General features: G+C 60.7%; 57 protein-coding genes (2 of these 57 only partly in view). 27 read left to right on the top strand and 30 right to left on the bottom strand.

Translation table 11 applies throughout. The features are described from left to right. Window positions 1-256: the 3' portion of a GNAT family N-acetyltransferase gene (locus tag CYD26_RS10700; protein ID WP_065762041.1), read on the top strand. Its footprint begins 26 nt before the window's first position; 256 of the gene's 282 nt are visible here — the last part of the coding sequence; its start codon lies beyond the left edge, outside the window; the stop codon is at window positions 254-256. Between the two features lie 69 nt (window positions 257-325). Here CYD26_RS10700 and CYD26_RS10695 read toward each other — a convergent pair whose 3' ends face one another. Beyond that, window positions 326-1,402 (bottom strand): 3-deoxy-7-phosphoheptulonate synthase, encoded by a 1,077-nt coding sequence (locus CYD26_RS10695; protein ID WP_099774042.1) that lies wholly within the window; start codon window positions 1,400-1,402, stop codon window positions 326-328. Window positions 1,403-1,572: 170 nt separating this feature from the next. Then, a complete protein-coding gene (locus tag CYD26_RS10690) occupies window positions 1,573-2,028 on the bottom strand; it encodes a PilZ domain-containing protein (RefSeq protein ID WP_099774043.1) in 456 nt (151 codons plus the stop codon). 112 nt (window positions 2,029-2,140) lie between these two features. Here CYD26_RS10690 and CYD26_RS10685 point away from each other — a divergent pair, with 112 nt between their 5' ends. The 4 genes from CYD26_RS10685 (at window position 2,141) to cysB (ending at window position 5,707) form a co-directional block, all read left to right on the top strand. Continuing rightward, window positions 2,141-3,091, top strand: a complete 951-nt coding sequence (locus CYD26_RS10685) for a putative 2-dehydropantoate 2-reductase (RefSeq protein WP_102052606.1) — start codon at window positions 2,141-2,143, stop codon at window positions 3,089-3,091. A gap of 19 nt (window positions 3,092-3,110) precedes the next feature. Continuing rightward, window positions 3,111-4,019: a 5'-nucleotidase gene (locus CYD26_RS10680; protein ID WP_065759498.1), complete on the top strand. Its 909-nt coding sequence runs from the start codon at window positions 3,111-3,113 to the stop codon at window positions 4,017-4,019. Between the two features lie 92 nt (window positions 4,020-4,111). Further along, window positions 4,112-4,609, top strand: a complete 498-nt coding sequence (locus CYD26_RS10675; protein ID WP_065759497.1) for a universal stress protein — start codon at window positions 4,112-4,114, stop codon at window positions 4,607-4,609. Window positions 4,610-4,732: 123 nt separating this feature from the next. Continuing rightward, entirely contained in the window at window positions 4,733-5,707 is a 975-nt protein-coding gene (gene cysB, locus CYD26_RS10670; RefSeq protein ID WP_065759496.1) for an HTH-type transcriptional regulator CysB, read from the top strand. A gap of 448 nt (window positions 5,708-6,155) precedes the next feature. On the opposite strand, the gene CYD26_RS10665 is transcribed toward cysB, so the two are convergent. From CYD26_RS10665 to CYD26_RS10645, 5 genes are all read right to left on the bottom strand, one after another. Further along, complete coding sequence (locus tag CYD26_RS10665) at window positions 6,156-6,890, bottom strand: phosphoadenylyl-sulfate reductase (RefSeq protein WP_065759495.1); 735 nt, start codon at window positions 6,888-6,890, stop codon at window positions 6,156-6,158. A 126-nt stretch (window positions 6,891-7,016) separates the two neighbouring features. Next, complete coding sequence (gene pabB / locus CYD26_RS10660; RefSeq protein WP_102052582.1) at window positions 7,017-8,363, bottom strand: aminodeoxychorismate synthase component I; 1,347 nt, start codon at window positions 8,361-8,363, stop codon at window positions 7,017-7,019. 130 nt (window positions 8,364-8,493) lie between these two features. Continuing rightward, on the bottom strand, window positions 8,494-9,474 hold the full coding sequence (locus CYD26_RS10655; protein ID WP_065759493.1) for an alpha-L-glutamate ligase-like protein: 981 nt from the start codon (window positions 9,472-9,474) through the stop codon (window positions 8,494-8,496). After that, window positions 9,474-11,003, bottom strand: coding sequence for an inactive transglutaminase family protein (locus CYD26_RS10650; RefSeq protein ID WP_099774047.1), 1,530 nt, complete (start codon window positions 11,001-11,003; stop codon window positions 9,474-9,476). The genes CYD26_RS10655 and CYD26_RS10650 overlap by 1 nt, the downstream gene beginning before the upstream one ends. A 5-nt stretch (window positions 11,004-11,008) precedes the next feature. Next, entirely contained in the window at window positions 11,009-11,545 is a 537-nt protein-coding gene (locus CYD26_RS10645) for an ATP-dependent zinc protease (RefSeq protein ID WP_099776593.1), read from the bottom strand. Between the two features lie 287 nt (window positions 11,546-11,832). Here CYD26_RS10645 and CYD26_RS10640 point away from each other — a divergent pair, with 287 nt between their 5' ends. The 5 genes from CYD26_RS10640 to prpF all read left to right on the top strand — a co-directional run bounded on the left by CYD26_RS10640 (window position 11,833) and on the right by prpF (window position 18,631). After that, a complete protein-coding gene (locus tag CYD26_RS10640) occupies window positions 11,833-12,543 on the top strand; it encodes a GntR family transcriptional regulator (protein ID WP_065759490.1) in 711 nt (236 codons plus the stop codon). Then, complete coding sequence (prpB, locus tag CYD26_RS10635) at window positions 12,540-13,430, top strand: methylisocitrate lyase (protein WP_065759489.1); 891 nt, start codon at window positions 12,540-12,542, stop codon at window positions 13,428-13,430. Before CYD26_RS10640 ends, prpB begins: the two co-directional genes overlap by 4 nt. Window positions 13,431-13,494: 64 nt before the next feature. Continuing rightward, window positions 13,495-14,622, top strand: coding sequence for a 2-methylcitrate synthase (gene prpC, locus CYD26_RS10630; protein ID WP_065759488.1), 1,128 nt, complete (start codon window positions 13,495-13,497; stop codon window positions 14,620-14,622). Between the two features lie 109 nt (window positions 14,623-14,731). Beyond that, window positions 14,732-17,323, top strand: a complete 2,592-nt coding sequence (acnD, locus tag CYD26_RS10625; RefSeq protein WP_102052581.1) for a Fe/S-dependent 2-methylisocitrate dehydratase AcnD — start codon at window positions 14,732-14,734, stop codon at window positions 17,321-17,323. Window positions 17,324-17,440: 117 nt separating this feature from the next. After that, a complete protein-coding gene (gene prpF, locus CYD26_RS10620) occupies window positions 17,441-18,631 on the top strand; it encodes a 2-methylaconitate cis-trans isomerase PrpF (RefSeq protein WP_102052580.1) in 1,191 nt (396 codons plus the stop codon). 122 nt (window positions 18,632-18,753) lie between these two features. Here the strand turns inward: prpF and CYD26_RS10615 are convergent, their stop codons facing one another. Next, window positions 18,754-19,263: a hypothetical protein gene (locus CYD26_RS10615; RefSeq protein ID WP_099774049.1), complete on the bottom strand. Its 510-nt coding sequence runs from the start codon at window positions 19,261-19,263 to the stop codon at window positions 18,754-18,756. Window positions 19,264-19,554: 291 nt separating this feature from the next. After that, window positions 19,555-22,155, bottom strand: coding sequence for a bifunctional aconitate hydratase 2/2-methylisocitrate dehydratase (acnB, locus tag CYD26_RS10610; RefSeq protein WP_065759484.1), 2,601 nt, complete (start codon window positions 22,153-22,155; stop codon window positions 19,555-19,557). Between the two features lie 404 nt (window positions 22,156-22,559). On the opposite strand from acnB, the gene CYD26_RS10605 reads away from it, so the two are divergent. Further along, window positions 22,560-23,027, top strand: a complete 468-nt coding sequence (locus tag CYD26_RS10605) for a DUF1289 domain-containing protein (RefSeq protein WP_065759483.1) — start codon at window positions 22,560-22,562, stop codon at window positions 23,025-23,027. A 40-nt stretch (window positions 23,028-23,067) separates the two neighbouring features. On the opposite strand, the gene CYD26_RS10600 is transcribed toward CYD26_RS10605, so the two are convergent. After that, window positions 23,068-23,931, bottom strand: a complete 864-nt coding sequence (locus CYD26_RS10600; RefSeq protein WP_065759482.1) for a universal stress protein — start codon at window positions 23,929-23,931, stop codon at window positions 23,068-23,070. A 153-nt stretch (window positions 23,932-24,084) separates the two neighbouring features. Here CYD26_RS10600 and CYD26_RS10595 point away from each other — a divergent pair, with 153 nt between their 5' ends. After that, window positions 24,085-24,696 carry a tRNA-(ms[2]io[6]A)-hydroxylase gene (locus CYD26_RS10595; protein ID WP_065759504.1) on the top strand — a complete coding sequence of 204 codons (612 nt, stop codon included), beginning with the start codon at window positions 24,085-24,087 and terminating at the stop codon, window positions 24,694-24,696. Window positions 24,697-24,791: 95 nt separating this feature from the next. Here the strand turns inward: CYD26_RS10595 and CYD26_RS10590 are convergent, their stop codons facing one another. Both CYD26_RS10590 and CYD26_RS10585 read right to left on the bottom strand, forming a co-directional pair. Then, window positions 24,792-25,514, bottom strand: coding sequence for a UDP-2,3-diacylglucosamine diphosphatase (locus CYD26_RS10590; protein ID WP_099774050.1), 723 nt, complete (start codon window positions 25,512-25,514; stop codon window positions 24,792-24,794). Then, window positions 25,511-26,014 carry a peptidylprolyl isomerase gene (locus tag CYD26_RS10585; protein WP_065759480.1) on the bottom strand — a complete coding sequence of 168 codons (504 nt, stop codon included), beginning with the start codon at window positions 26,012-26,014 and terminating at the stop codon, window positions 25,511-25,513. The genes CYD26_RS10590 and CYD26_RS10585 overlap by 4 nt, the downstream gene beginning before the upstream one ends. Before the next feature lie 235 nt (window positions 26,015-26,249). Between CYD26_RS10585 and CYD26_RS10580 the strand changes: the two genes are divergently transcribed. Both CYD26_RS10580 and cysS read left to right on the top strand, forming a co-directional pair. Continuing rightward, window positions 26,250-27,953: a glutamine--tRNA ligase/YqeY domain fusion protein gene (locus tag CYD26_RS10580; RefSeq protein WP_065759479.1), complete on the top strand. Its 1,704-nt coding sequence runs from the start codon at window positions 26,250-26,252 to the stop codon at window positions 27,951-27,953. A gap of 9 nt (window positions 27,954-27,962) precedes the next feature. Continuing rightward, window positions 27,963-29,345 carry a cysteine--tRNA ligase gene (gene cysS, locus CYD26_RS10575; RefSeq protein ID WP_065759478.1) on the top strand — a complete coding sequence of 461 codons (1,383 nt, stop codon included), beginning with the start codon at window positions 27,963-27,965 and terminating at the stop codon, window positions 29,343-29,345. A gap of 72 nt (window positions 29,346-29,417) precedes the next feature. On the opposite strand, the gene CYD26_RS10570 is transcribed toward cysS, so the two are convergent. The 4 genes from CYD26_RS10570 to arsA all read right to left on the bottom strand — a co-directional run bounded on the left by CYD26_RS10570 (window position 29,418) and on the right by arsA (window position 34,615). Further along, on the bottom strand, window positions 29,418-30,794 hold the full coding sequence (locus tag CYD26_RS10570; protein ID WP_102052579.1) for a HAMP domain-containing sensor histidine kinase: 1,377 nt from the start codon (window positions 30,792-30,794) through the stop codon (window positions 29,418-29,420). Beyond that, window positions 30,772-31,452 carry a response regulator transcription factor gene (locus CYD26_RS10565; RefSeq protein ID WP_065759476.1) on the bottom strand — a complete coding sequence of 227 codons (681 nt, stop codon included), beginning with the start codon at window positions 31,450-31,452 and terminating at the stop codon, window positions 30,772-30,774. Before CYD26_RS10565 ends, CYD26_RS10570 begins: the two co-directional genes overlap by 23 nt. Window positions 31,453-31,599: 147 nt before the next feature. Further along, window positions 31,600-32,619, bottom strand: a complete 1,020-nt coding sequence (locus CYD26_RS10560) for a branched-chain amino acid aminotransferase (protein ID WP_065759475.1) — start codon at window positions 32,617-32,619, stop codon at window positions 31,600-31,602. A gap of 229 nt (window positions 32,620-32,848) precedes the next feature. Further along, window positions 32,849-34,615 (bottom strand): arsenical pump-driving ATPase, encoded by a 1,767-nt coding sequence (arsA, locus tag CYD26_RS10555; protein ID WP_102052578.1) that lies wholly within the window; start codon window positions 34,613-34,615, stop codon window positions 32,849-32,851. Window positions 34,616-34,922: 307 nt separating this feature from the next. On the opposite strand from arsA, the gene CYD26_RS10550 reads away from it, so the two are divergent. The 4 genes from CYD26_RS10550 to CYD26_RS10535 are packed head-to-tail and all read left to right on the top strand — an operon-like array spanning window position 34,923 to window position 37,081. Continuing rightward, on the top strand, window positions 34,923-35,492 hold the full coding sequence (locus CYD26_RS10550; RefSeq protein ID WP_102052577.1) for a chalcone isomerase family protein: 570 nt from the start codon (window positions 34,923-34,925) through the stop codon (window positions 35,490-35,492). A 17-nt stretch (window positions 35,493-35,509) separates the two neighbouring features. Next, window positions 35,510-36,043 carry a DUF3833 domain-containing protein gene (locus CYD26_RS10545; protein WP_102052605.1) on the top strand — a complete coding sequence of 178 codons (534 nt, stop codon included), beginning with the start codon at window positions 35,510-35,512 and terminating at the stop codon, window positions 36,041-36,043. Next, window positions 36,040-36,726 carry an SDR family NAD(P)-dependent oxidoreductase gene (locus tag CYD26_RS10540; protein ID WP_065759473.1) on the top strand — a complete coding sequence of 229 codons (687 nt, stop codon included), beginning with the start codon at window positions 36,040-36,042 and terminating at the stop codon, window positions 36,724-36,726. The genes CYD26_RS10545 and CYD26_RS10540 overlap by 4 nt, the downstream gene beginning before the upstream one ends. A 49-nt stretch (window positions 36,727-36,775) precedes the next feature. Continuing rightward, entirely contained in the window at window positions 36,776-37,081 is a 306-nt protein-coding gene (locus tag CYD26_RS10535) for a DUF6482 family protein (RefSeq protein ID WP_065759472.1), read from the top strand. 46 nt (window positions 37,082-37,127) lie between these two features. On the opposite strand, the gene CYD26_RS10530 is transcribed toward CYD26_RS10535, so the two are convergent. From CYD26_RS10530 to CYD26_RS10475, 12 genes are all read right to left on the bottom strand, one after another. Continuing rightward, entirely contained in the window at window positions 37,128-37,622 is a 495-nt protein-coding gene (locus CYD26_RS10530; protein WP_102052576.1) for a DUF2878 domain-containing protein, read from the bottom strand. A gap of 2 nt (window positions 37,623-37,624) precedes the next feature. Further along, complete coding sequence (locus CYD26_RS10525) at window positions 37,625-38,893, bottom strand: cyclopropane-fatty-acyl-phospholipid synthase family protein (RefSeq protein WP_102052575.1); 1,269 nt, start codon at window positions 38,891-38,893, stop codon at window positions 37,625-37,627. Then, window positions 38,880-39,680, bottom strand: a complete 801-nt coding sequence (locus CYD26_RS10520; protein WP_102052574.1) for a DUF1365 domain-containing protein — start codon at window positions 39,678-39,680, stop codon at window positions 38,880-38,882. Before CYD26_RS10520 ends, CYD26_RS10525 begins: the two co-directional genes overlap by 14 nt. Next, window positions 39,677-40,924: an NAD(P)/FAD-dependent oxidoreductase gene (locus tag CYD26_RS10515; protein ID WP_102052573.1), complete on the bottom strand. Its 1,248-nt coding sequence runs from the start codon at window positions 40,922-40,924 to the stop codon at window positions 39,677-39,679. The genes CYD26_RS10520 and CYD26_RS10515 overlap by 4 nt, the downstream gene beginning before the upstream one ends. Window positions 40,925-40,928: 4 nt before the next feature. Further along, a complete protein-coding gene (locus tag CYD26_RS10510; RefSeq protein ID WP_102052572.1) occupies window positions 40,929-41,684 on the bottom strand; it encodes an SDR family oxidoreductase in 756 nt (251 codons plus the stop codon). Beyond that, window positions 41,681-42,103, bottom strand: coding sequence for a nuclear transport factor 2 family protein (locus CYD26_RS10505; protein WP_102052571.1), 423 nt, complete (start codon window positions 42,101-42,103; stop codon window positions 41,681-41,683). The genes CYD26_RS10510 and CYD26_RS10505 overlap by 4 nt, the downstream gene beginning before the upstream one ends. 109 nt (window positions 42,104-42,212) lie before the next feature. Beyond that, window positions 42,213-42,428 carry a TIGR02450 family Trp-rich protein gene (locus CYD26_RS10500; RefSeq protein ID WP_065759465.1) on the bottom strand — a complete coding sequence of 72 codons (216 nt, stop codon included), beginning with the start codon at window positions 42,426-42,428 and terminating at the stop codon, window positions 42,213-42,215. A 94-nt stretch (window positions 42,429-42,522) separates the two neighbouring features. Next, window positions 42,523-43,920, bottom strand: a complete 1,398-nt coding sequence (locus CYD26_RS10495) for an MBL fold metallo-hydrolase RNA specificity domain-containing protein (RefSeq protein WP_178081707.1) — start codon at window positions 43,918-43,920, stop codon at window positions 42,523-42,525. 114 nt (window positions 43,921-44,034) lie between these two features. Then, the gene (locus tag CYD26_RS10490) at window positions 44,035-44,820 is read right to left on the bottom strand and encodes a helix-turn-helix domain-containing protein (protein WP_102052570.1); all 786 of its coding nucleotides are present in this window, start codon (window positions 44,818-44,820) and stop codon (window positions 44,035-44,037) included. Between the two features lie 73 nt (window positions 44,821-44,893). Beyond that, window positions 44,894-45,136, bottom strand: coding sequence for a hypothetical protein (locus CYD26_RS10485; protein WP_102052569.1), 243 nt, complete (start codon window positions 45,134-45,136; stop codon window positions 44,894-44,896). 30 nt (window positions 45,137-45,166) lie between these two features. Beyond that, window positions 45,167-45,529 carry an Hsp20/alpha crystallin family protein gene (locus CYD26_RS10480; protein ID WP_102052568.1) on the bottom strand — a complete coding sequence of 121 codons (363 nt, stop codon included), beginning with the start codon at window positions 45,527-45,529 and terminating at the stop codon, window positions 45,167-45,169. 84 nt (window positions 45,530-45,613) lie between these two features. After that, complete coding sequence (locus tag CYD26_RS10475; RefSeq protein ID WP_102052567.1) at window positions 45,614-46,687, bottom strand: NAD(P)-dependent alcohol dehydrogenase; 1,074 nt, start codon at window positions 46,685-46,687, stop codon at window positions 45,614-45,616. A gap of 275 nt (window positions 46,688-46,962) precedes the next feature. On the opposite strand from CYD26_RS10475, the gene CYD26_RS10470 reads away from it, so the two are divergent. Then, window positions 46,963-47,889 carry a universal stress protein gene (locus CYD26_RS10470; RefSeq protein ID WP_102052566.1) on the top strand — a complete coding sequence of 309 codons (927 nt, stop codon included), beginning with the start codon at window positions 46,963-46,965 and terminating at the stop codon, window positions 47,887-47,889. Between the two features lie 50 nt (window positions 47,890-47,939). Here CYD26_RS10470 and CYD26_RS10465 read toward each other — a convergent pair whose 3' ends face one another. Further along, window positions 47,940-48,512 carry a GNAT family N-acetyltransferase gene (locus tag CYD26_RS10465; protein WP_102052565.1) on the bottom strand — a complete coding sequence of 191 codons (573 nt, stop codon included), beginning with the start codon at window positions 48,510-48,512 and terminating at the stop codon, window positions 47,940-47,942. A gap of 88 nt (window positions 48,513-48,600) precedes the next feature. Next, window positions 48,601-49,239 carry a hypothetical protein gene (locus CYD26_RS10460; protein WP_102052564.1) on the bottom strand — a complete coding sequence of 213 codons (639 nt, stop codon included), beginning with the start codon at window positions 49,237-49,239 and terminating at the stop codon, window positions 48,601-48,603. A 257-nt stretch (window positions 49,240-49,496) separates the two neighbouring features. On the opposite strand from CYD26_RS10460, the gene CYD26_RS10455 reads away from it, so the two are divergent. The 8 genes in view from CYD26_RS10455 to ureG are tightly spaced (at most 21 nt apart) and all read left to right on the top strand, a layout consistent with a single transcriptional unit that may run on beyond the window. Next, on the top strand, window positions 49,497-50,330 hold the full coding sequence (locus CYD26_RS10455; RefSeq protein WP_102052563.1) for an urease accessory protein UreD: 834 nt from the start codon (window positions 49,497-49,499) through the stop codon (window positions 50,328-50,330). Between the two features lie 11 nt (window positions 50,331-50,341). After that, on the top strand, window positions 50,342-50,644 hold the full coding sequence (locus tag CYD26_RS10450) for an urease subunit gamma (protein WP_102052562.1): 303 nt from the start codon (window positions 50,342-50,344) through the stop codon (window positions 50,642-50,644). Between the two features lie 21 nt (window positions 50,645-50,665). Then, window positions 50,666-50,983: an urease subunit beta gene (locus CYD26_RS10445; protein ID WP_102052561.1), complete on the top strand. Its 318-nt coding sequence runs from the start codon at window positions 50,666-50,668 to the stop codon at window positions 50,981-50,983. Then, a complete protein-coding gene (gene ureC / locus CYD26_RS10440; RefSeq protein WP_102052560.1) occupies window positions 50,980-52,683 on the top strand; it encodes an urease subunit alpha in 1,704 nt (567 codons plus the stop codon). Before CYD26_RS10445 ends, ureC begins: the two co-directional genes overlap by 4 nt. A gap of 10 nt (window positions 52,684-52,693) precedes the next feature. Continuing rightward, complete coding sequence (gene ureE, locus CYD26_RS10435) at window positions 52,694-53,191, top strand: urease accessory protein UreE (RefSeq protein ID WP_102052559.1); 498 nt, start codon at window positions 52,694-52,696, stop codon at window positions 53,189-53,191. A gap of 21 nt (window positions 53,192-53,212) precedes the next feature. Beyond that, the gene (locus CYD26_RS10430) at window positions 53,213-53,758 is read left to right on the top strand and encodes a HupE/UreJ family protein (protein WP_102052558.1); all 546 of its coding nucleotides are present in this window, start codon (window positions 53,213-53,215) and stop codon (window positions 53,756-53,758) included. Continuing rightward, on the top strand, window positions 53,758-54,432 hold the full coding sequence (locus CYD26_RS10425) for an urease accessory protein UreF (protein ID WP_102052557.1): 675 nt from the start codon (window positions 53,758-53,760) through the stop codon (window positions 54,430-54,432). Before CYD26_RS10430 ends, CYD26_RS10425 begins: the two co-directional genes overlap by 1 nt. Before the next feature lie 10 nt (window positions 54,433-54,442). After that, window positions 54,443-55,034: the 5' portion of an urease accessory protein UreG gene (gene ureG / locus CYD26_RS10420; RefSeq protein ID WP_065761775.1), read on the top strand. 35 nt of this gene lie beyond the right edge of the window; the window shows 592 of its 627 coding nt (coding positions 1-592); the start codon lies at window positions 54,443-54,445; its stop codon lies beyond the right edge, outside the window.

The following is a 55,034-nucleotide window of genomic DNA, read 5'->3' as shown; positions in this document are numbered from 1 at the left end:
TGACCAGGCTGGTCATCAGTTCGAGACCAATGTGGACGGTCATCGTGCGTACCTGACCTACATGGATCTGGGGAAGCAGACCCTGGATATCTACCGTACATTCGTGCCCAATGCGTTGCGCGGTCGCGGCATTGCGGCTGCACTTACCGAGAAGGCGCTTGAGTACGCCGATACCATGGGCTACACGGTCATTCCATCCTGTTCCTATGTCGAACGCTATATGGAACGGCATCAACGGCAGTCGTCGAAAGCCTGAATACCTGCCAGCAACCGCGGCAAACACAAAAACGCCGGGCATTTGCCCGGCGTTTTTGTGTGCGTGCTACTAGCCCCGTTGACGCTTTGGCAGTACATCCTTGAGCTTGGCGTGCATGCTGCGCAGCGTGTTCGCCGTGGTGTCCCAGTCGATGCAGGCATCGGTGATCGAGACGCCGTACTGCAGTTCGGAAAGGTTTTTCGGAATCGCCTGGCAACCCCAGTTCAGGTGGCTCTCGACCATCAAGCCAATGATCGACTGATTGCCTTCGAGGATCTGGTTGGCCACGTTCTCCATGACCAGTGGCTGCAGTGCCGGGTCCTTGTTGGAGTTGGCATGGCTGCAGTCGACCATGATGTTCGGCTTGATCTTGGCCTTGGTCAGTGCCTGTTCGCAGAGTGCCACGCTGACTGAATCGTAGTTTGGCTTGCCGTTACCGCCGCGCAGTACCACGTGGCCGTAGGCGTTGCCTTTGGTGGTGACGATGGAGACGCCACCTTCCTGGTTGATACCCAGGAAGCGGTGAGGGCTGGAGACCGATTGCAGGGCGTTGATCGCTACGGTCAGGCCACCGTCGGTACCGTTCTTGAAGCCGACGGCCGAGGACAGGCCCGAAGCCATTTCACGGTGGGTTTGCGATTCAGTGGTGCGCGCACCAATGGCCGACCAGCTGATCAGGTCCTGCAGGTATTGTGGCGAAATCGGGTCGAGTGCTTCAGTTGCGGTTGGCAGGCCCATTTCCGCCAGGTCCAGCAGCAGTTGGCGGCCGATGTGCAGGCCGTCCTGGATTTTGAACGAGTCATCCAGGTACGGGTCGTTGATCAGACCTTTCCAGCCCACGGTGGTACGCGGCTTTTCAAAATACACGCGCATGACCAGGTACAGGGTGTCGGACACCTCTGCGGCCAGTACTTTCAAGCGTTCGGCGTACTCGTGGGCGGCCTTGATGTCGTGAATCGAGCAAGGGCCGACGACCACGAACAGGCGGTGGTCCTTGCCGTCGAGGATATTGCGCACCACTTCGCGGCCCGCAGTCACGGTTTTCAGCGCGGTGGCACTGAGAGGTATTTCCTTCTTGAGCTGATCGGGGGTGATCAAGGTCTCGTTGGAGGCAACGTTAAGGTCATCGATCGGTAAATCAGCCATCGTGTTACTCGTCAGGTCACGGATGCCGGCCGCCAGCGATCCCCGTGCGGCGGAGCAGCATGATTTAACGCAGCGGGGGAGCCGAACCTTAGCGCGTTACACCGTGGCTCGACAATGGGCAAGGCCCGCTTTCCTGTGTGGGAACGCGCATAAAGACCGGTCGAGTGCGACTAAAGTGGCAGCGGGCGTGGTTGCAGCACCCGGTTCGCCTCCAGGCTGGCTTCCGAGAACTCGGTGGCGTGCCGGGCTATCCACTCCTGAGCCAGGACTTGCAGGTCGATGTCTTGAGCTTCATCGCCGGCGTGTTGTTGGCAATAGTGCTGGATCTGGCAGACCTGTTCGCTCATTCGTGCACCGAACAGCGCTTGCTCATCAACAAAGGCAATGCCGACCCGGTAGCCTTGTGCCTGCTTCTGGCACCAGGCGACGTAACCCGGGTAGCGGGCATCTTCGCCGAGGGAAGGGATGATCATTTCAACCGCCATGCCGCGGCGGTAGGCCCGTGGATGGTTGCAGGCTACGCCGCCCAGGCTGATAGTGTGGAGTCGCTGGCGGAACAGGCTGGGTGACGAGCGCAAGGTCAATTCGACCGGAACGTCATCGGGGTGAGGCAGGAATCCACGCATATCGACTCCGTGTCGATTATTTGACCTTGTTTGGCTGAGTATAGTGAAGGAAAGTGAAGCGGTTGATTTACGTATGAAAGCTGATCAAAAAACAATCAGTCCAGGGGTGGTGATGGAAAGGGCGCAACAACGCATCGGTATTATTGGTACCGGCGCCATCGGTGGTTTTTATGGTGTGATGCTGGCTCGTGCCGGGTTCGACGTGCATTTTCTGTTGCGCAGTGAGTTTGCGGCGGTCAGTGAACAGGGGCTGCAAATCGACAGTGATGTTCACGGGGTGTTACGCCTGCCGTCGGTGCAGGCCTATAGCGATGCTGCTGAAATGCCACCCTGCGACTGGCTGCTGGTCGGTGCCAAGACCACCAGCAACCCGGCCCTGGCACCCTTGATCGCTCGAGCGTGCAAAGCGGGTGGCAGCGTCGTGCTGCTGCAGAACGGGTTGGGTGTCGAAGAGGCGTTGCGGCCTCTGTTGCCCGCTAACCTGCACCTGCTCGGAGGCTTGTGTTTTGTCTGCCTCAATCGCACGGCGCCGGGGGTGGTTCGGCATCAGGCGTTGGGTGCGGTGAACCTTGGCTATCACAGTGGCCCGGCGCAGGATGTATTGGCACGTCAGGCGCGAGTGGAGTCAGCTGTGGCGCTGTTTCATGCGGCGGGTATCGAGTCCCGGGGCATGCTCAACCTGGCTCAGGCGCGTTGGCAGAAGCTGGTGTGGAACGTGCCGTACAACGGCCTTTCGGTGTTGCTCAAGGCCAGCACCAGCGTGCTGATGGCGGATGCGTCCAGCCGAGCACTGATTCAGGCGTTGATGTGCGAGGTGGTGGACGGGGCGCGTGCCTGTGGCCATGTCCTGCCAGAGGGGTACGCTGAGGATCTGTTTGCCATCACTGAGAACATGCCGGATTACTGGCCGAGCATGTACCACGACTACGCTCAGGGGCGGCCGCTGGAGTTGGATGCCATCTATGCTGAACCACTGGCGCAGGCGCGTCAGGCCGGTTGCCAGCTGCCGCGAATCGAAGCGCTGTATCAGACGCTGGCATTTATTGATCGGCATAACCATTGATACCCCCCAGGAGTGCAGCATGAGTAAAGGTCTGGTCGACAAGCTGGTGGTGGCCATTTCCTCGCGGGCGTTGTTCGACCTGAGTGAAAGCCATCAGGTGTTTCTGGCGCAGGGTGTGGAAGCCTACCGGCAGTACCAGATCGACCATGAGGATGAGCTGCTGGAGCCGGGCGATGCGTTCCCGCTGGTGCAGAAACTGCTGGGTTTGAATGACAGTCTCGGTCAGCAGCGGGTGGAGGTGGTGCTGGTGTCGCGTAACAGTGCCGACACCGGCTTGCGTGTGTTCAGTGCCATCGAACATCACGGTCTGGGCATTTCACGCGCCGCCTTTGTCGGCGGCCGCAGCCCTTATCCGTATCTGGCGGCATTTGGTTGCCACCTGTTCCTGTCGACTGATGCCGAGGACGTGCGCCGTGCGCTGGAGGCCGGTTTTGCCGCCGCGACCATTCTGTCTGGCGGTGCCCGGCGAGCGGCCAGCGATGAACTGCGTATCGCGTTTGATGGCGACGCGGTGTTGTTTTCCGATGAGTCGGAGCGCGTCTACCAGCAAGGAGGGCTAGAAGCCTTCCAGGCCAACGAACGCCAGGCGGCTCGCCAGCCGTTGGGTGGCGGCCCGTTCAAGCCGTTCCTGGCCGCGTTGCATGTGCTGCAGAAAGAGTTTCCGCAAGGCGCCTGCCCGATTCGTACGGCACTGGTTACCGCGCGTTCTGCACCCGCCCATGAGCGGGTGATCCGTACCTTGCGCGATTGGGACATCCGTCTGGACGAGTCGCTGTTTCTCGGCGGCCTCGACAAGTCGGCGTTTCTTGAAGCGTTCGCCGCCGACGTGTTCTTCGATGATCAGGCCGGGCATTGCGAGCGCGCCCGAGGTGTGGTCGCGACGGGGCATGTGCCTCATGGTGTCAGCAACGAGCACGCGCCCGGTTGAGCCCGGCGGTGCTCGCCGGACGGGGGCTGCGCATCACCTTGACGCTGCTAAGCTGAAGCGTGCGCTGCCGATTCGGCAGTCGAGGAGGGCAAATGATCCATTCGATGCTGTATGCCACAGACCTCGGTGTGTACGCGCCTTATGTCTTGCAGCATGCGCTGGCGTTGGCGCGAACCTTCAACGCGGAATTGTATGTGATTCATGCGGTTGAGCCGATGGGGCAGTTCGCTGAATCACTGCTGCAGAGCTACCTGGACGAACAGACCCTGGATGAACTGCATAGCCAGGGTGTGAACACGGTGATGGCCAATATCGAACAGCGGGTGCTGGATACGTTTCGTGATGAATTGGGTGGGCATGAGGACCTGGCCCTGATCCGTGCCGTGCGGGTGCGTCAGGGGGATCCTGCTCAGGTCATTCTGGAGCAGGCTCAGCGGCTGAGTGTCGATTTGCTGATTGTTGGCAGCCATTCCCGTGGCGCAGGGGTGTCGATTCCGCTGGGTCGGACCGCGGCGCGTGTGTTGCAGCTTTCGCCAGTGCCGGTGTACATGGTCCCCTTGGCCCAGCATCTGGGCCGGCGCAAGGGGTGAGCGGTACGTGAGCGAGGCTGTAGGAAAACCGGTGAAATAGTTCTAGATTTATTCTTCAAACCACTAATATAGTTATAACCCGTCGCTGCTGCCGGTGACGCCCAGCTGATTTGAGGGATACCTATGAAGCTTCAACAATTGCGCTACATCTGGGAAGTGGCGCACCACGACCTCAACGTCTCCGCGACAGCACAGAGCCTGTATACCTCCCAACCTGGTATCAGCAAGCAGATCCGTCTGTTGGAAGATGAGCTGGGTGTTGAGGTTTTCGCTCGTAGCGGCAAGCACTTGACGCGCGTCACGCCGGCGGGTGAGCGGATTATTACCACGGCTGGGGAAATTCTGCGCAAGGTCGAGAGCATCAAGCAAATCGCCCAGGAATTCTCCAATGAGAAAAAGGGCACCCTTTCGATCGCAACGACGCACACCCAGGCGCGTTACGCGTTGCCGCCGGTGATCAGTAACTTCATCAAGCAATACCCGGAAGTAGCGCTGCACATGCACCAGGGTTCGCCGATGCAGATTGCCGAGATGGCGGCTGATGGTACCGTCGATTTCGCCATTGCCACCGAGGCCCTGGAGCTGTTCGGCGACCTGGTGATGATGCCGTGCTATCGCTGGAACCGTTGTGTGGTCGTGCCGCAGGGGCATCCGTTGACCAAGCTGCCTAAGCTGACGCTGGAAGTGCTGGCGGAATATCCGATCGTGACCTACGTCTTTGGCTTTACCGGTCGCTCAAAGCTCGACGAAGCGTTCAGTCACCGTGGCCTGACCCCGAAAGTGGTCTTTACCGCCGCTGATGCTGACGTGATCAAGACCTATGTTCGCCTTGGCCTGGGTGTTGGTATTGTCGCCAAGATGGCTGTTGATCCCAAGCTCGACAGCGATCTGGTGGTGCTCGATGCCAGCGAGTTGTTCGAGTCCAGTGTGACCAAGATCGGTTTCCGCCGCGGCACGTTCCTGCGTGGGTTCATGTGCGACTTCATCGAGAAGTTCGCCCCGCACCTGACGCGTGAAGTAATGGCCAAGGCTATTCAGTGCCACAACAAGCAGGAACTGGAAGAGCTCTTTGAAGGTGTTGAGCTGCCGGTCCACTGACCACAACGTGGTGCCACAAAAAAACCGGCCATGGGTGCCGGTTTCAGTGCTGAGAAAGCCAGCCGCGCAGAGCATGTGATTTTTGTGTCAGGCTCGCCTGCGGTGGTATCGGCGGGGTGTCAGTAAGCGCGCGGCGCCTGCATCGCGGGCAAGCCCGGCTCCTACAGCGGGCGCGGGCTCTGTTGGAGCTGGCTTGCCTGCGATGGCGTCGGTGAGGTGTCAGTACGTGCGCGGCGTTTGTATCGCGGGCAAGCCTGGCGCCTACAGCTTGCGCGGTCTTTGTTGGAGCTGGCTTGCCTGCGATGGCCTCGGTGCGGTGCCCGTGAGTTCGCGGCGTCTGCATCGCGGGCAAGCCCGGCTCCTACAGCTGGCGCGGGGCTCTGTTGGAGCTGGCTTGCCTGCGATGGTGTCGGCATCGCGGGCAAGTCCACAAGGGGTACCCTTCAGATCAGCCCTTGCTGATCAGGTTGCCTGCATGCAGGCCGCATTCTTTCTGGGTTGACTCTTCCCACCACCAGCGGCCTTCGCGCTCATGCTGGTTCGGCAGCACCGGGCGGGTGCAGGGCTCGCAGCCGATGCTGATAAAGCCGCGTTCATGCAGGCTGTTGTAGGGCAGCTCGAGCATGCGGATATAGCCCCAGACTTCTTCGCTGGTCATCTGTGCCAGTGGGTTGAACTTGTACAGCGTGTGCGCTGCTGTGGAGAAGGCACCGTCGATTTCCAGCGCGGCTACCTGGCTGCGGGTGCCCGGGCTTTGATCGCGACGCTGGCCGGTGGCCCAGGCGCTTACCGTGGCCAGTTTGCGGCGCAGTGGTTCGATCTTGCGGATACCGCAGCATTCGCCGTGACCGTCTTTGTAGAAGCTGAACAGGCCCTTTTCCTTGACGAAGGGCTCGAGCTTGCTGTGGTCGGGAGAGAGGATTTCGATCGGCAGCGAGTAGTGCTCGCGCACCTGATCAATGAAACGGTAGGTTTCCGGGTGCAGGCGACCGGTGTCGAGGCTGAATACCTTGACCTGCTTGTTCAGTTTCCAGGCCATGTCCACCAGCACCACGTCTTCGGCGCCGCTGAAGGAGATCCACAGGTCGTCACCGAAGTGCTCGAAGGCAAGTTTGAGGATGTCTTGCGGTGACTTGCTGGCGTAGGTCGCGGCCAGGGCGGCGACGTCGAAGGGTTGGCTCATCAGGCGGCTTCCGGTCTGTGAATGGCGCTTTGCGCTCGTTTAGGCTGATCTTAACAAAAAATGTCTGGCTAGACGGTTTGCATTGAATGACTGGCCGGGCTGTCGTCAGAAGAAGGCAGATGTGCTTCAGAGTTGCCCCAAGGTATCGAGCAGTACCTTTACCTTGGTAATCGACTCTTGGTACTCGGCTTGCCAATCCGAATCGGCGACCACTGCGCCGCCGCCCCAGCAGCAGGCCTGGCCGTCCTTGATCAGCAGGCTGCGGATCGCAATGGAACTGTCCATTTCGCCGCGCACGTCGATGTAAATCAATGAGCCGCAGTACAGTGCTCGTCGGCTGGGTTCCAGTTCGTCGATGATCTGCATGGCGCGGATTTTCGGCGCGCCGGTGATCGAGCCGCCGGGGAAGCTGCCGGCGATCAGGTCCAGCGCGTCCTTGTCGGCTGCGAGTTGCCCGGTGACGACGCTGACCATGTGGTGGACGTTGGGATAGCTTTCCAGGCTGAACAGTTCCGGGACTTTAACCGTACCGATTTCACAGCTGCGGCCCAGGTCGTTGCGCAGCAGGTCGACGATCATCAGGTTTTCTGCACGGTCTTTGCTGCTGGCCAGCAATTGGGCGGCATTCTCGGCGTCTTCGACAGTGTCCTGGCTGCGCGGTCGGGTGCCCTTGATCGGGCGTGTTTCTACCTGGCCGGCGTGTACCTGGATGAACCGCTCGGGCGAGAAGCTCAGCAGGGCGCTGCCGTCTGCCAGTGCCTGGAACCCGGAGAACGGCGTAGGGCAGGCGCTGCGCAGGGCGCGATAGGCGTGCCAGGGATCGCCCTGGCACGGTGCTCGGAAGCGCTGGGTGAGGTTGATCTGGTAGCAGTCGCCCGCATGGATGTAGTGCTGCACGCGCTCGAACGCCTGGCGGTACTGCTCGGGGGAAAGATCGCCGCGCATTGGCGCCTTCAGCGTGAAATCGGCCTTGTCGTCGGTGACAGCTGGTGCAAGGAACAGGCGCAGCAGGCGCTGTGCTTCGTCAGGTGCCAGGCTTGGGTGAAACACCAACTGGGTGGTGCCGCGCTGATGGTCGCTGATCAGTGCCCAGGCATACAGCCCCAGGCCGGCATCCGGCAGGCCCAGGTCATCCACGGCCAGTGCTGGCAGTGTTTCAAGGCGTCGCCCGAAGTCATAGCTGAGGTAGCCTATGAGGCCCCCGGCGAAGGGCAGTTGCAGCTCATCGGGCAGGTCTGCAGTACCGAGGCGCTTCAGGCTGTCGCGCAGGCGCTGGAGATAGTCAATGCCGGTTTCGCCATCATGGGGTGACAACTGCTCTACTGGCCAGGCGCTCAGCAGGTCATAACGCCCTCGGCTGGCGTTCGGGCGCGCGCTGTCGAGCAGGATGGCGCCAGGTGCCTGGCGGACACGGGCAAAGTAGTCGGCAGGGTCGGCCTGGTAGGGCAGGGGATGAACGGTGCAGGTGGGCATTCGCATCAAGAGCTGTCAGGGCGGGGAACGGATTGTAGTCCTCCGCAGGCGTTGCTCCTAGAGGTGCGCGCGCAATTGAGGCACCCGATGTCGCCCTGAGGGTAGGTTTGTATCCCCTCAGGGCGTTGCATCAGTTGTTCGGCACGTGGCCAAACAGCTCCTGGGTGAAGCGAACCCGCTCTTCCACGGTTTCCTTCACGCCGTTCTTCGCCAGGGCTTCCAGGTGGGCCTCGATGGCGTGGGTGCGCTGCGTCAGGCCGCAATCGTTGGCGATCTGGATGTTCAGGCCGGGGCGGGCGTTGAGCTCAAGGATCAGCGGGCCCTTGTCCTGGTCCAGCACCATGTCGACACCGATGTAACCCAGGCCGCACAGCTCATAACAACCGGCGGCCAGCTTCATGAAGCCGTCCCAGTTTGGCAGTTGCACGCCGTCTACCGCGTTGGTGGTGTCCGGGTGCTTGCTGATGATGTTGTTCAGCCAGGTGCCGCGCAGGGTGAGCCCGGTGGCGAGGTCGACCCCGACCCCGATGGCGCCCTGGTGCAGGTTGGCCTTGCCGCCAGACTGGCGCGTCGGCAAGCGCAGCATGGCCATGACCGGGTAGCCCATCAGGACAATGATGCGGATGTCCGGTACGCCTTCGTAGCTGATGCTCTTGAAGATCTGGTCGGGGGTGACCCGGTACTCGATCAGTGCCCGGTCGCGGTGCCCGCCCAGGGAGTAGAGGCCGGTCAGGATGCTGGAGATCTGGTGCTCGATTTCCTCGTGGCTGATGATCTTGCCCGAGACGGTCCGGTAGCGGTTCTCGAAACGGTCGGCGATGACCAGAATGCCGTCGCCACCAGCGCCTTGGGCCGGCTTGATCACGAAATCACTGCGCCCGCCGATGATCTCGTCGAGCTTTTCGATCTCTTTCTCGGTGGAGATGATCCCGTACATTTCCGGCACATGAATGCCGGCCTTGATCGCACGCTCCTTGGTGATGATCTTGTCATCGACGATCGGGTACAGGTGGCGCTTGTTGTACTTGAGGACATAGTCCGCATTGCGCCGGTTGATACCCATAATGCCCCGGGCCTCCAGGGCTTTCCAGGTTTTCCAGAGACCGAACATCAGGCGTCCTTCACAAAGGCTTTGAAACGGACCAGCTCTGTCAGGCGGTAGCCGCGATAACGGCCCATTGCCAGCATGAAGCCCACCAGAATCAGCAGTACCGCCGGGAAGGTGAAGACGAAGTACACCAGTTCCGGCACGCTCATCAGCAAGTGCGCTAGCGAGGCTGCGAACAGGGTGCCGACGGCCACTTTCATCGCATGGCCACCACCACGCTCTTCCCAGGTAATCGACAGGCGTTCGATGGTCATGGTCAGGATCACCATCGGGAACAATGCGACCGACAGGCCACGCTCCAGGCCGAGCTTGTGGCTGAACAGGCTGATGGCGGCAATCAGTACCACGACGAAGGTCAGTACCACCGACAGGCGTGGCAGCATCTGCAGCTTCAGGTGCTCAAGGTAGGAGCGTAGCGACAGGCCCAGCGCGGTAATGATGGTAAACAGGACGATGCCGAAGCCCAGTTGGGTTTCGCGGAAGGCCAGGGCGATCAGTACCGGGGTAAAGGTGCCGAGGGTCTGCAGGCCGATCAGGTTGCGCAGGACCAGGATCACCAGTACGCCAATCGGGATCATGACCATGATCATGAACGTCTGCTGGGTCTGCAGGGGCAGGCCGTACAGTGAGTACTCCAGAAAGTCGGCGTCGGTATTCTCGTCGGTCAGCTTGGCCAGGCGGATGGCGTTCATCTCGCTGTTGTTCAGGCTGAAGCTGACGTTGGCTTTCTTGCCGCCATCGACGGTGATCAGGTTGTCATCGCCCGTCCACCACAGCAGGCGGTCGCTCGGCAGGCCCTGTTCGCCGGTGTCCGGGTTGAAGTACAGCCAGTCGGTGCCGTTGAAGCTGCGCAGCCACAGTTCAGGGGTTTGTGGTTGGTCGGCCAGCAGGCGGATGGTATGGACTTTTTCAATCGGTACGTGGGCAATCGACAGCAGCAGGTCGATGATCTTGGCCTTGTGCAGGCTTGAGGTATCGCCGGCCAGCAGCAGCTTGACGTTGTCATCGTTGACGTTGTTGACGCGCTTGATGGTCTCGCTGACAAAGGTCTCGACGTCTGCCGAATGCTGGCGGATAGGAGCCATCAGCGCTTCGGCGGCGATCTTCTCCGGGCCTTCGACGGGCAGGCTGTCACGGAAGGTGGGACCTTTGGCCTTGGGTTTTTCGGCGCTGTAGCGCTTTGTCAGTACCAGGCGGTAGTAGAGGGTCTGGTTGCCGCTGGCGCGGCGTGCCGACCAGGTCACCTTGCGGTTGCCATCGACGCGGTTGACGCTGACGCCGTAGTTGTTGGAAATGAAGCTCTCGTTGAGGCTGACGTAGTCACTGCTCAGCGGTGGCACGAACATCTGGACCTTGACCGGGTCTTTGGCGCTGGCGACGAACTCGACCTTGGCGTCGATGTTCCACAGGTCGTCCGTCTCGTCTTCGGTGACCGGGATGCCGAGGAAGAAGATCTGGTAGGCCGTGACCAATACGCCCAGCAACACCAGAACGGTGATCAGGACTTTGAGGTGGAGGGTAAGAGAGCGCATCGGTTTTACTCTGCGGTGTGAGCGGCGGTGGCGCAGGCGGGTTTGCCGGCAGCGTATTTAAGGCTTGGGTCGACCAGGGCATCGAAGTGTTTCAGGGCTTCGGAACCGATCAGCAGCGGGTATTGGAACGCGCTGCGGTCAGTGAGGTTCACTTCAATGGTGCGCAAGGCGTTCCCCATGCAGATATTCAGGGCAATGACAGGGCGAGCGGTGTACGCCTTGCCTTCATCCGGGTTGTAGTCGCCAGCCCGGCGCTTGATTTTGCTGACGCGGGCCAGTGGGCGTTCTATCGGGTGCGAATGCGCCGCATCGATGGCCAGGTAGAAGCGCACCCAGGATTCGCCATTGCGCTTGAAGCGCTTGATGTCGCGGGCGCTGAGCGAGGCGGTCTTGGCGCCGGTGTCGAGCTTGGCGGCAACCTCAAGGTCGATGTCGGCAAGGCGGGCGTATTCGTTAAGGCCGTAGACCGTCTTGTCATTGGCTTGGCTCAGCGCCGGCAATAAAGAAAGGCTGAGCAACAGTAGAAGGGGCGTGAGTCTCATAAATCCTGGCGCGGTGCTGTGCGATGTTCGGGTCAAGGCGACTGGCAGTACTGCGCAACCTTCCTCGTTCATCTGCCATAAAAAGATGACAGACACACTATCCATGCCCCAAAGGAGGCGGCGGCATTCTATCACGCTGGTGTGCATGTGCCAGCGGCTGGCATAAGACAACATGGAAGACCTCCATGTTCGTTATTAGACGATTGTCGACAATGTTTATTTTGTCTTTGACTGGCGAGCGTTATTTGGCTAGTTTTGGCCCTATTGATTTTGAAGGTGTCGACAATATGCTGGACGCAAGCCAAGCACCCGGCGTTACGCAGGATGACTCGGAAACCCTTTCCGAAAACGTTTTCCGGCGCATTCAGGCGGCCATCGTCAAGGGCGAGATCGCCCCGGGCAGTAAAATTTCCGAGCCTGAGCTGGCGCGCACCTACGGTATCAGCCGTGGGCCATTGCGTGAGGCGATTCACCGCCTGGAGGGCCAGCGCCTGCTGGTGCGGGTTCCCCATGTCGGCGCACGGGTGGTTTCGCTCAGCCATGCCGAGTTGATCGAACTGTACGAAATTCGCGAATCCCTTGAAGGCATGGCCTGTCGCCTGGCTGCCGAGCGAATGAGCGTAGCGGATATCGACGAACTGCGCCGGGTGCTTGATACCCACGAGCGCGACGCTACCTTCCAGGCCGGGCTGGGTTACTACCAGCAAGAAGGCGATTTCGACTTCCATTACCGAATCATCCAGGGCAGTGGCAACCGCACCCTGGTGCAGATGCTCTGTGGCGAGCTGTATCAACTGGTGCGCATGTACCGCATCCAGTTCTCCGCAACGCCCAATCGGCCACGCCAGGCGTTCGCCGAGCACCACCGTATTCTCGATGCCATCGCCGACCGTGACGGTGAACTGGCCGAGCTCCTGATGCGCCGCCATATCGGCGCCTCCAAACGCAATATCGAGCGTCATTACCTGGACGCCAACAGCCCACGAGGTGAGTCATGAGTCAGAAAAGCAGTCCCGGCCAGCGCTTTCGCGACGCGGTCGCTACCGAGCACCCTCTGCAAGTGGTAGGGGCGATCAACGCCAACCATGCTCTCTTGGCCAAGCGTGCCGGTTTCAAGGCGATCTACCTGTCCGGTGGCGGTGTTGCGGCCGGCTCCCTCGGCCTGCCTGACCTGGGTATTACCGGCCTGGACGACGTGCTGACCGACGTGCGTCGCATTACCGATGTGTGCGACCTGCCGCTGTTGGTGGATGTCGATACCGGTTTTGGCTCTTCAGCGTTCAACGTGGCGCGTACCGTCAAGTCGATGATCAAGTTCGGCGCGGCCGCGATTCACATCGAGGACCAGGTGGGTGCCAAGCGCTGTGGTCACCGCCCTAACAAGGAGATCGTCTCTCAGCAGGAGATGGTTGACCGCATCAAGGCCGCTGTTGACGCTCGTACCGATGACAGCTTCGTGATCATGGCGCGTACCGACGCGCTGGCCGTAGAAGGCCTGGAGTCTGCCCTGGATCGCGCAGCGGCCTGCATCGAAGCGGGTGCTGACATGATCTTCCCAGAGGCGATCACTGAGCTTGAGATGTACCGTACCTTCGCTGCCCGGGTGAAAGCGCCGATTCTGGCCAACATCACCGAGTTCGGCGCGACCCCGCTGTACACCACCGAAGAGTTGGCCTCTGCCGATGTTTCGCTGGCGCTGTACCCGCTGTCGGCGTTCCGTGCCATGAACAAGGCCGCTGAAAACGTCTACAACGCACTGCGCCGTGACGGTACCCAGAAGAATGTTGTCGACACCATGCAAACCCGCATGGAGCTGTACGACGCCATCGATTACCACGTGTTCGAGCAGAAGCTCGATGCCCTGTTCGCTCAGAAAAAGAGCTGAATCAAGGCTTGAACCTGTAATCAGCTTACGTTTCCCATAACAAATTCAAGATTGGAGAAAAGCAATGGCCGAAGCAAAAGTACTCAGCGGTGCCGGCCTGCGCGGTCAAGTTGCCGGGCAAACCGCACTGTCTACCGTAGGCCAGGCCGGTGCCGGCCTGACCTACCGCGGCTATGATGTGCGCGAGCTTGCCGAGCACGCTTTGTTCGAAGAAGTTGCCTACCTGCTGCTCTACGGAGAGCTGCCGACCAAGGCGCAACTGGCTGCCTATCAGAGCAAGCTGAAGACCCTGCGTGACCTGCCGCAGGCGTTGAAGGAAGTGCTGGAGCGCATTCCTGCCGCCGCCCACCCCATGGATGTCATGCGTACCGGCTGCTCGGTACTGGGCACCCTGGAGCCTGAGCTGACGTTCGAGCAGCAACGTGAAAAGACCGATCGCCTGCTGGCGGTGTTCCCGGCCATCATGTGCTACTGGTACCGCTTCACCCACGACGGCGTGCGCATCAATTGCGTCAGTGACGAAGAAACCCTGGGTGGTCACTTCCTGCACCTGCTGCATGACAAGAAGCCGAGCGACCTGCACGTCAAGGTGATGAACGTTTCGCTGATCCTTTATGCAGAGCACGAGTTCAACGCCTCGACGTTCACCGCCCGTGTTTGTGCCTCGACGCTTTCGGACCTGTATTCCTGCATCACCGCAGCCATTGGTTCGCTGCGTGGCCCGCTGCATGGTGGTGCCAACGAAGCAGCCATGGAAATGATCGAGCGCTTCTCTACGCCTGAGGACGCCATCAGCGGCACCTTGGCCATGCTGGAGCGCAAAGACAAGATCATGGGCTTCGGTCATGCGATCTACAAAGAGTCCGATCCGCGTAACGAAGTGATCAAGGGCTGGGCAAAACAATTGGCCGATGAAATGGGCGATACCGTGCTGTACCCGGTATCCGAAGCCATCGACAAGACCATGTGGGAGCAGAAGCGCCTGTTCCCGAACGCCGACTTCTACCATGCCTCGGCTTACCACTTCATGGGTATTCCGACCAAGCTGTTCACGCCGATCTTCGTGTGTTCGCGCCTGACCGGCTGGGCTGCTCACGTCTTCGAGCAGCGCGGCAACAACCGCATCATTCGTCCAAGCGCCGAGTACACCGGCGTTGAACAGCGTAAGTTCGTGCCAATCGAGCAACGCTGAGAAGGGTGAAGCTGAACAGGATGTGCTTGCAGGTCCCGGCAAGGCCGGCTCCTGCAGGCGCTGTTCAGCGTTACCTACCGCTGACCTTTCCGTGATTGAGTCCCGCGCCATGAACACAGCATTTCGCAAGAACCTGCCCGGCACCCGCCTGGATTACTTTGACGCCCGTGCGGCTGTCGATGCAATTCAGCCCGGCGCCTACGACAAGCTGCCCTACACCTCCCGCGTGCTGGCAGAAAACCTGGTTCGCCGTTGCGCCCCGGCCACCCTGAACGCTTCGTTGAGCCAGTTGATCGAGCGCAAGCGCGACCTCGACTTCCCCTGGTTCCCGGCGCGGGTGGTGTGCCATGACATTCTCGGCCAGACCGCGCTGGTCGACCTGGCGGGTCTGCGTGACGCCATCGCCGATATGGGCGGTGACCCGGCCAAGGTCAACCCGGTAGTACCGGTACAACTGATCGTCGACCACTCGTTGGCCGTGGAGTGTGGTGGTTTCGATCCGGACGCCTTCGCCAAGAACCGCGCCATCGAAGACCGTCGCAACGAAGACCGTTTTCACTTCATCAACTGGACCAAGCAGGCGTTCAAGAACGTCGATGTGATCCCGCCAGGCAATGGCATCATGCACCAGATCAACCTGGAGCGGATGTCGCCGGTGATCCACAGCACAGACGGTGTGGCCTTCCCGGATACGCTGGTCGGTACTGACAGCCACACCCCGCATGTCGATGCACTGGGCGTAATCGCCATTGGTGTTGGCGGCCTTGAGGCCGAGAACGTGATGCTCGGTCGTGCGTCCTGGATGCGCCTGCCGGATATCATCGGCGTCGAGCTGTCGGGCAAGCCACAGCCAGGCATTACCGCCACCGACGTGGTGCTGGCGCTGACCGAATTCTTGCGTAAGGAAAAGGTCGTGGGTGCCTACCTTGAGTTCTATGGCGAGGGCGCGCGTGCACTGACCCTGGGTGACCGTGCAACCATTTCCAACATGGCCCCGGAGTATGGCGCCACGGCGGCGATGTTCTCCATTGACCAGCAAACCATCGACTACCTGAAACTCACCGGCCGTGAAGACGAACAAGTGAAGCTGGTCGAGACCTATGCGAAGGTCGCGGGCTTGTGGTCCGACAGCCTGGCGCATGCCGAGTACGAGCGTGTGCTGCGTTTTGACCTGTCCAGCGTCGTGCGCAACATGGCTGGCCCGTCCAACCCGCACGCTCGCGTGGCAACCAGCGACCTGGCCGCCAAAGGCATTGCCGGTCAGTGGGAAGAAGTCCCTGGACAGATGCCCGATGGCGCTGTGATTATCGCTGCCATCACCAGTTGCACCAACACCAGCAACCCGCGCAACGTTATTGCTGCCGGCCTGCTGGCGCGTAACGCGAACAAGCTGGGCCTGACCCGTAAGCCGTGGGTGAAGTCCTCGCTGGCGCCAGGCTCCAAAGCGGTAGCCCTGTACCTGGATGAAGCCGGCCTGACGTCCGAGCTGGAACAGATGGGCTTCGGCATCGTGGCGTTCGCCTGCACCACCTGCAACGGCATGTCCGGTGCGCTGGACCCTAAAATCCAGCAGGAAATCATTGACCGCGACCTGTACGCCACGGCAGTGCTTTCGGGCAACCGCAACTTCGATGGTCGTATTCACCCGTATGCCAAGCAGGCCTTCCTGGCATCGCCGCCGCTGGTGGTTGCTTACGCCATTGCTGGTACCATCCGTTTCGATATCGAGAAAGATGTGCTGGGCGTGGTCGATGGCAAGGAAATCCGCCTGAAAGACATCTGGCCGACTGACGAAGAAATCGATGCCGTGGTCAAGGCATCGGTGAAGCCAGAGCAGTTCCGCAAGGTCTACATTCCGATGTTCGCCATCCACGAAGACACTGGCCCGAAAGTCGAGCCACTGTATGACTGGCGCCCAATGAGCACCTACATTCGTCGTCCGCCATACTGGGAAGGCGCGTTGGCGGGCGAGCGCACCCTCAAGGGCATGCGCCCGCTGGCGGTGCTGCCGGACAACATCACCACGGATCACCTGTCGCCATCCAACGCCATCATGCTGGACAGCGCTGCGGGCGAATACCTGGCCAAGATGGGCTTGCCTGAAGAGGACTTCAACTCTTATGCGACCCACCGTGGCGACCACCTGACCGCCCAGCGTGCGACCTTCGCCAACCCGAAACTGTTCAACGAAATGGTTCAGGAAAACGGCAAGGTCAAGCAAGGTTCGTTGGCGCGGATCGAGCCGGAAGGCAAGGTCACTCGCATGTGGGAAGCCATCGAGACCTACATGGAGCGCAAGCAGCCGCTGATCATCGTCGCCGGTGCCGACTACGGTCAGGGTTCGTCCCGTGACTGGGCGGCCAAGGGCGTACGCCTGGCCGGTGTCGAAGCCATCGTTGCCGAAGGTTTCGAGCGTATTCACCGTACCAACCTGGTGGGCATGGGTGTCTTGCCGCTGGAGTTCAAGCCGGGCGTCAACCGCAAGACCCTGGGCATCGACGGCACTGAGACCTTTGATGTGGTGGGTTCGCGCACCCCGCGTGCCACGCTGACGCTGGTGATCAACCGCAAGAACGGCGAGCGGGTCGAAGTGCCGGTCACTTGCCGTCTCGATACCGGTGAAGAAGTGTCGATCTACGAAGCGGGCGGTGTATTGCAGCGCTTTGCCCAGGACTTCCTCGAGTCGGCTGGCGCCAAGTGATGTAGGCGCCTGCAGGGGCGGCAGTGTTTGCCCCTGCAGGTACACCGCTGATTCTGTGGGGGGCGGCGATGCCGTCCCCTGCGACGGGCGAGCAGTATCCAACAGGACAAGATTCCCATGGCTCACGTACCGCAGATCAAGATTCCCGCTACCTACATCCGTGGCGGCACCAGCAAAGGCGTGTTCTTCCGCCTTCAGGATTTACCCGAGAGCGCCCAGATCCCGGGCGCAGAGCGTGACGCGCTGTTGCTTCGCGTGATTGGCAGCCCGGACCCGTATGGCAAGCAGATCGATGGCATGGGTGGAGCAACCTCCAGCACCAGCAAGACGGTCATCCTTTCGCGCAGTATCAAGCCGGACCATGATGTCGATTACCTGTTCGGTCAGGTCTCCATCGACAAGCCATTTGTCGACTGGAGCGGCAACTGTGGCAACCTGTCGGCAGCGGTCGGCTCCTTTGCCATCAGCAGTGGTCTGGTCGATGCCAGCCGCGTGCCGCAGAACGGCATCGCGACCGTGCGCATCTGGCAGGTCAATATCGGCAAGACCATCATCGCCCATGTACCGATCACCGAGGGTGAGGTTCAGGAGACCGGTGACTTTGAGCTCGACGGTGTGACCTTCCCGGCTGCCGAAGTACAGCTTGAGTTCCTCGACCCGGCCGCCGAGGAAGAGGGCGCTGGTGGTTCGATGTTCCCAACCGGCAATCTGGTTGACGACCTCGAGGTGCCGGGTGTCGGCGTGCTCAAGGCGACCCTGATCAACGCCGGTATCCCGACCATTTTCGTTCAGGCCGAAGCCGTAGGCTGCACGGGCACCGAGCTTCAGGACGCAATCAACGGCGACCCGGCAGCATTGGCCAAGTTCGAGACCATTCGTGCTTACGGTGCGCTGCGTATGGGGCTCATCAAGCACCTGGACGAAGCTGCCAAGCGTCAGCACACGCCGAAGGTTGCGTTTGTTGCGGCGCCTGCTGACTACATCGCTTCCAGTGGCAAGCCGGTCGCGGCGAAAGACGTCGACCTGCTGGTTCGTGCGCTGTCCATGGGTAAGCTGCACCACGCCATGATGGGCACAGCGGCGGTTGCCATTGGTACCGCTGCAGCCATTCCGGGTACGCTGGTGAACCTGGCAGCCGGTGGTGGTGCGCGCAGCGCTGTGCGTTTCGGTCACCCTTCGGGTACCTTGCGGGTAGGCGCTGAAGCTGTTCAGGAAAACGGCGAGTGGACAGTGACCAAGGCCATCATGAGTCGCAGTGCGCGTGTATTGATGGAAGGTTGGGTGCGTGTGCCCGGCGACGCCTTCTAAAAGCGTCTAGCGTGCTTTTACTGTCGCCGACAAGGCGTGCTTCCCAGCGGGAGCAAGGCTTGTCGGCGATGCTGTTTTCAGTGCGAGCGTAACTGCGGCGCCCGGCATAACCTCAAATGGGGTTACAGGTATTTGAGAATGCGCCCTTGAAAATGCACAGTGTCCCCTGTTTCCGTGTTCAGGAAGAGCGTTTGTGCAGATCGGGCTGCTGGGGTGAACGAGCTCCAGAAGCCGCCTCTTGGTTCACTCACTGCTGAGACGCGGTAACCGCGCTGATCGCGCAGCACGAACTCGAACGTTGCGGGGTTGTCGTTGTCGCCCTCAAGCTCGACTTTCCAGAAGTCGCAAACCTCGGCCACTTGATAGAACCCCAGATAGCCATTGCGGCTCACGCCGACCTTTGCGCCACTGTAGGCGCCGTCGGGTGCTGCGCTGATGTTGTAATGGATGCGATCTTCAATGTGTTCGATGAAATCGAAACGAAAGGCCACATTGGGTTCGTCCTGCTCACTCTGTATAAGCCAGCCATCCCCCGCAACAGAGTTATCCTTCAGATACCCAACCGGGTAGAGGTACTCTCCTGTTGTGCTCACCAGTGTGGCAATAAATGATTTTCCGCTGATGTCGGCCATGTCAGGCTTCCTGTGCTGGTTGTGGTGTTAAGCGCGTCCTTGGCGCTGGGCCAACATAAGCCAGTGGAAGAGCCGTATTCAGTCGGAAACACACCCTCAGCGCTTTTATGCGCGGGGTGTCAGTGAGTACGCGGCGCTTGCATCGCGGGCAAGCCCGGCTCCTACAGGGTTGTGTGGCAGGCTTGCCAGCCCTGTGGGGCTCAGAAAAACAAATGCCCCGACAGGTCGGGGCATTTGTTTTGTAGCTGCTGCAAGCTGCGTTTTCACGCAGCCTGCAATGGCTAAGTCAGCTTAGGCTTGAACGACCGGGATGTTGGCGTTCGCGGCGGCTTCACGGAACTCAGCGATCTGGTCGAAGCTCAGGTAGCGGTAAACGTCGGCAGCCATGCTGTCGATGTTCTTCGCGTACGCCATGTACTCCTCGACGGTCGGCAGTTTGCCCAGGATGGACGCGACTGCAGCCAGTTCGGCGGAGGCCAGGTATACGTTGGCACCATCACCCAGACGGTTCGGGAAGTTACGGGTCGAAGTCGACACAACGGTCGAGTTCGCAGCAACGCGAGCCTGGTTACCCATGCACAGCGAGCAGCCCGGCATTTCCATGCGCGCGCCAGCCTTGCCGTAGATGCCGTAGTAGCCTTCTTCGGTCAGCTGGTGAGCGTCCATCTTGGTTGGCGGCGACAGCCACAGGCGAGTTGGGATCGAGCCTTTGACCTTCTCCAGCAGCTTGCCGGCAGCGCGGAAGTGACCGATGTTGGTCATGCACGAACCGATGAACACTTCGTCGATTTTCTCGCCCTGTACGGTCGAGAGCAGACGGGCGTCGTCCGGGTCGTTCGGGGCGCAGAGCACAGGCTCTTTGACGTCGGCCAGATCGATTTCGATGATCTCGGCGTATTCTGCGTCCTTGTCGGCTTCCAGCAGAACTGGGTTGGCCAGCCAGGCTTCCATCGCTTGGGCGCGACGTTCCATGGTGCGTGCATCGCCGTAGCCTTCGCTGATCATCCAGCGCAGCAGGGTGATGTTCGACTTCAGGTACTCGGCGATCGCTTTTTCTGGCAGCTTGATGGTGCAACCTGCAGCGGAACGCTCAGCCGAGGCGTCAGACAGTTCGAACGCTTGCTCGACAGTCAGTTCGTCCAGGCCTTCGATTTCCAGGATGCGGCCGGAGAAGGCGTTGATCTTGCCTTTCTTCTCGACGGTCAGCAGGCCTTTCTGGATGGCGTAGTAAGGGATGGCATGAACCAGGTCACGCAGGGTGATGCCAGGTTGCAGTTTGCCCTTGAAGCGCACCAGGATCGACTCTGGCATGTCCAGCGGCATGACGCCGGTGGCAGCAGCGAAGGCGACCAGGCCGGAACCGGCCGGGAAGGAGATGCCGATCGGGAAGCGGGTGTGCGAGTCGCCGCCGGTGCCGACGGTGTCAGGCAGCAGCATGCGGTTCAGCCAGCTGTGGATGATGCCGTCGCCTGGACGCAGGGACACGCCGCCACGGGTGCGGATGAAATCCGGCAGGGTGTGGTGGGTGGTGACGTCGATTGGCTTCGGATAGGCCGCGGTGTGGCAGAACGACTGCATGACCAGGTCAGCGGAGAAGCCCAGGCACGCCAGGTCTTTCAGCTCGTCACGGGTCATTGGGCCAGTGGTATCCTGGGAGCCCACGGTGGTCATCTTGGGCTCGCAGTAGGTGCCTGGACGAACGCCAGTCACGCCGCAGGCCTTGCCGACCATTTTCTGTGCCAGGGTGTAGCCTTTGCCGGTGTCGACAGGCTGCTCTGGTTTCTGGAACAGGTCGGAAACCGGCAGACCCAGCTCGGTACGAGCCTTGTCAGTCAGGCCACGGCCTACGATCAGAGGGATACGGCCGCCAGCGCGGACTTCGTCGAGCAGCACCGGGGTCTTCAGTTCGAAGGTGGTGATGACTTCGTCGGTGCCGTGCTTGCAGACTTTACCGGCGTGTGGGTACACGTCGATCACGTCGCCCATGTTCAGGTTCGATACGTCGAACTCGATTGGCAGTGCGCCAGCATCTTCCATGGTGTTGTAGAAGATCGGAGCGATTTTCGAGCCGAAGCAGAAACCGCCAGCGCGCTTGTTCGGAACGTACGGAATGTCGTCGCCGAAGAACCACAGAACCGAGTTGGTTGCGGACTTGCGGGACGAGCCGGTGCCAACCACGTCGCCGACGTAGGCAACCGGGAAGCCCTTGGCTTTGACTTCTTCGATTTGCTTGAGCGGGCCGATTGCGCCTTGTTGCTCAGGCACGATGCCGTCACGCGCCATTTTCAGCATGGCCAGGGCGTGCAGCGGGATGTCAGGGCGCGACCAGGCGTCCGGGGCAGGGGACAGGTCGTCGGTGTTGGTTTCGCCAGGTACCTTGAAGACAGTCAGGCTGTACTTCTCGGCGATGGCAGGCTTGCTGGTGAACCACTCACCGGCGGCCCAGGATTCCAGAACGGCCTTGGCGTGAACATTACCGGCCTTGGCTTTTTCAGCCACGTCGTGGAAGGCATCGAACATCAGCAGGGTGTGCTTGAGCTGTTCGGCAGCAACAGCCGCCAGTTCGGCGTTGTCCAGCAGTTCAACCAGAGTGGCGATGTTGTAGCCACCTTGCATGGTGCCCAGCAGTTCGACGGCGCGTTTCTTGTCGATCAGTGGGGACTTGGCTTCGCCCTTGGCGACGGCAGACAGGAAGCCGGCCTTGACGTAGGCGGCTTCGTCCACTCCTGGTGGAACGCGGTTGGTGATCAGGTCGACGAGGACGGCTTCTTCGCCAGCAGGGGGATTCTTCAGCAGCTCGACCAGGCCTGCGGTTTGTTCGGCGTTAAGCGGCTGGGGCACGATACCCTGGGCGGCACGCTCTTCGATGTGTTTGCGGTAGGCTTCAAGCACAGTTATTACCCTCATCAGTGGTCCCAAATGGGTGTCCGGGACGCTCATCCAGAAATTCCGGTACCCATGCGCAATACGGCTTTTTGGGCCGCGTAGCCAGGGTTACAGGAAATCCTTACAGAAGCTGCTTTCAAAGTTTTACGCCTGTAGAACGGAGGCTGATGAGGGCTGGCGCGGGCATTCGACTGTCGAATCTCCCGCACCAACGCCGTTCTACCGGATGAACTGTGCTCGTGACGCTTTGAAAACAGCTTCTAACGGACATTGGCGCCTTTAAAAGGCCGGATGATTCTACGGTAAAAAGTCGACAAAGGTAAGGCGAGTGCAATGACTTTGCGGGGTGACCACCGTTAGACAAAGGGCTAACATGGCGGCCTGTCCTGTCGCCTTGCTGTTGATCCCCCATGCCCAATCATTCCATCAAGACGCCTTGCGTCGGCCTTTGCTCCACTGTCTACGGCGACCTGGTGTGCCGCGGCTGCAAGCGCTTTCATCATGAAGTGATCCAGTGGAACGGTTACAGCGAAGAGGAAAAACGCGCGGTCTGGATGCGCCTGGAGCAACTGTTGGTCCAGGTGATGACGGCCAAGCTGGAAGTCTTCGATAGTGCGCGCCTGCGCCAGCAACTGGAGCAGCGACAGATTCGCTTCGTGCCGCAGCAGTCGGAGTATTGCTGGGCGTATCAACTGATTGCCCGAGGAGCGCGGGTGATCCGCGATGTGGAAGCCTACGGCATGGTTCTGCTGCCGGAGTTTCGTGAGTGGGAATTGCCGCAGTTGCGCGATGCTATTGATCGCGAATTCTTCCTGCTGTCCGAGGCCCACTACCAGCGCTATATCGCGCCGGGCTTTTTAAAGAACGGGCTGGGCTGATACAGCGGGTCGGAGCCGGCGATGCCGGCTCCGACGGTGGCTAGCCTTTGGCCAGTTCTGCCAGGTGATCGGCAGCTTCTTCGCTTTTGAGCACCAGTACATCGCTTTCCAGTGCGTCGAGTACCACCTCGGCGGTATTGCCGATCAGGGCGCCGGTGATGCCTGTGCGGGCCACCGTGCCGATCACGGTGAGCACGGCGTCCAGTTCTTTCACGTAGTGAGGAATCAGTACATCGGCCGGGCCTTCGGCGACATGCAGACGTTCGTCGCTGATATCAAACTCCGCCTGGAACGCCTTGCACTCTTCGCGGTAGCGGGCCTCGATGGTTTCCTTGAGCTGATAGATCGGGTCGGCTGCCGAGAGCATGGGCGAGGGGTGGGCGCTGACGACATGCAGTTGGCCTTTGGCCAGGGTGGCGATCTCATAGCTGTGGTCGACGATGCGCTTGTGCAAGCGGCGATGGTGTTCATCATGGTTGCCCACATCCACGGCTGCCAGAATGACGCCGTTGGTCCAGGGCCTTTCGTGCTTGACCATCAGGACGGCGCACGGGCACAGACGCAAAAGCTTCCAGTCCGATGGCGTGAGCAGGGCTTTTTTCAGCGGGTTGTCCGGGCGATGCTCCTTGATCACCAGTTCGCAGCCCTCGGCCTGCTGCACGTCGATGATCGACTCGTGCAGGGTGTCGTGCCAGGTCTGCTCGTAGGTGACGTTGTTGTAGCCATCGTCGTGAAGCTGGCTGCACAGCAGGCTGAGCAGGGCGCTGTGGTCTTGTTTCTTGTCGCACATCAACAGGTGCAAGCGGGCACCTGTAGCGCCGGCGATGAGTTTTGCCCGGGTCAGAGCCCGGCTGTGGGCGTGCGTCGGGTCAAGTACCACCAGGATGCTGCGGACGGCTTGCATGAGCATGAACTCCCTTCTTCAATAGCGACCAATGACTGACTATAGTCGGCGCTCGATGGATCGGGTGTTGATACACATCAAGCATAGCCGGTGGTGATCGTCGCCTGCGTGCGTATAATTGCCGGCTTTGTCGTCGTCCTGTCCGTGAGCACCATGCACCTTATTCCCGAAATCGATGCGTTCCTGGCCTGCCGTACCCCTGATGCCTGGGTGGAGGCTGCGTTGGCCGATCAGGAGACGATGCTGATCGACCACAAGAATTGTGAGTTCAAGGCTGCCAGTACCGCCATGAGCCTGATGGCCAAATACAATACGCACATTGACCTGATCAACATGATGTCGCGCCTGGCCCGCGAAGAATTGGTCCACCATGAGCAGGTGTTACGCCTGATGAAGCGGCGCAAAATCGCCTTGCGGCCGGTCTCGGCAGGTCGCTATGCGTCGGGCTTGCGGGCGGTGGTGCGTAACCATGAACCAGTAAAGCTGGTCGACACCCTGGTGGTCGGTGCCTTTATCGAGGCGCGCAGTTGTGAGCGTTTCGCTGCCGTAGTGCCGCACCTGGACGAGGAACTGGGCAAGTTTTATCACGGCTTGCTCAAGAGTGAGGCGCGGCATTTCCAGGGCTACCTGAAACTGGCCTATCAGTACGGTGAAGAAGCTGATGTAGACCGGGCGGTTGAGAAGGTACGGGCGGCCGAAGCGGAGCTGATCACCGCGCCGGACAACGAGTTCCGCTTCCATAGCGGCGTTCCCAGCTGGCAGTAACGGCCTGCACGCGAAAAGGGGCATGGCCCCGGCCTTGTTGGTGATGGTGTCACCGGCATGCCTCTGCCCGAGCAGGGCGTGCCGACGACAGGTGTTCAGCGGAAAGCGAACGGTGCCAGTTGAAAGCCTTGCTCATCCACCTGCAAAGCCCAGCCCTGACGGTCCCAGTCCCCCAGTACGATACGCCGTGCTGGCGTATTGCCCAGCGCCAGTTTGTGAATCGCCGGGCGATGGGTGTGCCCGTGCACCAGGGTGCGCACGCCATGCTGCTGCATGACCCGTGGCACTTCCTCGGGCGTCACATCGACAATGTCGTTGGCCTTCATGCGGGTTTGCGTACGGCTTTCGCTGCGTAGCTTGCGCGCCAGTTTCTGGCGTGTACTCAGCGGCAAATGCCGCAGAACCCACAGGCTGAGCGGGTTGCGCAGGTAGCGGCGCAGCTTCATGTAGGCCAGGTCACGGGTACACAGGCTGTCGCCGTGCATCAGTAACACCGGTTCACCACCCATTTCGACCACGCAGGGATCGTTCAGCAAGGTGCAGCCCGCCGCCTTGCAGAACGCCTGGCCGATCAGGAAGTCGCGGTTGCCATGCATCAGGAAAATCTGCGTGCCACTGTCGCTCAAGGCGCGCAGGGCCTGACAGATGGATGCCTGGTAAGGCGTCATGGCGTCGTCGCCGATCCAGGCTTCGAAAAAATCGCCAAGAATGTACAGCGCCTGGGCCTGTCGGGCGCGGCCCTCAAGCAGATCAAGAAACGCCCGGGTAATGTCCGGGCGTTCTTCTTGCAGGTGCAGATCTGAGATCAGCAGTATCACTCAATGATCTCGGCTTTCTCGATGATCACGTCGTCTTTCGGTACGTCCTGATGGCCAGCCTTGGAGCCGGTAGGGACGGCCTTGATCTTGTCGACGACGTCCTGGCCTTCGATCACTTCACCGAACACGGCGTAGCCCCAGCCTTGCACGTTCTTGCCGCTGTGGTTGAGGAAATCGTTGTTGGCAACGTTGATGAAGAACTGCGCCGAGGCCGAATGCGGCTCCATGGTACGGGCCATGGCGATGGTGTACTTGGCGTTGCTCAGGCCGTTGTCCGCTTCGTTCTGGATGCTTGGACGCTTGTCTTTCTTTTCTTTCATGCCAGGCTCGAAACCGCCGCCCTGGATCATGAAGTTGCCGATGACGCGGTGGAAAATGGTGTTCGAGTAGTGGCCGGCGTTGACGTACTCGATGAAGTTGGCCACGGTGATCGGGGCCTTTTCGGCGTTCAGTTGCAGGACGATGTCGCCGTGGTTGGTGCTCAGTTTGACTTTGGACATGCTGAAATTCGCTCTTTTCAAGGCAATTGAAATACGTTGCGCAGGATCGCGTAATAACCCTGACGCTCAGTCTACAGGCGGCGATACGCGGTTCGCGGCTGTTTTTTTGCAATGGCGGTCAATATTCGCGCCTGTTTGTCGGTGCTGACCTGTCGGCAGCTTGACTGCTTCGGCTATGATAAGCGCTTTGATTTAGTCGGCCTACCCTGGTCGTGTACCCGTATTCAAGGATCCTATGAGCAAGCCCACTGCTGACACCGCTCCCAACGCCGCTGCCAAAGGCGCTCCCGCTGTCCCTGCGAACTTCTTGCGACCGATCGTGCAGGCTGACCTGGACTCGGGCAAGCACAGCAGCATCGTCACCCGTTTCCCGCCAGAGCCCAATGGTTACCTGCACATCGGCCACGCCAAGTCGATCTGTGTGAACTTTGGCCTGGCCGAGGAGTTCGGTGGTGCCTGTCACCTGCGTTTCGATGACACCAACCCGGCCAAAGAGGACCAGGAGTACATCGATGCGATCCAGAGCGACGTCAAGTGGCTGGGCTTTCAGTGGACCGGTCCGGTGCGTTATGCCTCCGACTACTTCGGCCAGCTCCATGCGTGGGCCGTCGAGCTGATCAAGGCCGGCAAGGCCTATGTCTGCGACCTGACCCCGGAGCAGGCCCGCGAGTACCGTGGCAACCTGACCGAGCCAGGCAAGAACAGCCCGTTCCGTGAGCGTTCGGTCGAGGAAAACCTGGACCTGTTCGCCCGCATGAAGGCTGGCGAGTTCAAGGACGGCGAGCGTGTACTGCGGGCCAAGATCGACATGGCTTCGCCGAACATGAACATGCGCGACCCGATCCTCTATCGTATTCGTCACGCCCATCACCACCAGACCGGTGACACGTGGTGCATCTACCCGAACTATGACTTCACCCATGGCCAATCCGACGCCATCGAAGGCATTACCCATTCGATCTGCACCCTCGAATTCGAAGGCCACCGCCCGCTGTACGAGTGGTTCCTGGACAACCTGCCGGTGCCGGCCAAGCCGCGCCAGTACGAGTTCAGCCGCCTGAACCTGAACTACACCATTACCAGCAAGCGCAAGCTCAAGCAGTTGGTCGACGAGCAGCACGTCAACGGCTGGGATGACCCGCGCATGTCGACGCTGTCCGGTTTCCGTCGTCGTGGCTACACCCCGGCTTCGATCCGCAACTTCTGCGACATGATCGGTACCAACCGTTCCGACGGTGTCGTCGACATGGCCATGCTCGAATTCAGCATTCGTGATGACCTCGACCGTACTGCGCCACGTGCGATGTGCGTGCTGCGCCCGTTGAAAGTGGTCATTACCAACTACCCGGAAGGCCAGGTCGAGCAGCTCGAACTGCCATGCCATCCGAAGGAAGACATGGGCGTTCGCGTCCTGCCGTTCGCTCGCGAGCTCTACATCGACCGCGACGATTTCATGGAAGAGCCGCCAAAAGGTTACAAGCGCCTGGAGCCTGCCGGTGAAGTGCGCCTGCGTGGCAGCTACGTGATTCGTGCCGACGAGGCCATCAAGGACGCCGACGGCAACATCGTCGAGCTGCGTTGCTCGTACGACCCGGACACCCTCGGCAAGAACCCGGAAGGCCGCAAGGTCAAAGGCGTCATCCACTGGGTGCCGGCGGCTGAGAGCGTCGAGTGTGAAGTACGCCTTTACGATCGTCTGTTCCGCTCCGCCAACCCGGAGAAAACCGAGGAGGGCGGCAGCTTCCTGGACAACATCAATCCCGATTCGCTGCAGGTGCTGAGTGGTTGTCGGGCGGAACCTTCTCTGGGCAAGGCCCAGGCTGAAGACCGCTTCCAGTTCGAGCGCGAAGGTTACTTCTGCGTCGACATGAAAGACTCCCAACCGGGCCGCCCGGTGTTCAACCGCACCGTGACCCTGCGCGATTCGTGGGGCAGCTAAGGAATCCTCGTGCTTACCATCTACAACACCCTGACCAAGAGCAAGGAAGTCTTCACCCCGCTGGAAGGCAACAAGGTACGGATGTACGTCTGCGGCATGACCGTGTACGACTTCTGCCACCTGGGCCATGGTCGCAGCATGGTCGCGTTCGATCTGGTCACCCGCTGGCTGCGTTATAGCGGCTACGACCTGACCTACGTGCGCAACATCACCGACATCGACGACAAGATCATCAACCGTGCCAACGAGAACGGCGAGTCGTTCGACGCCTTGACCGCACGCATGATCGACGCGATGCATGAAGACGAGCGCCGGCTGAACATCCTGCCTCCAGATCAGGAGCCGCGTGCCACCGATCATATCGCCGGCATGCACGCGATGATCCAGACCCTGATCGACAAGGGCTATGCCTACGCACCGGGTAATGGTGACGTGTACTACCGGGTCGGCAAGTTTGTCGGCTATGGCAAGCTGTCGCGCAAGAAGATCGAAGACCTGCGTATCGGCGCACGGATCGAGGTTGACGAAGCCAAGCAGGACCCGCTGGACTTCGTCCTCTGGAAAGGCGTCAAGCCGGGTGAGCCGAGCTGGCCGTCGCCATGGGGCCCAGGGCGTCCAGGCTGGCACATCGAATGCTCGGTGATGTCCACCTGCTGCCTGGGCGAGAGCTTCGACATTCATGGTGGCGGCAACGACCTGGAGTTCCCGCACCACGAGAACGAAATCGCCCAGAGCGAAGCGGCAACCGGCAAGCCATACGCCAAGGCCTGGATGCACTGCGGGATGATTCGCATCAATGGCGAGAAGATGTCCAAGTCCTTGAACAACTTCTTCACCATTCGCGATGTGCTCGAGAAGTATCACCCGGAAGTGGTCCGTTACCTGCTGGTATCGAGCCATTACCGCAGCTCGATCAACTACTCCGAAGACAGCCTGCGTGAGTCCAAGGGTGCGCTGGAGCGCTTCTATCATGCACTGCGTGGCCTGCCGCTGGTTCCGGCGCAAGGTGGCGAAGAGTATGTCGAGCGCTTCAAGGTCGCGATGAACGACGACTTTGGCACGCCTGAGGCCTGCGCGGTGCTGTTCGACCTGGTACGCGAGATCAACCGTGTGCGTGAAGCTGAGCCGCAGATCGCTGCCGGTCTTGCTGCTCGCCTGCGCGAGCTGGCGGGGCTGCTGGGTGTGTTGCAGCTGGATGCCGATGACTTCCTGCGTGCGGGCGCCGAGGGTCGTGTCGATGCCGCCGAGGTTGAAGCACTGATCCAGGCGCGTCTGCAGGCGCGGACCAACAAGGATTGGGCCGAGTCCGACCGTATCCGTGATCAGCTGACCGCTATGGGCGTGGTGCTTGAAGACAGCAAGGGCGGCACTACCTGGCGCCTGGCTGACTGACCAGCTGCGCCCTCGCAGGCAAGCCTGCTCCCACTGTGGGAGCGGGTCTTGCCCGCGATTCCCTCGCCAGTTCTACCGGCGACAATGCAGCACGAGCTTGGCGCCACCCAGCGCGCTTTCTCCTATCTCCAGATCGAACCCATGCAGGTCGACGATCGCTGCAACGATCGACAGGCCCAGGCCAAACCCTGGGTGCCGATGACCTTCCTCGCTGCGATAAAACCGTTTTAACACCGCCTGGCGCTCGTCTTCCGGAATGCCGGGGCCGCTGTCCTGTACCTCGATATGCACGCCCTGTGCATCGCTGTGGGCGCTCAGTGCCACCTGGCCGTGGGCCGGGGTGAACTTGATCGCATTGCTCAGCAGGTTGGCCAGTGCCTCGAACAGCAATTCGCGGTCGCCGTGCAGGCTGGGCAGTTGGTTGGGTATCTGCAGGCTCAGGTTGATGTCGCCGTCTTCAGCCAATGGAAGGTAGAAGTCGTACAGCTCCAGCAGCAGTGCATGCGGGTCCAGTTCGACGAACCCGGCACGGCGTTGACGGTCTTCCAGTTCGCTGATGCGCAGCAGGCCGCGAAAGCGCGCCATCAGCGTGTCGGTTTCCGCGATAGCGTGGTCCAGTTGCTGGGTTTGTGCGGAGTCGTCGCCCGCTTGTTGGCGAATGCGGTACAGCTGGGCGCGCAGGCGGGTGAGGGGGGTACGCAGGTCGTGGGCAATGTTGTCGCATACACCCTTGACCTCGTGCATCAGTCGTTCGATACGGTCGAGCATGGCGTTGACGATGGCCGCCAGCATGTCCAGCTCGTCACGTCGCGGGGACAGTGGCAGGCGGTGGGTCAGGTCGCCGGCGACGATCTGTTCGGCGCTGGCCTGGATCGCCCGGATGCGTTTGAGCGGGCGACGGCGCAGCAGGTACCAGCCGGCGATGCCTGGAATGATCGTCAGTGAAAGCCCCCAGAGCAGGGCATGCAGGATGATCCGAGTAACCACGAACAGCGAGCCATTGTCACGTACCAGAACCAGCCAGCGGCCGTCAGGGACCTTCAAGGCTACTGCATCGCAACTGTCCTTGGGCAAGTGGGGTGCATCTTCATCCAGGCAGCGGCCAAGCTCATGGATTCTGCCATCCAGGCCCAGCTCCGGGGGGATCTTGCGAATCTCGCCGCTGAGTGGATTGAAGGCTGCATCGAACAGGCCGTAGGCATCGAAGCTGCGCTCCTCGAAGGCCTGGCTGGCAATCAGCGCATCATCCAGTTGTTTGCCGCTCATGTGTGCAAACAGGTGCTGGCGTTGTTGCAGCGAGTGCCGGGTGAGTTTGTTCAGGTAGCCGGACACCTCAAAGTACAACACCCCCATGAGGATGCTGCTCCAGGCCACGAAAAGGAAGCTGTACAGCGCCAGCAGGCGACTTGTGGATGAGCTCCAACCCTTAGACGGGTTCGGCAATGGCATAGCCGGAGCCCCGCACAGTGCGAATCAGCGGCACTTGGCCCGGGGCGTCGATTTTCTTGCGCAGGCGACCGATATGCACGTCGATCAGGTTGGTGCCGGGATCAAAGTGGTAGCCCCAGACTTCCTCGAAAATCATCATGCGGGTGATGACCTGGCCGGCATGGCGCATGAGGAACTCCAGCAACTTGTACTCGGTCGGTAACAGGTTGAGTGCCAGTTCGCCGCGTCGGGCTTCGTGGCTGATCAGGTCCAGTTCCAGGTCGGCGACCTGCAGGCGAGTCTGTGTGATGCCGGTGTTGTTTCGGCGCAGCAGCACTTCGACCCTGGCGGCCATCTCATCGGACGCAAATGGTTTGGTCAGGTAGTCGTCGCCGCCGGCGCGCAGGCCACGTACCCGCTCATCGACATCGGAGAGGGCGCTGATCATCAGGATCGGCGTGGTGATCTTCAGGTTGCGCAGCGTGGTGACGATCGTCAGGCCGTCGAGCTCAGGCAGCATGCGGTCCAGCGTGATGAGGTCATAGCTGCCGGCGATGGCCTTGGCCAGGCCTTCACGGCCGTTGTTGGCCCAGTCAACCTCCAGGCCATGGCTGGAAAGTTCGGCGACGATCTCCTGGGCGGTGACAGCGTCGTCTTCGATAGTCAGTACGCGAGGCATGCTTTTACCTGGGCGGCGAGTGGAAGCTCGATTGTGCCAAAGAATAGGCGGTGCTCGGGTTAAAGAAAAATTCATCTAGCCGATCGCCGGTACGGCCGAGCGCTTCAGGCCAGAAAAAGAAACCCCGCCGGGAGGCGGGGTTCGGAATCAGGCGACCTTGACGATCCAGCCTTCCGGCGCTTCGACATCGCCACTCTGGATGCCAGTCAGCTCGTTGTAGAGCTTCTGGGTTACCGGGCCGACATCTGTCTCGCTGTAGAACACGTGCAGCTTGCCGTTGTACTCGATGCCACCAATCGGGGTGATCACCGCAGCGGTGCCGCAGGCGCCTGCTTCGGTAAAGCGGTCGAGTTCGTCGATCAGTACGTCGCCTTCGATCACGTTCAGGCCCAGACGCGATTTCGCCAGTTCGATCAGCGACAGGCGGGTGATGCCAGGCAGTACCGAGGCGGACTTCGGCGTGACGAATTCGTTGTTCTTGGTAATACCAAAGAAGTTGGCCGAGCCGACTTCCTCGATCTTCTTGTGGGTCAGTGGGTCAAGGTAGATGCAGTCGGCGAAGTGGGCTTTCTTGGCCTCGGCACCTGGCATCAGGCTGGCGGCGTAGTTACCACCGACCTTGGCGGCACCGGTGCCCTGTGGCGCGGCGCGGTCATAGCTGGAGATCAGGAAGTTGTGCGGCTTCATGCCGCCCTTGAAGTACGAGCCAACCGGGATCGCGAAGATCGAGAAGATGAACTCGGGCGCGGTACGCACGCCGATGTTGTCGCCTACACCAATGACGAACGGGCGCAGGTACAGCGCACCTTTGCCGTAGGGCGGAATGAAGCGCTCGTTGGCCTTGACCACTTGCTTGCAGGCTTCGATGAAGGCTTCGGTCGGTACCTGCGGCATCAGCAGGCGCGCGCAGCTGCGCTGCATGCGCTGGGCGTTCTGGTCAGGGCGGAACAGGTTGATCGAGCCGTCCTTGCAGCGGTAGGCCTTCAGGCCTTCGAAACACTGCTGGCCGTAATGCAGCGCGGTGGAGCCTTCGCTGATGTGCAGGGTGTTGTCTTCGGTCAGGGTGCCCTGGTCCCACTCACCGTTGCGCCAGTGCGACAGGTAGCGCTTGTCGGTCTTGATGTAGTCGAAGCCCAGCTTGTCCCAGTTAATGCTTTCGTTACTCATGGCACCCTCGATCGGTTGGCAAATGCCTGGTTGGTCAGGCGACGCATCTTGCGCAGGCAGCCACGATAATACATCCCGTGCAGATCGGAAACGCCTAGACGTGCATATTGGACGTGCGTAGGTGCCTCTTGCTGCACGGTCTCGGCAATCCGCGCCCGGTGTTCGACTAATGTCGTGGGGCTGATGCGCCGATCATGTCCCAGGCTCATCAGCCATGCACCAATTGCCCTTACCTGTCTCGGGGCTGTTCCTTGCTCAGTTCGAGCAGGCGTTCTACCCCGATGGGCTCCTCGGCCATCAGGGGGATCACGGCATAGCGTCTGGCGTGCTCACTGGCCACGTGCTCGATTTCCCTGAGCTCATTCTTTGCCCGTCTACGAAGCAGGGGCGATTGGGTTGTGGTGGCCGCGATGCTGTTGTTGATCACCCATGCCCAAGGCTCAATGCCAGCACGCCGCAGGTCGGCTTGCAGGTTGGCCGCTTCAAGTACCGGTGTCGTTTCGGCCAGTGTTACCAGCAATACCTTGGTTTTCTTCGGGTCTTGCAACTGCATCATCGGGGTACTGAAGTGCATGTTGCTGCCTTCCATTTGTCGGGCGATATCGCGGTGGTAGGCGCCCGTGGCATCCAGCAACAACAGGGTGTGCCCGGTGGGGGCTGTGTCCATGACCACAAACCGCCTGCCGGCCTCCCGAATGACTCTGGAAAACGCCTGGAAGACGGCGATCTCTTCAGTGCAGGGCGAGCGCAGGTCTTCGGCCAAAAGGGCTTTTCCCTGCTCATCCAGGGCTGCGCCTTTGGTGGCCATCACGTGATCGCGATACCGCTGGGTTTCAACCTTCGGATCAATGCGGCTGAGGGTCAGGTTGCTCATTGAGCCGCTCAGGGTGTCGGCCAGATGCGCTGCCGGGTCTGAGGTGGTGAGGTGAACCGGCAAGCCCCGGTGGGCCAGTTCGACGGCCACCGCCGCTGCCAGGGTGGTTTTACCTACGCCACCTTTGCCCATGATCATGACCAGCCCGTGGCCATCCAGGGCGATGTCATCGACGAGGTCGCTCAGGCTTGGCGCATCAATGCGAACGGCGAGGGGCTGAAGGTCTTCAGCGTCACCCTTATCACGCAACAACTGTTTCAGGGCTTCAATGCCGACCAGGTCGAAGGCTTTCAGCGGCAGTTGATCCAGCGGCAGTGGCTTGAGTACGTCAGGCATTTGGGCTAGCGCCAACTGCTCCCGCGCATACACCGCTGCAGCCAGTGGGTCTTTTTCGGCTTCGCTGCCGGGTAGCACGCCGTTGACCACCAGGTACTGCTCGTGAAGGCCGAGGGCGGCGAGTTCTTCATGGGTGTGGGCCGCCTCGCGTAGCGCGGCATTTTGTGCCCGAGCGACCAGTACCAGCCGCGTGCGTGCCGGGTCGCAGAGCGCCTCAACCGCCTTGCGGTACTGGTCATGCTGTTTGTCGAGGCCCGCCAGCGGTCCAAGGCAGGAGGCGTCGCCCTTGCCGGTATCGAGAAAGCCACTCCAGGCGCCAGGGAGCTGCAGCAGGCGAATGGTATGCCCGGTAGGGGCGGTGTCAAAGATGATGTGTTCATAGGTGTCGGTTTGTCGGGAGCCGACCAGTAGTGCTGTGAACTCGTCGAAGGCCGCAATTTCCGTGGTGCAGGCGCCAGACAATTGCTCTTCCATGTTCTTCACGACACTGGCCTCAAGCACGCCCCGGGCAGGGCCGACAATGCGGTCTCGATAGGCCTGCGCTGCAGCCTGTGGGTCAATTTCGAGCGCTGACAAATTGGCCACCGAGGGCACCGGGGTGATGTGGTTGCCAATGCTGATGCCAAACACTTGTCCAACGTTAGACGCCGGGTCGGTACTCACCAGCAGTACGCGCCGACCTTGTGCGGTGAGCTGCAATGCCGTGGCGCAGGCAATCGAGGTTTTGCCCACACCGCCTTTGCCAGTGAAAAACAGAAAGCGCGGGGCATTTTCAAGAAACTGCATGAGGTGTTCCCTGTCGACGGTTCGGCAATCGCCAAAACCTGTGTTTGGAAATAAACGTGCGCATCAGTCTAGTGCCTGTCAGGGCAAGGCAATCACAGGGTGCCCAGGTTTCTTGCTGCGGAACCTGCTCCGGGCTTGAATCGGCATGACCTCTTGACAATAAGTTGTACAAAAAACGGCGAAGCGTCGCATTAAGCTGTACAAAACCAATTTTATGTACAACTATTTTGAAGTGCCGCTGTGCATGCAGTACCGAATGCCAGAGAAACCAACATTTCGGCGTTGTCAGAAAAGGTAGAGCCATGCCATGGACAGATCGCTATTTCCCCTGCTGCGTCAGTGTCTGACGCGCGTGGTCGACCGCAGGACCTTGGGCTTGTTGTTCAGCGCCCTGTTGTTGTGCAGCCCCGGTGCTTTCGCCAGTTGGCAGGCGCTGCTGCCCGGTGGTCGTTTGATCGGTAGCGCCGAGTTTCGGCTCTATGGTTTTCGTGTGTACAACGCGAGCCTGTGGGGCGCTTCGGCCCAGGTGGACTATCAGCAACCCTTTGCGCTTGAGCTGACCTATCACCGGTCGATTACCCGTGCCCAACTGGTAGACGTCAGCGTTGATGAAATACGTCGACTACGGGGCGGGTCGGTCGATGAAGCGCAACTCAAGCTGTGGCAGGCACAGATGGCGCGGGCCTTTGTCGATGTCGAACCGGGGCAGCGGATCATCGGGGTGTTCTTGCCCGGTGCCGGTGCGCGGTTCTACGTGGATGATCGTTTGCATTACGAGGTCGCAGACCCTGCGTTTTCGCGGGCGTTCTTTGATATCTGGTTTGACCCGCGTACACGTAACCCTGAGTTACGCCAGCGCTTGCTGGGCGGGCAATGACGATGAGGGTAAGCATGATGTGGAAGTCCTGTCTGCTGGCGTGCTGCTTGCTGTTGAGCAGTTGCGGCAACGTCGAAGTCGATCATTACCGCAACGAGGCGCCAGCATTGGACTTGCCGCGGTTCTTCTCGGTGCCCGTCCAGGCCTGGGGCATGTTCCAGAAGCGTTCGGGTGAGGTGGTCAAGCGTTTCCACGTGACCATTGAGGGGCGGATGGAAGGGCGCGTGCTGATCCTCGATGAGCGCTTCGTTTACAGCGATGGCACCCGTCAGCAACGCGTTTGGCGCCTGACACCGAAGGGGCCGGGGCGCTGGAGCGGTACGGCGGGTGACGTGATCGGCGAAGCCGAAGGTCAGGTGGCCGGTAATGCACTGCGTTGGCGTTACACCCTCAACCTGGAGGTGGACGGCGCGTTTTATCCGGTGCAGTTCGATGACTGGATGTACCTGATGGATGACAACACACTGATCAATCGCTCGTTCATGTCCAAGTTTGGCCTGGAGTTGGGGCAGGTGACCCTGTTCTTCCGGCGCGGCGGGGGTGAACCATGAACAGCCTGCCGGAGGGCTATCGGGCATTGGTGATCGGTGCGAGTGGGGCGATCGGTGGTGCTTTCGTTGATACGCTGCGTGAGGATCCCCGGTGTGCCGCCGTGCATGGCCTGGGGCGTGGCACACACCCGGTACTGGATTTGACCGACCCTCAGAGCATCGCCATGGCCGCACAGTTTTATGAAGGCCAGCCACCGTTTGATCTGATCGTCTTGGCTGCCGGTGTTCTGTACGGTGAGGGCTTCATGCCGGAGAAGGCGCTGGAGTCACTGAACCAGGCGCAACTGTTGGCAACGTTTCAGATCAATGCCATTGGCCCTGCACTGGTGTTGCGGCACTTTTTGCCCCTGCTCGGGAGCAACGGTCTGCTGGCGGTACTGTCGGCCAAGGTCGGTAGCATCGCGGACAATCACCTGGGTGGCTGGTACAGCTACCGGGCCTCGAAGGCGGCGTTGAACATGCTCCTTAAAACGGCAGCGATCGAAGCTGCGCGGCGTTGGCCCGGCAAGCGCCTGGTTGCGCTGCATCCTGGCACTGTTGCTTCAGCCTTGTCGCGACCTTTTCGTCCGGAAGCGCGGGCTCCGCGTGACGCCGTGGCGGACATGCTGGCCGTGCTTGACGGAGTCACCGCCGCCGACAGCGGCAGCTTTTTCAGCTACCAGGGCGAACGTTTGCCCTGGTAGTTCCACTGTGGCACCTCTAGACGGGGCTATGCCCCTGGGAGCGTCAAGTATGAACCTTCAGCAACTGTCAGGCTTTGCCGATGCCGGGCGCATTGACGAGCTCAATCTGGTTTCTCTTGAAGGCGGTATCTATGTCTTGCAGGCACTGATGGAGGGAAAGCTGCACCCGTTGCTTGACGAGCAGGGACACAACCTCTGCCTGCGCTCGACGACGCACGCCCGAGAGGTGTTGCAGCATTTACCTGAAATCCCCTGCCTGCTGGTGCAGAAGGTGGTGCATGACGAAATGTGCGGGCTGGGTAACAGTGCTGATGCGCCGCTGAAACTGCCGTTCTCCATACGCTCTACCTGGTAGTTGCAAGGAAACGGCGCGTGGCCCGAATCGGTGCCCTTGGCACCGCTCATTTCGGGCTTCTAGCCACGCGGTGCAAGGCGGGCAACAACAGCGCCCAGAGTATGGCCAGCAGGGCCAAGGATGGCCAAAGCCCATAGGGTAGGCCGACGTCTGCCAGGCGTGCACCGGCATAGTAAGACAACGGCCCGCCCAAGGCGCCGACAAGTGCCGCCAGCCAGAGGCGGGATGCCGTCCAGGCCAGGCTCTGGCGCAAGGTGCTGGCGAATAGCAGCCAGAGCATCGCCAGCCAGCCCGGCAGTACCCAGCGCGGCTCATCGAAATCGAACACGCCCAGGTTCAGTAACAGGCTGTCCAGCGCCCAGCCACAGGCAGCGATTTTCAACAGCTGGCGACATTCGCGTACCCGTACCGGAGCCCACGCCACGTGCAAGGCCAGGCATCCCAGTGCCAGCAATAGCCAGGCCGGGTGCCGTGCGCCAAATATGCAGGCTGCCCAGCCGATCTGGAACAGCACTGCATTGCCAATCAGGCGTCGGTTCATCCTCAGGCTTCCAGTGCCTCTAGCAGCGGCGCGGGACGGGCATCAGGTTTGGCCAGGACCAATTGGGCCACGCCGATACCACGTTCCAGGAAGCCACCCTCGCAGTAGCAGAAGTAGAACTCCCACATACGTTGAAAGGTTTCGTCGTAGCCCAACAGCTGCAATGCGTGGCGTCCCCGGCAGAGGTTCTCGTGCCAGTGGCGCAGGGTGCGTGCGTAATGCAGGCCGAAGTCTTCCAGGTGATGGACGTTCAGGTCCGTGTTACGGCTGGCAACGTCCAGCATGCGGCTCAGCGAGGGTAGGGCGCCACCGGGGAAAATGTAGCGCTGGATGAAGTCCACCGAGCGCCTGGCCTGTTCATAGCGCTGGTCACGGATGGTAATGGCTTGCAACAGCATCAGACCATCGTCCTTGAGCAGGCGTGCGCACTGTTGGAAGTAGTTGGGCAGGAAACGGTGGCCCACCGCTTCGATCATTTCGATCGAAACCAGCTTGTCATAGCGTCCTTCAAGGTCACGGTAGTCCTTGCGCAGGACAGTAATGCGCGCTTGCAGGCCTTGCTCGGCAACACGCTTGCAGGTGTAGGCGTACTGCTCTTCGGACAGTGTCGTGGTGGTCACGCGGCAGCCGTAATGAATGGCGGCGTAGAGCGCCATGCTGCCCCAGCCGGTGCCGATTTCCAGCAAATGATCGCTGGCTTGCAGGTCAAGCTTGCGACAGATGCGCTCCAGTTTGTTCAATTGTGCCTGTTCGAGGCTGTCTTCTGAGCTGCGGAACATTGCCGCCGAGTACATCATGGTCGGGTCCAGCAGGTGCTCGAACAGTTCATTGCCCAGGTCGTAGTGTGCGGCAATGTTGCGCTTGGAGCCCCTTCGGGTGTTGCGGTTGAGCCAGTGCAGGCCCTGAACCAGAGGGCGCCCAAGGCGCGCCAGGCCGCCTTCCATGGCGTCGAGTACGTCAAGGTTGGCGACGAACAGGCGAACCACGGCGGTCAGGTCAGGGCTGGTCCAGTGACCGTGTACGTAAGCTTCCCCGGCGCCGATCGAACCGTTGGTGGCGATCAGCCCCCACAGTGCATCATCCAGCACCTGAAGCTCGGCCATCAGGCTGGCATGGGGTTCGCCGAACATCAGGCGCTGGCCGTCTACCACGACGGTCAGTTGGCCTTTGCGCAGCCGCGCCAGTTGGCGCAGCACCAGGCGCTTGAGCAGGCCTGTACTACCGGCGGCGAGGGCTCCGCTTTTGGCTACGGCCAGGTTAGGGCTCTTCATGGTCAACGTCCTCGCTACGGTTACGGGCGACACGTAAATGCCGCTGGGTGTTGTAATGGGAAAAGATCGGCGTGCGCTTGAGCAGCAGGCGCAGGGCTTGCCAATAGATGGCAGTAACGGTTTTCGCCGACATCCAGGGGAAGGCGATCAATTGGCGGTGCAAGGTGCTGCGGGTCAGGGCTATGCGGTTCAGACCAAGACCGGCTTCAAACACCTTCTGCGGCCCATGCCAGTCCTGCATGGTGATGTTCAGGTGTTGCCCTGGCGCGGTGAAGCGCATGCGGTACTCCAGGTCGGGTGGCAAAAATGGCGAGACGTGAAAGGCTTTGGCGACGCTGAACTGCTGCACGCCGTGTTCATTGCACGGCAGCACATAGTGGAAGCGCTCGCGCCAGGGGGTATTGGTGACTTCGCACAGAATCGCCGCGAGCGTGTCATGCTCGTCGAAACAGAAGAAGAAACTCACCGGGTTGAAGGCCAATCCCCAGTTCCGCGCCTGGGTCAACAGGCGTATGGCGCCACCCGGGGCGTAACCCAGGGCCTCCACGAGCAGCAGATTGACCGCATCGGCAAGCGCCATGCCGTTGCGTGTGTAGCGTGGCAAGTAATCCTGTTCGCGGAAGCTGAACGCCGAAAACCGCTCGCGCCCGGCAAACGGGCTTAATGCAAACAATGCATCCTGCTCGGCCAGATCCAGGTACAACATGCTCATGCGGTAGCGAAAGGCATGCGCGCGCGGGGACAGGCGCCGGTGGCTGACCCAGCCTTCATACAAGGCGCTGTTCATAATCGTTCACCGAAGTGCTGGGCCACCTTCAGTGCGCTGACCACGCCATCCTCATGGAAGCCGTTGGCCCAGTAGGCGCCGCAGTAGTAGCTGTGCTGCGGGCCCATCAGTTCAGCGTGACGTGCCTGGGCCGCAAGGGCTTCGAGGCTGTACTGGGGGTGCGCGTAGCGAAAGCGACCGAGCACCTGTGCCGGGTCAATGGCATCACTCTGGTTGAGGCTTACGCAGAGGGTGCGTGGTGCGTCCAGGCCTTGCAGGATGTTCATGTTGTAGGTCACGGCCGCTGGGCTGTGCTCGGGGCCACCTAGGCGGTAGTTCCAGCTCGCCCAGGCCAGGCGACGGTCGGGGAGCAGGCGCGTGTCGGTATGCAGCACGACATCGTTCTGCGCATAACGGATGGCGCCGAGTATCTGTTGTTCCTGTTCGGTAGGCGTTTCCAGCAACGCCAGTGCCTGGTCGCTGTGACAGGCAAACACCACCTTGTCGAAACGCTCGGTGCCGACAGCGCTTGTGATGCTGACGCCCTCGGTGTCACGGCGTACACGTTGCACCGGGCAGTTCAGGCGGATGTGCTTGGCGTAGCTGGCTGTCAGCGGCTTGATGTAGGCACTGGAGCCGCCCTGGATAACCCGCCATTGTGGGCGGTTGGTGACTGAGAGCAGGCCATGGTTGCGAAAAAAACGTACGAAGAACGCCAAGGGAAAGCCGAGCATGTCGGCCAGTGACATCGACCAGATCGCCGCCCCCATCGGCACGATGTAGTGTTCGATGAAGCGATTGCCGTAGCCACGCTGTTGCAGGTAGCTGCCGAGGGTCGTGCTGGCGTCGATGTGCTGGCGGTCGAGGTCCAGTGGTGCTTCGCGGTTGAACCGCAGAATGTCCCGCAGCATTCCCCAGAACGCCGGTGAAATCAGGTTGCTGCGTTGAGCGAAGAGGCTGTTGAGGTTATTGCCGTTGTACTCCAGGCCGGTCTTTGGCTCATGTACCGAAAAGCTCATCTCGGTGGGGCGTGAGGTCACGCCCAGATGGTCCATCAGGGCAATGAAATTCGGGTAGGTCCAGTTGTTGAAGACGATGAAGCCGGTGTCGACCGCATAGTTCTGCTCGTTCAATTGAACGTTCACGGTATGGGTATGGCCGCCTACTCGCCCTTCGGCCTCGAATACGGTGATGTCGTGGTTACGCTTCAGCAGGTAGGCTGCCGTCAGGCCGGCAATTCCGCTGCCGACGATTGCAATACGCATGGGGTCAGGACTCCTGGCCAGGCCGTGCAAGCCGCTTGCCCAGTGCCAGTTGCCAGTGTTTTGGCAGGTGGCCGAGCAGCTTCAGGCAGGCGATAAACAGTGCTGGGAACGCCACTTCATAAGGACGGCGCTCCAGTTTTCGGGCGATGTGGCGGGCGGCTTTCTCCGCCGACCAGCGCAACGGCATGGGGAAGTCGTTGCGTCGTGTCAGGGGCGTGTCGACAAAACCCGGGCTGACCAGCGTGACCGCGATGCCTTGGGCATCCAGGTCGATCCGCAGTGAGTCGATCAGGTAGCGCAGGGCCGCTTTGGAGGCGCCGTAGGCACCTGCTCGCGGGAGGGGCAGAAAGGTCACTGAACTGCCTATGGCCACCAGGTGCGGTTCATGGCCGCGTTGCAGCAGGGGCAGCGCGGTCTCGATGGTCAGGCTGGCGGTAAACAGGTTGGCTTGGACCACGCGCATCACCAGCGCGGCCTCGAAGTGCTCGGGCGTGAGGTATTCGCAGGTACCGGCATTGGCGATGACTTGATCCAGCGCGCCCCAGTGTTGAGTGATGCGCTCGCCAATTTGCCTGACCTGATTGCTGTCGAGCAGGTCGCCTGGCACGAGCAGTACCTGCCCGGGGAAGCGTGTCGCGAGTTGTTGCAGTGGGGCTGTGCTGCGTGCGGTCAGTGCGAGCTGATGGCCTTGCTCAAGCAGCACTTCGGCCAAGGCTGCGCCAATCCCGCTGCTGGCGCCGGTAAGCCAGATCCGCTTCATGCCAGCCTCCGCTTGAGCCCGCGGATCACGCTACCCAGCAACGGCAGGTGTTCGTAGAGCAGTGCGCCGGCATCGAAGTAGTCGCGGTGATAGTAGACCTTGTCTGCCCAGCGCAGATGGGAGCATCCGGTAACGCTGACAGGCGCTCCACCACGCAGGCGGGGGTGACGGTAGGTCATGGTCCAGCGCAGGTAGCCCGAACCTTCGGCGACTGCGTCATGGCCGTGGAACTGGAAGCTCAAGTCCTCGACATTGGCATACAGCTCGGAAAAGTAACGCTGCAGGGCGTTCAGCCCATTGATCTGATGCAGCGGGTCGATAAAGCACACGTCAGTGCTGTAGAGGCTTGAAAGGTGCTCCAGGTGGTCGCGATCCAGGGCGGCGAATCGCTCGGCGAACTGCTGCAGGAAGGTCGACATCCATAGGCCTCTAACTTGTACATTTGTAGGAATTTGTACAAGTTAAGGCTAAGGCAATATCTGTACAAGTCAATTTTTTTGTATAGATATTTTTTGTATCAATTTTGGGTCATTGCCAGCCTGTCCTCCAGCGCTCGCTGTCGCGAAGCTCGCGCCAGTCCAGCCATTCGCTACGACCGCTGTAGATGGCTTGCAACTCGATCTTCAGCAATGTGCCTTGTTCGTCATGCAGCAGATCGGTTACCAGAAAGTGTTTCTCTCGATTGAGTGGTGTGCAGGCTGTCCATTTGGACAAGGCCAGCTTTCGTGGATTGAAGCGGTTCATGGGAGCTCCTGCCGGTAACGCGGTGCTGTTCAGGGAGGGCGTCGGCGCAATCGCTGTCGAGTTATATTGTACAAATATGTTTTCATGTACAAGCCTATTTTGCGTTGGGTGCTGTGGCGGTGTTGGGGCTCGCAGCTGCTATCTCTGCTTGTTCCAGGTGTTCCGGTACCGAGACGGACCAGCCGAGCTCAAGGCTGATGCGGCGACGCAGGGTATCGGCTGCCTCCGGTTCACCATGCACCACATAGGTGTGTTTGGGTGGGCGCTTGAAGCCACGCAGCCATTGCATGATTTCATCGGCGTCGGCATGTGCCGACAGGCTCTCCAGGGACACCACTTCGGCTCGCACCGGAACATCCTCGCCGTGCAGTCGAATGGAGGGCGCACCGGCGATGATCTGTGCACCCCGGGTGCCACCTGCCTGATAGCCGGAAAACAACAGGGTGTTATGCGGGTTGGGCGCCAGGGTCTTGAGGTGGAACAGCACTCGTCCACCGGTGGCCATTCCGCTGGCGGCGATAATCACGGCTGGGCCACGCTGTTGGTCCAGGCGTTTGGATTCTTCAACGGTGCGCACGATGTGGGTGGCGCGAAACATCGACTCGCACTCGCGTGGGGACAGCCGGTGTTCACTGCAAAATCGCTGATACAGCACCGTCGCATCTGTCGCCATGGGGCTGTTCAAATAGATCGGCAGGTCAGGAATCGCGCCGCTCTGTTTAAGGCGCGAGAGGTGATACATCAGCAACTGGGCACGGCCCACGGCAAAGGACGGAACCAGAGTAATGCCATGGCGCAGGGCTGTGCGGGTGATGACGTCAGCCAGTTGCTTTTCGGTGTCTTCGGGTGGGTGCAGGCGATCACCGTAGGTGGATTCAACGAACAGGTAGTCGGCCTCTTCGATGAGCTCCGGGGCGAGCATGATCGGGTCGTTGAAACGGCCCAGGTCACCGGAAAATACCCAGGTGGAACCGTCGGCGATGATCTCCACGGTTGCCGCCCCAAGGATGTGACCGGCAGACCGAAGGTGTATCCGGACGTCGGCGAGGATGTCTTGTGGATGGTGCAGGGCAATGGGGCGAAAGTGCTTGAGGGCGCGCTTGGCGTCGTCCTCGGTGTACAGCGGCAGCGCCGGATGGTGTTTGGAGAAGCCTCGCCGATTGGCGTATTCGGCCTGTTCCTCTTGCAGGCGACCGCTGTCGAGCAACAGGATACTGGCCAGTTCGCAGGTGGCCTCTGTGGCGTAGATGGGCCCGCGGTAACCGTCCCTCACCAGTGCCGGGATGTAGCCGCTGTGGTCCAGGTGAGCATGGGTCAGGACGATGGCGTCCAGGCTGCGCGGTGGTATGGGGAACGGGGCCCAGTTGCGTACGCGCAAATGTTTGTAGCCCTGAAACAGCCCGCAGTCGACCAGTACGCGCTGACCGTTATGTTCCAGTAGGTACTTGCTGCCGGTAACCGTACCGGCGGCGCCGAGAAACGTGACGTGCATGGCGTGTCTCCTCAACAACCCTGCCAACAGGCTGATACCACGCGCTGTGGCCAGGCTGGTTGTTCCTGTGTGCCCGCCCGGCAGTGCGTTGTCGGGCCTTGGCATGGGCGCGCGTCACGTACTCCAGTGATGCTCCATCGCCATGAGAGCGGGCATGTCCAGAATTTCCACCTCGCGACCGGCAAAGCGAACGATCTGCAAATCGCGCAGGCGTGCCATGCACCGGCAGATGGTTTCGAGCCTCAACCCCAGGTATGAGGCAATGTCTTCGCGGGTCATACGCAAAACAAAACCCAGTGCCGAATAGCCACGCATGGCATAGCGTTGGGATAACTGTAGAAGAAAAGCGGCGAAGCGCTCATCGGCGTTCATGTTGCACATCATCAGTAGCCGCTCATTGTCCCGGACGATCTGCCGGCTCATCAGGCGGTTCAGGGTTTGTTGCAGAGCGGGGCAGTTGCGGGCCAGTTGCTCGATCTGGTGATAGGGGATCGGGCACACTTCGCTGTCTTCCAGTGCCAATGCGCTGCAGGCATAACGCGAGGTACTGATGGCATCAAGCCCCATCACTTCACCGGCCATCATGAAGTCGGCGACCATGCCGCGGCCGTGGGCGTCGATCAAGGAAATCTTGAAACAGCCCATGCGGACGGCGTAGAGGTAGGTTAGCGGATCATTGGAATGGTAAAGGGCAGCGCCTTTCTTGATGCGCATGCGCTGTGAGATCAATGAATTGAAGGTGTCGCGCTCGGCATGTGAGCAGCCGCCCGGCAAACAAAAGGCGCGTACTGCGCATTGAGCACAGGAAGCGCCTAGAGAGAACAGCCTGGTGCGTGAAACGGTGGGCGTGGTTTGCAGTTCGGCGTGTTCTAGAGCGACTGCGTTATTGTTAGGTTGCATAGCGTCTTGCTCCATGGGGAAGCGGTGAACTTCTGAAGCAGAGGCCACTGGGCACTAAGGCCTTGCAGTGGAGTCATCGCTGGAAGTCGACGTGCAGTGGGTGAGTGATGCGCTGCCTGGGAGCAGGGCTGGAGGATGTGCCGTGCCAGCGGGTGGGCGGCGCGCAAGGTGGCAGTACGTGTGGTGCTTTGATTCGGTCTTCCAGGCGCTGCACGAAACAGGTGGCTTCTGCTTCGGTCCGAAAGGCCACGACCCATGTGTCCAGATGAACCAGCCAGCGGCTGGTTGGTGCGTCCTTTTCGAGTTCGATCAGCATGACGACTCTCCTGTCGACGGATGTCGACGGTTACAAGGCGTGTTTCAAATGTCCTTTTTTCAAGAGCCTGAGTGTAAAAAGGCCTTCGTTGAAGGTGAGGCTGAAGTTGTTCAGCGATACCGAGGCAGGAAGGCGGTGTGAGGAGCGAAACGGCCCGGCGCACAGTGATGCGTCGGCACGCCGCTGAACGGCCCAGCCACTGAGCACCAGGTGTTTGGGGCTCAGGTCCAGGTGCAGGTTTTCAATACTCAAACCCTGCAGGTGGGCGTAAATCGTAAAGTTCGTCCTGCTGTTGGCGGCCGCCAATTCCGGGTTGCAGGGCAGCTCCACTTCGCGGCGCCGCAAGGCCGCCATGTCCGGTAATCGTGGCTTGCTCATCAGGGTTGAAAACATTTCGCATGCTCCCGGTCACTGTAGGGGGAACAGCCTCCATGCCTGAAACTATACGGTTTGGTGTTCTATGCGTTTAGCTACTGCTCAAGGCGTAATGGCGACTTTCATGACCCCGTCACGTTGGTGGGCGAACAGGTCATAAGCGGCTTCGATATCGTCAAGTTTGAAATGATGGGTGACCAGCGGCTTGAGGTCGACGCGACCACTGGCGACAACGTTCATCAGGCGGCGCATCCGTTCCTTGCCGCCAGGGCACAGGGTGGTAACGATACGGTAGTCGCCAAGGCCGGCAGCGAATGCATCGACCGGTATGCGCAAGTCGCTCGAGTACACGCCCAGGCTTGAAAGCACGCCACCGGGGCGCAGAACCCGCAGTGCCGACTCAAAGGTGGCCTGCGTACCCAGTGCCTCGATGGCGACATCGACACCGCGTCCATCGGTGAGCGCCATGATCTGATCCACTACATTGCCGGCCTTGAAGTCGACGGTGTGGGTAACGCCCAGCTGTTTAGCGACCTGCAGCCGTGCAGCAACGGTATCAACGCCGATGACGGTGGTGGCTCCCATCAGCCGGGCACCGGCCGCCGCGCATAATCCAATCGGGCCCAGGGCGAACACCGCAACGGTATCACCGATTTGCACGCCGCCACGCTCCGCACCGGAAAAGCCGGTGGACATGATGTCGGGGCACATCAGCACCTGCTCATCGGTCAGGTTATCGGGTATTGGGGAGAGGTTGACCATGGCGTCCGGTACCCGCACATACTCGGCCTGGCAACCATCGATGATGTTGCCGAACTTCCAGCCTCCCGTAGCACGGAAGCCATGCCGTGTGCCGGGGCCATCCTGGGATGCACAGCCGCACAGGCAGGCGTAGCTGTGGCCACTGGGCGTGATTGCGCCGGCGATCACCCGCTGTCCTTCGCTGAATCCCACGACTTGTGAGCCGAGTTTCTCGATGATCCCGACGGGTTCGTGACCAATGGTCAGCCCTTTGGCGACCGGGTATTCACCGCGCAGGATGTGGACATCGGTGCCGCAGATCGTGGTGGTGGTAATGCGCAGCAGAGCATCCAGCGGTCCAATCTCTGGAATTGGCTTTTCATCCAGAACAATACGGCCTTTTTCAACGAAGATTGCCGCTTTCATTTTCGCCATGGCTGTGTCTCCTGAGCGCAGCGCATCGGGTCTGATCACTCTCAACAGGCTGCTCCTGGCGAGGGGCTGAAAAGTTGATCTGGATCAATGAGTATGGCCCTGAAATCCTGGATCCGCGACCGTGTGTCGTTTTGCCGGTAAAAGAAATGCGGACTCTGACCCACATCAAGCCGCAGGGGGCAGGTGGCCGCAGGATAGGACTTGAATTGCCTTTGGGCAGCACGCTTTCTGCTTGAAGGGCTGCAGGCCAACTTCCGTCTAATGAGAGGTGCGTCATGACCATGCAAAAACATCTTATGTTGGTGTCCTCGCCGTTGATGAAAGCCGGCCCGGCCTTTGACAGAGCCTCAGCCTTGGCAAAGGCACGGGATGAACCGCTGCACATTGTCGCCTTCGACTATGTGGAGGGGCTCGCAACCGCGGGATTGGTCAATGCTGAGGCGCTGCAGCAGATGCGCGAGGGCTATGTGGAGCGACACCATGCCTGGCTTGAGGACCAGGCCCGGCCAATGCGCAAGTTGGGTATCGAGGTCACGACCGAAGTAGTGTGGGCCGAGGAGGTGTTGCCAGAAATTCTGGCGCACCTGCGCGAGGAGCCGATAGACCTGGTAATCAAGGAGGTCGAGCACGAGTCACGCCTCATGCGCGCGATGTTCACTACCCTGGATATTCATTTGCTACGCGAGTGCAAGGCGCCATTGCACTTTGTGAGCAAAACCCGCAATGCGTTGCCGCGCAGGATTGTGGCTGCTGTCGATCCCTTCCACCCAGATGACCAGTACAAGGGCTTCAATGACCGGATCATTTATGAGGCGCTGAAACTGGCGATGCAGTGCAAGGCTGAAGTGCATCTGGTGTATGCCCATGACCTTTCGTCGATGGGAACGGGAGAATACGGTTTTTCCACTGGTTCGATGCTGTTTTCCTCAAGCCTGGCGCAGAAGGTTTACGATATTCAGGGGGAAAGCTTCAATGAGCTGGCCGAACGCAATGGTATCCCCCCTGAAAATCGGCACATGATTGTCGGTAACCCGGCAAAGGTCTTGTCCAGCTTTTCCGAAACCCGCGATATCGATGTCATTGTCATGGGGCGTGTGCATCGGCGAGGGGTGAGCAAAGGCTTCGGCAGTACGGTGGAAGATGTCTTGTACCGGATGCCCAGCAGTGTGCTGGTGGTCACCCCTGAGGACTTCGATGGTTAATGGTCACCCGGTTTGGCGCGCCCCGGTGAGCCGGGGCGTGTGCGGGACGGTTAGCGGCTCAGGTCGAGTTCATGGGTCAGTTCGCTGAACTGGCCGTTGTCATAGCGACTGGTAAACCCCAGCTTTTTCGCCAGCCGATGCATGCCGTAGTTACTGGCCAGATCCAGTGAGATCATCTGCTTGAACCCGTTGCGGCGGGCAGCCTCGATCAGGTGCCCCATCAATAGCGTGCCCAAACCCCGGCGTTGCCAGTCATCGGCAACCGCTACGGCGCATTCGCAGTGTTTCCCCCCTGGTATCGCCGCATAGCGGCTCACACCGACTTCGTGCAACTCGCCGTCGACATGCGCCAGCGCGACGTAGGCGACACGGTCGTGGCCATCCAGGTCCATCAACTGGTCCAGCAGGGTGAGGTCTTCTCGGTTGAATCCGCCCATGAAGCGAGCGCGCCGGGCTTCGGCCGACAAGTGCCTGACAAACTGGAATTCGCGCAGGCGATCACGCTCCTGTAACGAACGAATCAGCACATGGGTGCCGTCATTCAAGGCTTCTATCCAATGCTCTTCGGTTTCACCCTGGCATAGCGCGGACAGGGCTTTGTGCTGGCTTGGATCAGTCGACATAGTGATGCTCCCAGATGGCAAGGAGGGTGGAGGCCTGTTGGAAGGTGTACGACGATCAGCCGCGTTGCGTCTGATTTACATCAAGTCTTCAGTCCTTCGTGCGGTTGGGCGGCAGGCTGTGAGTGGGTGGCGGGGCGCGGCTCAGAAATCGTTCCATGCAGGCCATTTGCTCAGCGTCGGTCACTGCTGAATAGGTGGCAATGTTGAACCACTGGCTGTGTAGCAGGGCGAGGCGGACAACCCCGTTTTTCTCCATAAAGCGTTGGGAGATGCACTGGCATACCGGGCCCACCAGGTAGGCCAGTGCCTGTTCCTGCTCGTTGGCGACCAAGGTGCTGGTTAATTGGGTAACGCAGGTGGCGACAATTGCTGCGCCAGCACGCGCTGCCAGATAGGCCGTTGCGGTGTAACCGCCGACGAAAAGCAGCATGATAAGCGTGAGCAGGATCAGCTCGTGAGGTCGTCGACGGCGCACAGGGACGGCTCTCTCCGGCGCTTTGGGTGATGTATCGGCTGGTGTACTGGACGCTCGCGCGCAAGCCAGGCCGACCAGCCAGCAGCCCGTGGTAAAGATCAGAATCACTACCAGCAGCGCCAGCCACAGCCTGTTGAACACGTCGAACCCGGTGATGATTGCCAGCACGCTGACGAAACCCAGACCACCGATGACAAAGCCGAGCCGTGCCAATGCGTCGATCAATCGGGCTTGTCGTTTGTCGACCTTCATGGCATCGCCCTCGTGCGCCTACCCACCTCAAGGGTAGTTCGCCGTGCAGCCTGTGTTTGGTGCATGGCCTGCTGCGCCACAACCACGCACGTCGGGAATTGGCCCACAACCTGCATTGGCCCCTGCATCGATAGCTGATCGATTGGTCAAACACGTTGTGCGCTGTTGTCGTGCATGAGGTGAGGGTTGTTTAACTGTACCTGTGGCCTGCTCGCCCTTTGGGCACGCAGTGCCCAGTGTTCACCGGGGCGGGATGCATGTTTGTTGCTGAACCACTCGACGCCGCTTGCATCCCTGCAGGCTGGAGCGCCGAGCTCATGCTGCGTTTTGTTCGTTGTGACACGAAGACCTGTATTGGTGCGCGGCGTCACTTCGGACCTCTTTTGGTGCAACGTCCGTTCTACCCGGAGGGCGCGCCGTGCCACGTGTATGTGCTGCACCCGCCGGGCGGCGTGGTGGGGGGAGACCGCCTGGCGCTGGATATCCATCTGGAGCCAGGCAGCCACGCGCTGATGACCATGCCCGGCGCCACCAAGTTCTACCGCAGTGCCGGCCCGACTTCGATCCTCAAACAGCATTTTCACCTGGCAGAAGACAGCATCCTGGAGTGGCTACCTCAGGACAGCATCTGCTTTCCCGGCGCCCGTGTGTCGTTGCAGACCCGCTTTAACCTGGCCCCCGGTGCCCGTCTGCTGGCGTGGGAAACCCTGTGCCTTGGGCGTCCGGTGATGGGCGAGACCTTTAGCCATGGTGCGCTGGACAGCTGCTTGCACATCGACATGCCTGATGACCCTGGCCTGCATGAACGCTTGCGCCTCGAGGGCGGGCGCCTGGGCAAACTCGGCGGCTACCCGCTGCTGGCGACGTTCTGCGCCGCTCCGGCTAACCCGCAGCTGCTGGAACAGGTTCGCGCCCTGATCGACGACCTTGCCGCTCCCGCCGGGGCAACCCTGCTGGGGCAACTGCTGGTGGTCCGTCTGCTGGACCACGACAACCAACGCCTGCAATCCACTCTGCAACGGCTGTGGCACACCTTGCGACCGGCTGTTGTCGGCCTGCCGCCGTGCCCGCCACGCATCTGGGCTACCTGAGAAAACACACCATGGAACTGACGCCAAGAGAAAAAGACAAGTTGCTGCTGTTCACCGCGGCGTTGCTCGCCGAGCGGCGCCGCGACCGAGGGCTGAAACTCAACTACCCCGAGGCCGTAGCGCTGATCAGTGCCGCCGTAATGGAGGGGGCACGGGATGGCCGTACGGTCGCTGAGCTGATGAGCATGGGCCGTGAAGTCGTGGGTCGTGAGCAGGTGATGGAAGGGGTCGCAGAAATGATCCACGACGTGCAGGTGGAAGCGACCTTCCCCGATGGGACCAAGCTGGTCACCGTCCATGACCCGATCGTCTGACTGTCGCTGCTGGAGAACGCCATGATCCCCGGAGAAGTACTGGTCGCCGACGGCGACCTTGAACTCAATACAGGCCGCGAAGCGCTGCGTGTCAGCGTCGCAAACCACGGCGACCGGCCAATTCAGGTCGGGTCGCACTACCATTTTTACGAGGTCAACAACGCGTTGGTATTCGACCGTGAAGCCACCCGTGGTTTTCGCCTGGACATCGCCGCCGGTACAGCCGTGCGCTTTGAACCGGGCCAGTCGCGTACCGTCAACCTGGTGGCATATGCCGGCAAACGCGAGGTCTACGGTTTTCAGGGGCGGGTGATGGGCAAGCTGGAGGCAGGGGCATGAGTCGAATTTCTCGTCAGGCCTACGCCGACATGTTTGGCCCCACCGTCGGCGACCGCGTGCGTCTGGCCGACACCGACCTGTGGGTGGAGGTCGAGAAGGACTTCACGATCTACGGTGAAGAGGTCAAGTTTGGCGGTGGCAAGGTGATCCGTGACGGCATGGGCCAGGGCCAGATGCTCGCAGCAGACGCAATGGACCTGGTATTGACCAATGCGCTGATCATCGACCACTGGGGCATTGTCAAGGCCGACATCGGCGTCAAGCACGGCCGCATTGCGCGCATCGGCAAGGCGGGCAACCCCGACGTGCAGCCGGGGGTAACCGTGCCGGTAGGGCCTGGCACCGAAGTCATCGCGGCCGAGGGTAAGATTGTCACGGCCGGTGGCATCGATTCGCACATTCACTTTATCTGCCCGCAGCAGGTCGAGGAGGCGCTGACCTCTGGCGTCACCACCTTCATTGGTGGCGGCACGGGGCCGGCCACGGGTACCAATGCCACCACCTGCACGCCGGGCCCTTGGTACCTGTCGCGCATGTTGCAGGCCGCTGATACGCTGCCAATCAATATCGGCCTGCTGGGCAAGGGCAACGCCTCGCGGCCCGAAGCCCTGCGCGAGCAGATCGAGGCCGGTGCCGTGGGCCTCAAGCTGCACGAAGACTGGGGCTCGACGCCCGCAGCCATCGATTGCTGCCTGAACGTGGCGGAAGAAACCGACGTGCAGGTGGCAATCCACAGTGACACCCTCAACGAATCCGGTTGCGTCGAGGACACCCTGGCGGCCATCGGTGATCGCACCATCCATACCTTTCATACCGAAGGGGCGGGCGGTGGACATGCACCGGACATCATCCGTGCCGCTGCCTTCGGCAACGTGCTGCCATCCTCGACCAACCCGACTTTGCCGTACACCGTCAACACGGTGGATGAGCACCTCGACATGCTGATGGTCTGCCACCACCTTGACCCGAGCATTCCCGAGGATGTGGCCTTCGCCGAATCGCGGATTCGCCGCGAGACCATCGCTGCCGAAGACATCCTGCACGACATGGGGGCCTTCTCCATGACATCGTCCGACTCCCAGGCCATGGGTCGCGTCGGTGAAGTGGTGTTGCGTACCTGGCAGGTCGCCCACCAGATGAAACGGCGGCGCGGCCCACTGGCACCGGACACCGCCCGCAACGACAACTTCCGGGTCAAGCGCTACATCGCCAAGTACACCATCAACCCGGCACTCACCCATGGCATCGCCCATGAGGTGGGCTCGGTCGAGGCCGGCAAGCTTGCCGACCTAGTGCTCTGGTCGCCGGCGTTCTTTGGCGTCAAGCCGTCGCTGGTAATCAAGGGCGGGATGATTGCCATGGCGCCGATGGGGGACATCAACGGTTCGATCCCGACCCCGCAACCGGTTCACTACCGGCCGATGTTTGGCGCCCTGGGGGCTGCCCGACATGCCACGCGCATGACCTTTTTGTCCCAGGCGGCGGTAAGCCGAGGCGTGCATCAGGCGTTGGGCCTGCGCAGCCTGATTGGCGTGGTGAGCGGCTGTCGTCGTGTGCGCAAGGGCGACATGGTGCACAACGGCCTGCAGCCAACGATCGAGGTGGACTCACAGACCTACGAAGTACGCGCCGACGGCGAATTGCTGGTGTGTGAACCGGCCAGTGTGTTGCCCATGGCGCAGCGTTACTTCCTGTTTTGAAGGAGCAAGCATGATTGTCTTAACCCACCGGGTAGCGGATGCGCCGCGAGTCAGCGGCACCGTCACCCTCGCTCTCGACACCCGCATCAAGAGCCGCGTGCGCATCACCCTGGACGATGGCCGAGAGGCTGGCCTGATGCTGGAACGTGGCCAACTGATTCGCGGTGGCGAGCTGCTGGCAAACGAGCAGGGCACAGAAGTGATTCGGGTACAGGCGGCTGCCGAGCAGGTGTCAACGGTGCGTAGCGACGACCCGTTGCTGTTGGCGCGTGCTGCCTATCACCTGGGCAACCGCCATGTGCCATTGCAGATCGAAGCCGGTCTGCTGCGCTACCAGCACGACCATGTGCTGGACGACATGGTGCGAGGTCTGGGCTTGCAGGTTGCCCGGGAGCAGGCGCCGTTCGAGCCAGAGGCGGGCGCTTACCAGAGCGCACCGCATAGCCATGACCATAGCCATGCCCACGACCACCCCTTCGTGCGTGTGCCCGGCCACGCCCACCCCTGAATTCGACCTGGAGACACCATCATGAAAAAGACCCTGGCCCTTGCACTGTTGCTGATAGCGTTACCTGCCTTCGCCCATCCGGGGCATGACACCCACCCGCTGCAGGACGGCCTGCTGCACCCGCTGACCGGCCTTGACCACCTGCTGATGCTGCTGGGTACCGGTGTCTTGGCCGCATTGACCGGCCGCACCCTGGCACTGCCGTTGTTGACCCTGAGTGCCATGTTGGGTGGCGCCGTGCTTGGCCATCTGCTGGGTGGTGTGCCGGGTATGGAAGTCATGATCATCGGCTCGTTGCTGGTTGCGGCTGGCGCACTGCTGTTGCCGGGCCGTCAGCGCTTGCTGGCCCTGGCCATGCCACTGTTTGCCCTGTTCCACGGCTGGGCCCACGGGGTCGAGGCCAGCCCTGGTGCCTTCTGGGTATTCAGTGCCGGTTTCGTGGCCGTCAGCGCCATGCTGTTGTGGGTGGGCTTCGTCGGCGGTTGCCTGCTGCGTCGCCATAGTCGCCTGCAACACCTCTTCGGTGGAGGCTTGCTGGCGGGTGCAGCACTGGTGCTGGCCGGCTGATGAGTATCGATCTCAAGCTGCTGCGCCTGCTGCAGTTGGCCAGCCCCAACCTGCCGGTAGGTGGCTTCACCTACTCGCAAGGCCTGGAGTGGGCGGTGGAGGCGGGCTGGGTATGCGGTGCCGAAGGCTTTCGCGCCTGGCAGCGTGAGCAGCTCGAAGACACCCTCGGCCACCTAGACTGGCCACTGCTGGCGCGCCTGTATCAGGCCAGCTGTGACGACGACGCCTCGGCGTTCGCCCGCTGGAGCCAGTTCCTGCTGGCCAACCGCGAGACCGCCGAGCTGCGGCTGGAAGAGCGCCAGCGTGGCATGGCCCTGGCCCGGTTGCTGGATGGCTGGCAACTGTGTCAGGCGCCGGCATGGCGCCCGAGCCTGGAACTGACCCAACTGGGTGGCATGGCCTGGCTGGCCGCGCACTGGGGCATCCCGTTACGTGACCTTGCCCTCGGCCACGGCTTCGCCTGGCTGGAAGGCGCGGTGATGGCGGGGGTCAAGCTGGTGCCCTTCGGTCAACAGGCTGCCCAGAGCCTGCTACGCGACCTGTGCGGCGAGCTGCCTGGCGTGCTGGACACGGCCCTGACACTCCCTGACGCGCAACTCGGGGGTGGACTGCCGTTGCTGGCCATCGCCTCGGCTCGTCACGAAACCCAATACACCCGATTATTCCGCTCCTGAGGAAACTGCCATGCAAAGCTACAAGCAACCCCTGCGCGTTGGTGTCGGCGGTCCGGTCGGCTCCGGCAAGACCGCATTGCTCGAAGCCCTGTGCAAAGCGATGCGCGACCATTACGAGATCGCCGTGGTGACCAACGACATCTACACCAAGGAAGACCAGCGCATCCTTACTGAAGCGGGCGCCCTGGCGCCCGAGCGTATTGTTGGTGTGGAAACCGGTGGCTGTCCGCATACCGCCATCCGCGAAGATGCTTCGATGAACCTTGCCGCAGTGGAAGAGCTGGCGCGTAAGTTTGGCAACCTGGAAGTGATCTTCGTCGAGAGTGGTGGCGATAACCTCAGTGCCACTTTCAGCCCGGAACTGGCCGACCTTACGGTGTACGTGATCGACGTGGCCGAGGGCGAAAAAATCCCGCGCAAGGGTGGCCCGGGTATCACCAAATCGGACTTTCTGGTGATCAACAAGATCGACCTGGCGCCCTACGTGGGGGCTTCACTGGAAGTGATGGAGCGTGATACCCAGCGCATGCGCCCTGCGCGACCCTGGGCGTTCACTAACCTCAAGACCGGGCATGGGCTGCATACCGTGATCGACTTCATCG

Source organism: Pseudomonas sp. FFUP_PS_473, assembly GCF_002858665.1.
Taxonomy (GTDB): Bacteria; Pseudomonadota; Gammaproteobacteria; order Pseudomonadales; family Pseudomonadaceae; genus Aquipseudomonas; species Aquipseudomonas defluvii.
This window is presented reverse-complemented; position numbering and strand designations above follow the sequence as displayed.

Bases quoted from the DNA above. Each gene is read 5' to 3' on its own strand.
- CYD26_RS10480 (WP_102052568.1), bottom strand. From the start codon at position 45,529: ATGTTTTCAACCCTGATGAGCAAGCCACGATTACCGGACATGGCGGCC.
- CYD26_RS10430 (WP_102052558.1), top strand. From the start codon at position 53,213: ATGAAAAAGACCCTGGCCCTTGCACTGTTGCTGATAGCGTTACCTGCC.
- CYD26_RS10425 (WP_102052557.1), top strand. From the start codon at position 53,758: ATGAGTATCGATCTCAAGCTGCTGCGCCTGCTGCAGTTGGCCAGCCCC.
- CYD26_RS10645 (WP_099776593.1), bottom strand. From the start codon at position 11,545: ATGAGACTCACGCCCCTTCTACTGTTGCTCAGCCTTTCTTTATTGCCG.
- CYD26_RS10520 (WP_102052574.1), bottom strand. From the start codon at position 39,680: ATGAACAGCGCCTTGTATGAAGGCTGGGTCAGCCACCGGCGCCTGTCC.
- CYD26_RS10495 (WP_178081707.1), bottom strand. From the start codon at position 43,920: ATGCACGTCACGTTTCTCGGCGCCGCCGGTACGGTTACCGGCAGCAAG.
- CYD26_RS10490 (WP_102052570.1), bottom strand. From the start codon at position 44,820: ATGCAACCTAACAATAACGCAGTCGCTCTAGAACACGCCGAACTGCAA.
- CYD26_RS10465 (WP_102052565.1), bottom strand. From the start codon at position 48,512: ATGTCGACTGATCCAAGCCAGCACAAAGCCCTGTCCGCGCTATGCCAG.
- CYD26_RS10640 (WP_065759490.1), top strand. From the start codon at position 11,833: ATGCTGGACGCAAGCCAAGCACCCGGCGTTACGCAGGATGACTCGGAA.
- prpB (WP_065759489.1), top strand. From the start codon at position 12,540: ATGAGTCAGAAAAGCAGTCCCGGCCAGCGCTTTCGCGACGCGGTCGCT.
- CYD26_RS10600 (WP_065759482.1), bottom strand. From the start codon at position 23,931: ATGCAAGCCGTCCGCAGCATCCTGGTGGTACTTGACCCGACGCACGCC.
- CYD26_RS10515 (WP_102052573.1), bottom strand. From the start codon at position 40,924: ATGCGTATTGCAATCGTCGGCAGCGGAATTGCCGGCCTGACGGCAGCC.
- CYD26_RS10470 (WP_102052566.1), top strand. From the start codon at position 46,963: ATGACCATGCAAAAACATCTTATGTTGGTGTCCTCGCCGTTGATGAAA.
- acnD (WP_102052581.1), top strand. From the start codon at position 14,732: ATGAACACAGCATTTCGCAAGAACCTGCCCGGCACCCGCCTGGATTAC.
- CYD26_RS10460 (WP_102052564.1), bottom strand. From the start codon at position 49,239: ATGAAGGTCGACAAACGACAAGCCCGATTGATCGACGCATTGGCACGG.
- CYD26_RS10680 (WP_065759498.1), top strand. From the start codon at position 3,111: ATGAGTAAAGGTCTGGTCGACAAGCTGGTGGTGGCCATTTCCTCGCGG.
- ureE (WP_102052559.1), top strand. From the start codon at position 52,694: ATGATTGTCTTAACCCACCGGGTAGCGGATGCGCCGCGAGTCAGCGGC.
- CYD26_RS10500 (WP_065759465.1), bottom strand. From the start codon at position 42,428: ATGAACCGCTTCAATCCACGAAAGCTGGCCTTGTCCAAATGGACAGCC.
- ureC (WP_102052560.1), top strand. From the start codon at position 50,980: ATGAGTCGAATTTCTCGTCAGGCCTACGCCGACATGTTTGGCCCCACC.
- pabB (WP_102052582.1), bottom strand. From the start codon at position 8,363: ATGCCCACCTGCACCGTTCATCCCCTGCCCTACCAGGCCGACCCTGCC.
- CYD26_RS10685 (WP_102052606.1), top strand. From the start codon at position 2,141: ATGGAAAGGGCGCAACAACGCATCGGTATTATTGGTACCGGCGCCATC.
- prpF (WP_102052580.1), top strand. From the start codon at position 17,441: ATGGCTCACGTACCGCAGATCAAGATTCCCGCTACCTACATCCGTGGC.
- CYD26_RS10550 (WP_102052577.1), top strand. From the start codon at position 34,923: ATGGACAGATCGCTATTTCCCCTGCTGCGTCAGTGTCTGACGCGCGTG.
- CYD26_RS10595 (WP_065759504.1), top strand. From the start codon at position 24,085: ATGCACCTTATTCCCGAAATCGATGCGTTCCTGGCCTGCCGTACCCCT.
- cysB (WP_065759496.1), top strand. From the start codon at position 4,733: ATGAAGCTTCAACAATTGCGCTACATCTGGGAAGTGGCGCACCACGAC.
- CYD26_RS10665 (WP_065759495.1), bottom strand. From the start codon at position 6,890: ATGAGCCAACCCTTCGACGTCGCCGCCCTGGCCGCGACCTACGCCAGC.
- prpC (WP_065759488.1), top strand. From the start codon at position 13,495: ATGGCCGAAGCAAAAGTACTCAGCGGTGCCGGCCTGCGCGGTCAAGTT.
- CYD26_RS10530 (WP_102052576.1), bottom strand. From the start codon at position 37,622: ATGAACCGACGCCTGATTGGCAATGCAGTGCTGTTCCAGATCGGCTGG.
- CYD26_RS10580 (WP_065759479.1), top strand. From the start codon at position 26,250: ATGAGCAAGCCCACTGCTGACACCGCTCCCAACGCCGCTGCCAAAGGC.
- CYD26_RS10690 (WP_099774043.1), bottom strand. From the start codon at position 2,028: ATGCGTGGATTCCTGCCTCACCCCGATGACGTTCCGGTCGAATTGACC.
- CYD26_RS10565 (WP_065759476.1), bottom strand. From the start codon at position 31,452: ATGCCTCGCGTACTGACTATCGAAGACGACGCTGTCACCGCCCAGGAG.
- CYD26_RS10535 (WP_065759472.1), top strand. From the start codon at position 36,776: ATGAACCTTCAGCAACTGTCAGGCTTTGCCGATGCCGGGCGCATTGAC.
- CYD26_RS10445 (WP_102052561.1), top strand. From the start codon at position 50,666: ATGATCCCCGGAGAAGTACTGGTCGCCGACGGCGACCTTGAACTCAAT.
- CYD26_RS10585 (WP_065759480.1), bottom strand. From the start codon at position 26,014: ATGTCCAAAGTCAAACTGAGCACCAACCACGGCGACATCGTCCTGCAA.
- CYD26_RS10540 (WP_065759473.1), top strand. From the start codon at position 36,040: ATGAACAGCCTGCCGGAGGGCTATCGGGCATTGGTGATCGGTGCGAGT.
- CYD26_RS10450 (WP_102052562.1), top strand. From the start codon at position 50,342: ATGGAACTGACGCCAAGAGAAAAAGACAAGTTGCTGCTGTTCACCGCG.
- CYD26_RS10475 (WP_102052567.1), bottom strand. From the start codon at position 46,687: ATGGCGAAAATGAAAGCGGCAATCTTCGTTGAAAAAGGCCGTATTGTT.
- CYD26_RS10605 (WP_065759483.1), top strand. From the start codon at position 22,560: ATGCCCAATCATTCCATCAAGACGCCTTGCGTCGGCCTTTGCTCCACT.
- CYD26_RS10525 (WP_102052575.1), bottom strand. From the start codon at position 38,893: ATGAAGAGCCCTAACCTGGCCGTAGCCAAAAGCGGAGCCCTCGCCGCC.
- CYD26_RS10695 (WP_099774042.1), bottom strand. From the start codon at position 1,402: ATGGCTGATTTACCGATCGATGACCTTAACGTTGCCTCCAACGAGACC.
- CYD26_RS10455 (WP_102052563.1), top strand. From the start codon at position 49,497: ATGTTTGTTGCTGAACCACTCGACGCCGCTTGCATCCCTGCAGGCTGG.
- CYD26_RS10650 (WP_099774047.1), bottom strand. From the start codon at position 11,003: ATGCGCTCTCTTACCCTCCACCTCAAAGTCCTGATCACCGTTCTGGTG.
- CYD26_RS10510 (WP_102052572.1), bottom strand. From the start codon at position 41,684: ATGAAGCGGATCTGGCTTACCGGCGCCAGCAGCGGGATTGGCGCAGCC.
- CYD26_RS10505 (WP_102052571.1), bottom strand. From the start codon at position 42,103: ATGTCGACCTTCCTGCAGCAGTTCGCCGAGCGATTCGCCGCCCTGGAT.
- CYD26_RS10675 (WP_065759497.1), top strand. From the start codon at position 4,112: ATGATCCATTCGATGCTGTATGCCACAGACCTCGGTGTGTACGCGCCT.
- CYD26_RS10655 (WP_065759493.1), bottom strand. From the start codon at position 9,474: ATGTTCGGTCTCTGGAAAACCTGGAAAGCCCTGGAGGCCCGGGGCATT.
- CYD26_RS10560 (WP_065759475.1), bottom strand. From the start codon at position 32,619: ATGAGTAACGAAAGCATTAACTGGGACAAGCTGGGCTTCGACTACATC.
- CYD26_RS10615 (WP_099774049.1), bottom strand. From the start codon at position 19,263: ATGGCCGACATCAGCGGAAAATCATTTATTGCCACACTGGTGAGCACA.
- CYD26_RS10545 (WP_102052605.1), top strand. From the start codon at position 35,510: ATGTGGAAGTCCTGTCTGCTGGCGTGCTGCTTGCTGTTGAGCAGTTGC.
- CYD26_RS10485 (WP_102052569.1), bottom strand. From the start codon at position 45,136: ATGCTGATCGAACTCGAAAAGGACGCACCAACCAGCCGCTGGCTGGTT.
- CYD26_RS10570 (WP_102052579.1), bottom strand. From the start codon at position 30,794: ATGCCATTGCCGAACCCGTCTAAGGGTTGGAGCTCATCCACAAGTCGC.
- arsA (WP_102052578.1), bottom strand. From the start codon at position 34,615: ATGCAGTTTCTTGAAAATGCCCCGCGCTTTCTGTTTTTCACTGGCAAA.